Genomic DNA, 57,671 nt, shown 5'->3' with positions numbered 1-57,671 from the left:
GAAAACCGTTTGCCATCTCCACGCTGCGAAGCCTGGCGCAGCGGTCATCCATGTTGACGCCTTCCGATGATTCCTTGTCCTCCCCCAAAGAGGGAACCGGGCAAAACGAAGGCCGCCGATGGCGGTTCACCATCCGCTCATTGGATCAACGATTGAGCGAGGTGATCGACCGGGCGGCGGCTGAATGGGAGGGGAAGGCGGTCCGAGTTGGGAACGTGCCCCTTGTCATCCGCAACATCCGGGTAACGAAAAAAACCTACGAGGAGTTGTACACGGAAGCGGAGTGTCGGAACCCGATTCATTTTCGCTTTCTCACGCCGACCAGTTTTCGACAGCGGGGCACGCAAGTGGTATTGCCCATACCTGAACTGGTCTTCGGTAGCCTCCTTCGCCGTTGGAACCAATACAGCCCGCTGCCCTTTCCGGAAACCCTGGCGGATGAATTCGCGGGGATCCGCATCCGCAAGCACAATATCCGCACCGATCTCTACCAGTTTGACCGGTACAAGATCATCGGTTTTGTCGGCGATGTAGTCTTTGAGTTCGCCACGACGAATCCCGTCAGCCCCATCCTCTTCAATGCGCTGGCGCGCTTTGCCGAATACAGCGGCGTGGGGTATAAGAGCACCATGGGCATGGGGGAGACGCGGATTGTCGTGGCCAATCAGGAACGTTCAAAACGGGCCGATCGGCCGGTGAGCGCCTTCCGGTAAAGCCTGTTTCTCACGCCGATGACGATGATTCAATTCCCCTCGGGAATAAGAAACCTGTGAACAGAGGCCCTGCTGATGTCAATATTTATCGGTCGTACAAGAGAATCATCCAAGGGTTTCTTTTAGGTGTATCAACCCCCGCAAGTCCATGTATTCCCAACCAAGGGAAATGGCAAACTGATAACAGGGATGTTTACGTCTACATATCTCCCTGAGTATCAATGAAAGAGGCCATTTCCATTGGATACCGAGACGCGCGAATACCTCCCTGTTTCCGCCGTGGCGGAAGTGTTGTTTTGTCCGCGAAACTTTTACTACCGCGCGGTGGAAGGGGCGGAAGAGACCAACCATCATATGCTCGAAGGCCGCTTTCAGGACGAGCGTCGCAACGAGCGCCGGACCCGCAGCGACGACGGGCGGGTGCAGACGCGGCAGGTCTTTTTGTCCTCCGATTCGCTGGGGCTGCGCGGCGTCCTGGAAGTGTTGGAAGCGACCGATGGGGAGATGTATCCCGTCGAGTTTAAAAAAGGAAGCGCCGACCATCGCCTCCACGATGATGTGCAGGTGTGCCTGCAAGGGCTTTTGTTAGAGGAAACAACCGGTCGGGAAGTGGCCTACGGGTATGTCTATTACGTGGCATCGGCCGAACGGCGACAGGTGCTTTTCGATGAGTCGCTGCGGGAGACGGCCCTGCAGGCGTTGGCGGCGGCCCGGGCGATCCGCGAAGCGGGAGAGCCGCCGCCCTTGTCCTCCGTGCCGGAAGCCAAATGCAAGGGTTGCGCCCTGGCCGAGCGCTGCATGCCGGAGGAAAGCGCCTTTTTGACCGGCGCGCAAGCGGCGCCCCGGCGGCCAACGCCGGGCAGCAATCTGGGCCGGACGCTCTATCTGGATATACCAGGAGCCGCCTTGCGAAAGCGGCAGGGGCGGCTGATCATCGAGGCCGACGGCCAGATGATCAAGGATGTGCCCCTTTCGGCGGTCGATCAAGTGGTGATCGGGCAGGCGGCGTCGCTTTCCAGCGCGGCGCTGTCGGTGTTGAGCGATCTGGGGATTCCGCTTTACCTGATGGAGCATGGCCGGGTGCGCAGTTGGCTGCAGCCGAATTGGAACAAAAACGTGCCCTTGCGCCGCGCCCAGTTTCGCTTTGTCGAATCGGAAAGCCAGTCGCTGGCGGTGGCGCGGGAGATCGTGCGCGGAAAAATCCTCAACCAACGGACTTTTTTGCAACGGGGAAACCGAGAGAGAAAAATCGACCTGATCCAATCGGTGGTGGAGCGGTTGGAAGGGCTGGCCGCCGCCGCGAAAGAGGCCGAAGACAAAGAGAGCCTGCGCGGCCTGGAGGGATTGGCCGGGCGCTTGTATTTCTCCGGCTTTGCCAAGCTGTTGCGGCCGGGGGAGGGTTTTGATTTCGCATCACGCAACCGTCGTCCGCCCCGCGATCCGATCAATGCCTTGTTGAGCTACGCCTATTCGCTGCTGACCAAAGACTGCATCAACGCGATCATCCGGGCGGGTTTGGATCCCTATCTGGGCCTGTACCATTGTGAGCGCTACGGCCGGCCCGCCCTGGCCTTGGACCTGATGGAGGAGTTTCGGGCCATCGTCGCCGACTCAGTCGTGCTGAATGTCGTCAATCGGGGTATCATCAAAGAGAGCGATTTCGAACCGGTCTTTGACGGCATCCAATTGAAAGAAGGGGGCCGCAAACGCTTTTTTGGCGCCTACCAGACGCGCATCCGCGAGGAGGCGGTCCATCCGGTTTTCGGGTATCGGGCCAACTACCTGCGGTTGATGGAGATCCAGGCTCGTTATTTGGGCAAGGTGATGCAAGGGGAATGGCCGCAGTATGACGCCTTTCGGGCCAGGTGAACGGGGACGAGTTGCCGGACGATGGGCAAGGCTTAGGAAGGCGAAGGGATCGCAGGTGGAGCATTACGTGGTGACCTACGACATCGCCGATGACAAGCGGCGATCAAAGGTGTTTAAAACGTTGAAGGATTACGGGACCCATGTGCAGGAGAGCGTGTTCGAGGTGGTGCTGACCACGGAGGATTACGTGGCACTGCGGCACAAACTGCTCCGGCGCATCCACCGCGATGAAGACAGCGTGATCTTTTACCGCCAGTGCCGCGCCTGTGAGAACGATGTGGAGCGGTTGGGGCGGAGGGTGGAACTGGTCGGGATCGGGGACATTGTGTTGTAAATGGGGATGGACTGGAAGGGGTTGGCGTGGTAGTTTTATAATGGGACTAAGGTTGATCGCGAGCGGGCGGGTTTTTGGGTTTTCCCGTGCGAGCGACGCAGGTCGGCAGAAAAGCCGGGGGTGGCTCGAACCGATGAAATCGGGGGTTGGAGAGGTTTTGAGAGGGGGGAGGGTGTTGAGATTAGGGGCGTTCTTGGAGTCGCTCGCAAAATGGGGCGGGAGGGCTTGTGGGATAAGGACTGGGAGGGAGTGCGGTTACAAGAAACGTTAATTCCCGTAGGGAATTGAAATATCGTGCCTTTCAACTGTGCCCGGGCGTACTCGCTCGTTGTTACAAGAAACGTTAATTCCCGTAGGGAATTGAAATCAGCACTCAGCCAAGCCGCCGTTAATCTGCTCCTGGAACGTTACAAGAAACGTTAATTCCCGTAGGGAATTGAAATCCCAACAGCATCAGGAGCATCGGGTTGATGCCAGCCGGTTACAAGAAACGTTAATTCCCGTAGGGAATTGAAATTCCATCCGATAATTCACCGAATAACAAAGTTTATAAGGTAACAAGAGACCCTAATTCCCGTAGGGAATTGAAACGGCGTGTAGTCTTTCTAAGGAGTACCGGGGTCGAGTAACAGGAGACGATAATTCCCGTAGGGAATTGAAACTGTCCCGGGCCGAAGTCCTCGCCGCAACCCGGGCAAACAATGGTAACTAGAGACGGTAATTCCCAAAGGGAATTGAAATGTGACGGAGTAGAGGTTGGCGCTTTTCACGGTTAATTAACGGGAAGCGTTAATCCCCTAGAGAGTTAAAAAATGCAGTCTGCTAGGTATGCATATTAGAGGGTTATGTAACAGGAAACAATAGTTCCCGACCTCAAGACAGTCGCCCCCTGGCGCGAATGGGAAATCCGCTCCCGCGAAGACGCCATCGACTACGCCAACGCCCGCAACATCCCCGTGCCCGTCAAAAAAGACCGCCCCTACTCGATGGACCGCAACCTCTGGCACTTGAGCCACGAAGGGGCTGACCTTGAAGATCCCTGGAACGAGCCCCAGAACGACCTCTTCATGATCTGCACCGCGCCCGAACAAGCGCCGGACAAGCCGGAGTACGTGGAACTGGAGTTTGAAAAGGGCATCCCCGTCAAACTGAATGGCGAGGCCCTCGGCACCGTCGAGATGATCGAAAAGCTGAACGCCATCGCCGCCGCCCATGGCGTGGGCATCTGCGACATGGTGGAAAACCGCCTCGTCGGCATGAAGTCCCGCGGCGTCTACGAAACCCCGGCCGGCACCGTCCTCTACGCCGCCCACCGCGAACTGGAATACCTCTGCCTCGACCGGGCCACCATGCACTACAAAGAGCAGGTCGCCCTTCGCTACGCCGAACTCGTCTATGACGGCGTCTGGTACCACCCCCTCAGAGAAGCCCTCGACGCCTTCGTCAACGTGACTCAGGAAACCGTCACCGGCACCGTGCGCATGAAGCTCTACAAGGGCAGCGCCACCCCCGCCGGCGCCAAGTCGCCCTACTCCCTCTACAACGAGGAATTCTCCACCTTCGGCCGCGACGAAGTCTACAACCAGAAAGACGCCGAAGGCTTCATCAACCTCTTTGGTCTTCCGCTAAAGGTGCGGGCGATTATGGAGCAGAAGGCGGGGCTGCGGGGGTAGGCTGGAGAGCTTACGCTCCTAAATCCGAACTTTTTGAAAAAAACAGGCTATGGGGACAAATGGCTCCTTAGCCTGTTTTTCTATCGTTGGCTCTGGCATTACGGTTATGCTTAGGTGTAAGCAGGAATTGTGGAAGATTCTGTAGAAGAGATGAAAAGCTGGTCGGGGGTCTCTCTTTCGTGTGTTTGTATATCACTGCAATGGCCCAGGTGGATGACCGCTATAAATTTGAGTGAATCGGTCACATCGATAGGGGAGCATGTTTAGCGGGAATGCTACGGCGGCAAGGTCTTCCTAATAGGGGCTGATCGGAGATCTTTTCGCGAGCGACACAGGTCGGTAGAAAACCCTGGTATCGCTCGATCCAATGAAATCAAGGGTTTGCGGGGGTAAAGGCGGTGAAAGGTCAATGAGTTGTGGGCATAAATTGGACTCGCTCGCGAAAGAGGTCGGGAAGGCTTATGGGATAAGGGCTAGAAAGGCGCGCGGTATCAGAAGACGGTAATTCCCGTAGGGAATTGAAATGCTTTGGCGATCGCCGCATCCAGCCCGATAAGCGCCGCCGTATCAGAAGACGGTAATTCCCGTAGGGAATTGAAATTCATTCTCCCGCCGCAGGTCATCCATCTCCGCCTGGTATCAGAAGACGGTAATTCCCGTAGGGAATTGAAATGCTTCGGGTTTGTGTTTGGGGCCAGCGCCTTCACGCCGGGTATCAGAAGACGGTAATTCCCGTAGGGAATTGAAATACGCCGGCGTTGATCGCCTGGTTGAAGTAGTCTTCCGTATCAGAAGACGGTAATTCCCGTAGGGAATTGAAATCCATCCAACATAGCATCATCGGCCGCAAGCCAGAAGCCGGTATCAGAAGACGGTAATTCCCGTAGGGAATTGAAATCCTTCGTGCACCTCAACGCCGTTCTTGTCCATTGCGGTATCAGAAGACGGTAATTCCCGTAGGGAATTGAAATGTAAAATAGATGTAGTTGGTGTGCTTCAGGTAGACGCTCTGGTATCAGAAGACGGTAATTCCCGTAGGGAATTGAAATGGTTCGACGGTGGTGACGGGCATGATGAACATGAACTGTATCAGAAGACGGTAATTCCCGTAGGGAATTGAAATGCACTCGCCAGCAATGGTATCGATCAAGGTTTGCTGTATCAGAAGACGGTAATTCCCGTGGGAATTGAAATTCGAAGACCAGTCGCAGAAAGCGCGGGATGTCGACTTCGGTATCAGAAGACGGTAATTCCCGTAGGGAATTGAAATATGTCGATGTGGACATGGTCTGTGGGCAGTTCCATCTCGTATCAGAAGACGGTAATTCCCGTAGGGAATTGAAATCTTCTCAATTTAATCCCACCACTAAGTTTTCCACTTTTGTATCAGAAGACGGTAATTCCCGTAGGGAATTGAAATGATACATAGCGTTCGTACCGTTCTTCACCGGCTTTGACTTGTATCAGAAGACGGTAATTCCCGTAGGGAATTGAAATCACCAAGCATTGCGCCGGCCTGTTCCCACAGGGAAAGTATCAGAAGACGGTAATTCCCGTAGGGAATTGAAATATGTCATTTTCGCGCTGGCTGAGATTGGCTTTTTCGTATCAGAAGACGATAATTCCCGTAGGGAATTGAAATGTCTGATGCGCCTCCCACTCCTCTTGGGTTTCGTGTATCAGAAGACGATAATTCCCGTAGGGAATTGAAAAGTTTAAACATTAGCTCCTGTCGCTCATGGAGGGCCTGGGTATCAGAAGACGATAATTCCCGTAGGGAATTGAGACTTAAGAATCTTAAGGGTCGAGATATATTGATGAAAAAGGAGATGACAAATTGCTTCTCAACGCGATTCTCGAACTGGAAGCGCCGCAACAGACAACACAAACAACAATCCGCGAAGAAGGCGGAGAAAAACTTCACGGCATGTTTTTTGATCTACTTAAAAGCACCGACCCCGCCTTGGCGACGGCGATCCACGATCAAGAGGGAAAACCGTTTGCTATTTCCACTCTACGAAGCTTAGCACAGCGGACGCCCATGTTCACGCCTCCCGATAATCCCTTGTCCTCCCCAAAAGAGGGGACTGGACAAAACGAAGGCCGCCGATGGCGGTTCACCATCCGCTCGCTGGATCAGCGATTGAGCGAGGTGATCGACCGGGCGGCGGCTGAATGGGAGGGGAAGGCGGTCCGGATTGGAAACGCACCCCTTGTCATCCGCAACATCCGGGTCATGAAAAAAACCTATGAGGAGTTGTACACGGAATCGGAGTGTCGGAACCCGATTCATTTTCGCTTTCTTACGCCGACCAGTTTTCGACAGCGGGGTACCCAGGTGGTATTGCCCATTCCTGAATTGGTTTTTGGCAGCCTCCTTCGCCGCTGGAACCAATACAGCCCATTGCCCTTTCCAGAAACCCTGGCGGATGAATTCACGGCGATCCGTATCCGCAAGCACAATATCCGCACCGATCTCTACCAGTTTGACCGTTACAAGATCATCGGTTTTGTTGGCGATGTGGTTTTTGAGTTCGCCACGTCGAATCCCGTCAGTCCCATCCTTTTCAATGCGCTGGCGCGCTTTGCCGAATACAGCGGCGTGGGCTATAAGAGCACCATGGGCATGGGGGAGACGCGGATTGTCGTGTCCAATCAGGAACGTTCAAGACGGACTGAACGGCCGGTGAGCGCCTTCCGGTAAAGCCTGTTTTTCTCACGCTGATAACGATGATTCAATTCCCCTCGGGAATGTGTAACCCGTGAACAAAGGCTCTAGTGATGTCAACATTCATCGGTCGTCGGGCGTGAAAAAAATCATCTAAAGGTTTCACTTCGAGTGAATCAACCCCGGCAAGTCCATGTATTCAAAACCAAGGGAAATGGCAAACTGATAACAGGGCAGGAATTTTTACATCTACATATTTCCCTTAGTATCAATGAAAGAGGCCATTTCCATTGGATACCGATAATCGCGAATACCTCCCCGTTTCCGCCGTGGCGGAGGTGTTGTTTTGTCCGCGAAACTTTTACTACCGCGCGGTGGAAGGGGCGGAGGAGACAAACCATCACATGCTCGAAGGCCGCTTTCAGGATGAGCGCCGCAACGAGCGCCGGACCCGCAGCGACGACGGTCGGGTGCAGACGCGGCAGGTCTTTTTTTCTTCCGAATCGCTGAGGTTGCGCGGCGTCCTGGATGTGCAAGGGCTGCTCTTGGAGGAAGCCACCAGTCGGGAAGTAGGGTACGGGTATGTCTATTACGTGGCATCGGCCGAACGGCGACAGGTGTTTTTCGATGAGTCGCTGCGGGAGACGGCCCTGCAGGCGTTGGCGGCGGCCCGGGCGATTCGCGAAGCGGGAGAGCCGCCGCCCTTGTCTTCTGTGCCGGAAGTCAAATGCAAAGGTTGCGCCCTGGCCGAGCGCTGTATGCCGGAGGAAAGCGCCTTTTTGACCGGCGCGCAAGCGGCGCCCCGGCGGCCAACGCCGGGCAGCAATCTCGGCCGGACGCTCTATCTGGATATACCGGGAGCCGCCTTGCGAAAGCGGCAGGGGCGGCTGATCATCGAGGCCGACGGCCAGATGATCAAGGATGTGCCCCTTTCGGCGGTCGATCAAGTGGTGATCGGGCAGGCGGCGTCGCTTTCCAGCGCGGCGCTGTCGGCGTTGAGCGATCTGGGGATTCCGCTTTACCTGATGGAGCATGGCCGGGTGCGCAGTTGGTTGCAGCCGAATTGGAACAAAAACGTGCCCTTGCGTCGCGCCCAGTTTCGCTTTGTTGAATCGGAAAGCCAGTCGCTGGCGGTGGCGCGGGAGATCGTGCGCGGAAAAATCCTCAACCAGCGCACTTTTTTGCAACGGGGAAACCGGGAGAGAAAAATCGACCGGATCCTATCGGCGGTGGAGCGGTTGGAGGGATTGGCCGCCGCCGCGAAAGAGGCTGAAAACAAGGAGAGCCTGCGCGGTCTGGAGGGACTGGCCGGGCGCTTGTATTTCTCCGGCTTTGCCAAGCTGTTGCGGCCGGGGGAGGGTTTTGATTTCGCATCGCGCAACCGCCGTCCGCCCCGCGATCCCGTCAACGCCCTGTTGAGCTACGCCTATTCGCTGCTGACCAAAGACTGCATCAACGTGATCATCCGGGCAGGTTTGGATCCCTATCTGGGCCTGTACCATTGTGAACGCAACGGCCGTCCCGCCCTGGCCTTGGACCTGATGGAGGAGTTTCGGGCCATCGTCGCGGACTCGGTTGTGCTGAATGTCGTCAATCGGGGCATCATCAAAGAGAGCGATTTCGAACCGGTGTTTGACGGCATTCAATTGAAGGACGGGGGCCGCAAACGCTTTTTTGGCGCCTACCAGACGCGCATCCGCGAGGAAGCGGTCCATCCCGTTTTCGGGTATCGGGCCAACTACCTGCGGCTCATGGAGATCCAGGCGCGCTATCTGGGGAAGGTGATGCAAGGGGAATGGCCGCAGTATGACGCCTTTCGGGCTAGGTGAGCCGGGGTAACGCGATTTTTGGCCGGAGTGGTTGCAGGTGGAGCATTACGTCGTGACCTATGACATCGCCGACGATAAGCGGCGCATGAAGGTGTTCAAAACACTGAAAGACTATGGGACCCATGTGCAGGAGAGCGTGTTTGAGGTGGTGCTGACGACGGAGGATTACGTGGCACTGCGGCACAAACTGCTCCGGCGCATCCACCGCGATGAAGACAGCGTGATCTTTTACCGCCAGTGCCGCGCCTGTGAGAACGATGTAGAGCGGTTGGGGCGGAAGGTGGAACTGGTCGGGATCGGGGATATTGTGTTGTAATTGGGGATGGACTGGAAGGGGTTGGCGTGGTAGTTTTATATTGGGACTAAGGTTGATCGTGAGCGGGCTATGGTTTGTGTTTTCCTGCGCGAGCGACGCAGGTCGGCAGAAAAGCTGGGGGTGGCTCGATCCAATGGAATCGGGGGTTGGGGAGGGATTGAGAGGGGGGAGGGTGTTGAAATTGGGGGTGTTATTGGAATCGCTCGCAAAAGGTGGCGGGAGGGCTTGTGGGGTAAGGGCTGGGAGGGGGTGCGGTAACAGGAGACTGTAATTCCCGTAGGGAATTGAAATGCAAAAGTTTGGTTTCTGCTGTTAACGGTGACGGTGCGTAACAGGAGACTGTAATTCCCGTAGGGAATTGAAATTCACGTTATCACGCTCCTAAGGATCGAATGATGGCGTAACAGGAGACTGTAATTCCCGTAGGGAATTGAAATCCACCCCCTCGGCATCCACCCAGCCACCTTGCCCATCGTAACAGGACGGTAATTCCTGTAGGGAATTGAAATGGCGACACCCAAAACGCCGGCGGAATCCCCGGCCACCGTAACAGGAGACGATAATTCCCGCAGGGAATTGAAACCGGAACTTATTGTTCACCACGTGAACGAACTTCTGCGTATCAAAAGACGATAATTCCCGTAGGGAATAGAAACATTTCACCATTGATGTAATCTGCCAAGCATTGCAGAAGTATCAGATGACGATAATTCCCTTAGGGAATTGAAACGTGGCGACAAAGATTTTGTTGAACAGCTCGGCGACGAAGGTCTCAGAAGAAGATAATTCCCACAGGGAATTGAGACTTAAAAGTCTTTGCCGTTGAGTATATTGATAAAAAAAGAAGATGACAAATTTGCTTCTCAACCGATTTTTGAACTGGAAGCGCCGACGGCCAGATGATCAAGGATGTGCCCCTTTCGGCGGTCAATCATGTGGTGATCGGACAGGCGGCGTCGCTTTCCAGCGCGGCGCTGTCGGCGTTGAGCGATCTGGGGATTCCGCTTTATCTAATGGAGCATGGCCGGGTGCGCAGTTGGTTGCAGCCGAATTGTGAAAAAAACGTGCCCTTTCGCCGCGCCCAGCTTCGCTTTGCCGAATCGGAAACCCAGGCGCTGGCGGTGGCGCGGGAGATCGTGCGCGGAAAAATCCTCAACCAGCGGACTTTTTTGCAACGGGGAAACCGCGAGAGAAAAATTGACCGGATCCAATCGGTGGTGGAGCGGTTGGAAGGGCTGGCCGCCGCTGCCAAAGAGGCCGAAGACAAAGAGAGCCTGCGCGGGCTGGAGGGATTGGCCGGGCGGTTGTATTTCTCCGGCTTTGCCAAGCTGTTGCGGCCAGGGGAGGGCTTTGATTTCGCATCGCGCAACCGCCGGCCGCCCCGCGATCCCGTCAACGCCCTGTTGAGCTACGCCTATTCGCTGCTGACCAAAGACTGCATCAACGCGATCATCCGGGCGGGTTTGGACCCCTATCTGGGCATGTACCATTGTGAGCGCTACGGCCGGTCCGCCCTGGCCTTGGACATGATGGAGGAGTTTCGGGCCATCGTCGCCGACTCGGTCGTGCTGAATGTCGTCAATCGGGGCATCATCAAAGAGAGCGATTTCGAACCGGTGTTTGACGGCATTCAATTGAAGGACGGGGGCCGCAAACGCTTTTTTGGCGCCTATCAGACGCGCATCCGCGAGGAGGCTGTCCATCCCGTTTTCGGGTATCGGGCCAACTACCTGCGGTTGGATGGAGATCCAGGCGCGCTATCTGGGGAAGGTGATGCAAGGGGAATGGTCGCAGTATGAAGCCTTTCGGGCCAGGTGAACTGGGAGGAGTTTGTCGGATGATGGGCAAGGCCCAGGAATGCGAAGTGATCGCAAGTGGAGCATTACGTGGTGACCTACGACGTCGCCGATGACAAGCGGCGATCAAAGGTGTTTAAAACGTTGAAGGATTACGGGACCCATGTGCAGGAGAGCGTGTTCGAGGTGGTGCTGACGACGGAGGATTACGTGGTACTGCGGCACAAACTGCTTCGGCGCATCCACCGCGATGAAGACAGCGTGAACTTTTACCACCAGTGCCGCGCCTGTGAGAACGATGTGGAGCGGTTGGGTCGGAAGGTGGAACTGGTCGGGATCGGGGATATTGTGTTGTAATTGGGGATGGACTGGAAGGAGTTGGCGTGGTAGTTTTATAATGGGGCTGAGGTTGAGCGCTAGCTGGTGGTGTTTTGGGTTTTCCCGGCGAGCGACGCAGGTCGGCAGAAAAGCCGGGGGTGGCTCGATCTGATGAAATCAGGGGTTGGAGAGGGATTGAAAGGGGGGAGGGTATTGAGATTGGGGGCGCTTTTGGAGTCGCTCGCAAAAGGTGGCGGGAGGGCTTGTGGGATAAGGGCTGGGAGGGGGTGCGGTTACAGGAGACGGTAATTCCCGTAGGGAATTGAAATCTCCCCAGGATGATCCCGGCCTTGCGCGGATCGCTAGTTACAGGAGACGGTAATTCCCGTAGGGAATTGAAATGTTGACGTGTTGTAACTCTGAATAATCGGCGTTTTTTGGTAACAGGAGACGGTAATTCCCGCAGGGAATTGAAATCCGACGTGGCCGATGTAGCGTTCCGGGTCCCACCCGAAACAGGAGACGGTAATTCCCGCAGGGAATTGAAATGGATGACATACCAACCGGCTGAGCGCCATCGTCTTTTTCGTAACAGGAGACGGTAATTCCCGCAGGGAATTGAAATTTAATACACCGCTGCCTGAGTCTGCTCCTTCTGCTTGTAACAGGAGACGTTAATTCCCGCAGGGAATTGAAATGCGACATCGCGCTGTTGCCCGATCATGTAGCCGAGAGTAACAGGAGACGGTAATTCCCGTAGGGAATTGAAATTGTCCAGCATCCTCCATCTCTTTCATCAATGTAAGTAACAGGAGACGATAATTCCCGTAGGGAATTGAAATATTTCATCAATATATTCTTGATTAATCTCAAAACGTAACAGGAGACGGTAATTCCCGTAGGGAATTGGCTTGAAAATAAAAATCCATGCCACAATGTATCACCAACAAAAATCTCTTACTATGAAGTAGGAAAACAACAATCGAGGACGAAAAAATTAAGTGACGGACCAAAAATGTGCGCACTTAACTAAGGCGGCCACAACGTGTGACTTGCGGCCACCTTGGAAACCAGGCGATGGCGGAGTGCGGGATTACGTTTTGGTTCGTTGTTTGGGTGGGCGTCCTCGGCGGCGAGAAGGTGGTGCTTCTGCGTCGCAAAGAGGACGCTCTTCTTTTTGACCAACAATATCCGATTGGGGTTTCTCCTCGGATGAAGTCTTTGGGGAGCGGCGTTTGGTTTTTACCTTCGATTTATCTTCTAGATCTGATGAAATGGTTGCTTCAGAGACTTTGGAAATCGCGTAGGGAGTCGTCGTAGGAACGGTGCTTAAAGATATTTGATCGGTAGAATCAGAGGTTGGTGAGAGAATTTCTGAATGCTCTGAGAAGACTTCATCTCCGTCTTCAATCAAAAGCAACCAACGACGGAGAAAGTTCACTGGAATCAGGAATTGTTTCAGAAGCAATCGTAGGACTAATTGAATCCAGTGTTTGTGAAGAGCCCAGAAGTTTATCAGGGTTAAACCACTCTTTGCGAGTGAAGAGGGAATAAATAATGCGCAGGATTTTGTGAGCGGTGGCAATCAATGCCCGGTTCGTGCCACGCCGTCGCCGCAAGTGTAGAAAACGATGAGCCATGGGAGACTTTTTCTTGCGGACAGAAGCCCAACTAACCTGAACGAGAGCAGTTTTGAGGTATTTGTTTGCCTTTCGGATAGCAGCCGATTTGGACTTGCCTGCACTGACGTTGTTTCCAGGACAAAGACCGGCCCAGGAAGCAAAGTGGGAAGCAGTGGGAAAAGCGCTTAAATCAACGCCGATCTCGGCTAAGATCGTGATGGCGCTCAACCGTTTGACGCCGGGGATGGAACAAAGAATGTCGAGCCAGGATTGGAGACCATGGGTTCGAATGTAAAAATTCATCGTCTCTTCGAGATTTTTGAGAGCCTGCTCAATGCGCGTTAAAGATTGAAGATGAAGATCCAGTATGTAGCGCTTGGTATCAGACACATAACCGGTTAAAGCAGCGACGAGTTGATCGAGCTTTTTCCGTAGCTTTCCCTTGGCGCACTGGGCCAGCAACAGCGGATCGAACTGTGAATTGTAAACAATCAGATCCAGGATGGCCCGACCGGAAGCCCCGAATAGATCGGAGGCGACGGTGCTGAATTTGATATTACACTCGTCAAGAATCCGGGTGATGGTATTCTTGACTTTGCGTAAATCATTCACGAGCCCCCAACGGGTGCGCGTTAATGAGCGCAAGTCTTGAATAACCGCCGGAGGGACATAGCTGGGGAGAACCAACTGGTGCATCGCCAAGTGGGCAATTCGTTGCGCATCCGTTTGATCCGATTTTTTGCCAGGAAGCGCTTTTACGTGGAAGGGATTGAGCACAAACGGGATGATGTCAGCTTCAGAAAAAATAGAATAAGGAGCCTTCCAGTAGATGCTGGTACTTTCCATGGCTACTACGGGGCAATGATGTTCAAGCAGCCAATCGCGGAGTTGAAACAGACCGGGTGTTAGGGCCGAAAAGTCACGGGAAATGACAGTAGGTTCCTCCTGATCACGAGCGATCACCAGGGAGGCGGAGATGGCGGCACGATGAATATCCAAGCCGCACATAACTGGATAAACAGCAGGGATCATCGGGGAGTTCTCCCTTCAAAGAAAGTAACCGCAGTGCTACAACACCCTAAAATACCGCTATAATGCGGGGTAAATTGGCTTACGTGCTCATCGAAAACAGGTTCCGAGGCACAAAGGGGTTGTCCAAAACAGGGGTTGTGGTGCAGTTTGAAACACGCACTCAAGGTGCACAATCCACTCGTCCTACAACGCTGCGGTTGAAGGAGATATTCGACAAAAAAGACATAATACTGCTTGAATTAGAAGCAGTACCGATATCGAGATTTATTTTCATGGATGGGTGTGTGCGGGGGCTCATATGGGTTTGAAATGAAATCATTTCGTGATGAACATAGGCGCCTACTTTGTCTCAGAAGACGATAATTCCCGTAGGGAATTGAAATTGGCCTCCAACGTCACAGTACTGAACCAGGTCTACGTCGTCTCAGAAGACGATAATTTCCGTAGGGAATTGAAATAGATCAACCTTTGAAAATGCACGGAGTTCTATGGGTCTTGTCTAAGAAGACGATAATTCCCGTAGGGAATTGAAATTAGATGACGCGAACGGCTTGGAAGATGTTGTAGGGCGTCTCAGAAGACCGATAATTCCCGTAGGGAATTGAAATCTGACGTAGGTACGCTATTGCGGATACTCCCGTTGCAGGTCTCAGAAGACGATAATTCCCGTAGGGAATTGAAATTTGAGATCGTAATCCTTGAAGTCGAAGACCTTTGCGTCTCAGAAGACGATAATTCCCGTAGGGAATTGAAATACGATTTTTTTCTCGCCAGTGATGCCGTAGGTCTTTTCCAAGGTCTCAGAAGATGATAATTCCCGTAGGGAATTGAAATACCGCCTGATTCATCCTGGTCAAGTGGGCGTCTGTCTCGTCTCAGAAGACGATAATTCCCGCAGGGAATTAAAATGCAGGGATCAGTTCCTTGATTTGGCCAGGTCGGGTCTCAGAAGACAATAATTCCCCCAGGGAATCGAAATGAATAAGGATGGACGGGAGCCGTCAGGTGTGCATAACGGAGACAGGAAACAATAATTCCTGCGGGTACATGCTATGTTTAACAGGCTCAGTGTAAGGGTAAGTTCGAGTTAACTAAACATCATATACTAGAAACAGCCGAACAGTTTAAATGCCTTAAGGGGGGGTCTTTACGTGAACGACAACGAGTTTCAAAACCTCGTGCTTCAGAAACTACGGGATTTAAAAGATGGGCAGCATCGTCTTGAAAGCGAAATACGCGGTGAAATAAATTCACTCAAGCAAGAAATGAGTCGTCGATTTGAACGCTTGGAACGGAGCCAGGAAGATGATATAAAGGGGATGCTCAAACCGAGTAAGATCTAATCTCCGAACCGTCATAGACAATTGACAGAAACCGTGCAGCAAAACCACCGAACGGTTTGATAAGAAAGGAGATGACAAATTTGCTTCTCAACGCGATTTTTGAACTGGAAGCGCCGCAACAGACAACACAAACAACGTTCCAGGAAGAAGGCGGAGAAAAACTTCACGGCATGTTTTTTGATCTGCTCAAAAGCGCCGACCCTGACTTAGCAACGGCGATCCACGATCAAGAGGGAAAACCGTTTGCCATCTCTACGCTGCGAAGCCTGGCACAGCGGACGCCCATGTTTACTCCTCCCGATAATCCGTCGTCCTCCCCAAAAGAGGGAACTGGACAAAACGAAGGCTGCCGATGGCGGTTCACCATCGGCTCGCTGGATCAGCGATTGAGCGAGGCAATCGACCGGGCGGCGGCTGAATGGGAGGGGAAGGCGGTCCGGATTGGAAACGCACCCCTTGTCATCCGCAACATCCGGGTGATGAAAAAAACCTATGAGGAGTTGTACACGGAATCGGAGTGTCGGAACCCGATTCATTTTCGCTTTCTTACGCCGACCAGTTTTCGACAGCGGGGTACCCAGATGGTATTGCCCATTCCGGAACTGGTTTTCGGCAGCCTCCTTCGCCGCTGGAACCAATACAGCCCAGTGCCCTTTCCGGAAACCTTGGCGGATGAATTCGCGGCGATCCGCATCCGCAAGCACAATATCCGCACGGAACTCTACCAGTTTGACCGTTACAAGATCATTGGTTTTGTCGGCGATGTGGTCTTTGAGTTCGCCACGACGAATCCAGTCAGTCCCATCCTCTTCAATGCGCTGGCGCGCTTTGCCGAATACAGCGGCGTTGGCTATAAGAGTACCATGGGCATGGGGGAGACGCGGATTGTCGTGGCCAATCACGAACGTGCAAGACGGACTGATCGGCCGGTGAGTGCCTCCCGGTAAAGCCTGTTTCTCCCGCTGATAACGATGATTCAATTCCCCTTGGGAATGTGCGGCCTGTGAAAAGAGGCCCTGATGATGTCAACATTCATCGGTCGTAAAAAAGAATCATCCAAGGGTTTTGCTCCGGGTGTCAACCCGGCGAGTCGATGTATTCCAAACCAAGGGAAATGGCAAACTGATAACAGGGATTTTTACATCTACATATTTCACTGAGTATAAATGAAAGAGGCCATTTCCATTGGATACCGATAATCGCGAATACCTCCCCGTTTCCGCCGTGGCGGAAGTGTTGTTTTGTCCGCGAAACTTTTACTACCGCGCGGTGGAAGGGGCGGAGGAGACTAACCATCACATGCTCGAAGGCCGCTTTCAGGATGAGCGCCGCAACGAGCGCCGGACCCGCAGCGTCGACGGGCGGGTGCAGACGCGGCAGGTCTTTTTGTCTTCCGAATCGTTGGGGCTGCGCGGCGTCCTGGATGTGCTAGAAGGACCGATGGGGAGATGTATCCCGTCGAGTTTAAAAAGGGAGCGCCGACCACCGCCTCAACGATGACGTGCAGGTGTGCCTGCAAGGGCTGCTGTTGGAGGAAGCCACCGGTCAGGAAGTAGGCTACGGGTATGTCTATTACGTGGCATCGGCCGAACGGCGACAGGTGCTTTTCGATGAGTCGCTGCGGGAGACGGCCCTGCAGGCTTTGGCGGCGGCTCGGGCGATCCGCGAGGCGGGAGAGCCGCCACCCTTGTCCTCGGTGCCGGAAGCCAAATGCAAGGGTTGCGCCCTGGCCGAGCGCTGCATGCCGGAGGAGAGCGCCTTTTTGACCGGCGCGCAAGCGGCGCCCCGGCGGCCGACGCCGGGCAGCAATCTGGGCCGGACGCTCTATCTGGATATACCGGGAGCCGCCTTGCGAAAGCGGCAGGGGCGGCTGATTATCGAGGCCGACGGCCAGATGATCAAGGATGTGCCCCTTTCGGCCGTCGATCAAGTGGTGATCGGGCAGGCGGCGTCGCTTTCCAGCGCGGCGCTGTCGGCGCTGAGCGATCTGGGGATTCCGCTTTACCTGATGGAGCATGGCCGGGTGCGCAGTTGGTTGCAGCCGAATTGGAACAAAAACGTGCCCTTACGTCGCGCCCAGTTTCGCTTTGTTGAATTGGAAAGCCAGTCGCTGGCGGTGGCGCGGGAGATCGTGCGCGGAAAAATCCTCAACCAGCGGACTTTTTTGCAGCGAGGAAACCGGGAGAGAAAAATTGACCTAATCCAATCGGTGGTGGAGCGGTTGGAAGGGCTGGCCGCCGCCGCCAAAGAGGCGGAAGAAAAGGAGAGCCTGCGCGGCCTGGAGGGACTGGCTGGGCGCTTGTATTTCTCCGGCTTTGCCAAGCTGTTGCGGCAAGGGGAGGGCTTTGATTTCTCATCGCGCAACCGCCGGCCGCCCCGCGATCCCGTCAACGCCCTGTTGAGCTACGCCTATTCGCTGCTGACCAAAGACTGCATCAACGTGATCATCCGGGCAGGTTTGGATCCCTATCTGGGCCTGTACCATTGTGAACGCAACGGCCGTCCCGCCCTGGCCTTGGACCTGATGGAGGAGTTTCGGGCCATCGTCGCGGACTCGGTTGTGCTGAATGTCGTCAATCGGGGCATCATCAAAGAGAGCGATTTCGAACCGGTGTTTGACGGCATTCAATTGAAGGACGGGGGCCGCAAACGCTTTTTTGGCGCCTACCAGACGCGCATCCGCGAGGAGGCGGTCCATCCCGTTTTGGGTATCGTGCCAACTACCTGCGGCTCATGGAGATCCAGGCGCGCTATCTGGGGAAGGTGATGCAAGGGGAATGGCCGCAGTATGAAGCCTTTCGGGCCAGGTGATTTCAGGTGGAGTGATCTCAGGTGGAGCATTATGTCGTGACCTATGACATCGCCGATGACAAGCGGCGCATGAAGGTGTTCAAAACACTAAAAGACTACGGGACCCATGTGCAGGAGAGCGTGTTCGAGGTGATGCTGACGATGGAGGATTACGTGGAACTGCGGCACAAACTGCTCCGGCGCATCCACCGCGATGAAGACAGCGTGATCTTTTATCGCCAGTGCCTCGCCTGTGAGAACGATGTGGAGCGGTTGGGGCGGAAGTTGGAACTGCTCGGGATCGGGGATATTGTGTTGTAATTGGGGATGGACTGGAAGGGGTTGGCGTGGTAGTTTTGTAGTGATGTCGTGTTGATCAGTGGGATGGTTTTTTGGATTTTACCGCGCGAGTGACAGAAAAGCCGGGGTCACTCGATTCGATCAGATCAGGGATTAGAGTGGTTTGGAGAGGGAAAGGGTGTCTAAAATTGGAGGTATTTTTGGAGTCACTCGCAAAAGGTGTCTGCAAGGCTTGTAGCATAACTGCTGGAAGGGGGCGAGGTAACAGGATACGATAATTCCCGTAGGGAATTAAAACTCATAGCCAACACGGGACTTGTCGGGGATGTACAGTGTAATAGGAGACGATAATTCCCGTAGGGAATTGAAATATCGTCAACTGATTGGATGGCCACATGAAGTCCAGATCTTTGGTAACAGGAAACCTTAATTCCCGTAGGGAATTTAAATATGATGATCGGCTTATCCACCTCGTTTCTGTCTCCCAGTAACAGGAGACGGTAATTCCCGTAGGGAATTGAAATATGTCTGTCGATGTCAGGGATAGCTTGTACTCGGCGTAACAGGAAACGGTAATTCCCGTAGGGAATTGAAATTCGTTAGTGTAATGATCGGCGATCAGATTGCCTTCCGTAACAGGAGACGGTAATTCCCGTAGGGAATTGAAATATATATCCTAGAACTTCAATTGTTTTCATTGCATCTGTAACAGAGACGGTAATTCCCGTAGGGAATTGAAACGTAGCCGGGATTGAGCAACCGACCAGCTCTTTTTCTAGTAACAGGAAAGGTTAATTCCCGTAGGGAACGAAAGGTTTTTGCAAGAACATTAGTTCGGTTTCTATGGTTGGAAGAAAGGGTAACATCTTCCTAAAGAGTCCAAACCCTCGTCCATAATCAGACGAGGGTTTATAAATGGCCGTTTTTGGTGCAGAAGTTGAATGCCCCAACCATTCAGGAATTGGGCGATTGGCCGGCCTGTGCCCGTTGTGCTTCTATAGGGAGGTAGGAAAATGTAAAGGAGCTTGTCGTTCTCTCCCGGGATGTCTCAGAAGACGATAATTCCCGCGGGGAATTGAGACATTTTGACTTCGTTGCGTAGGCTTTCCAGGATGGCGTCTCAGAAGACGATTTCCGTAGGGAATTGAAACATCTTGGGGCGACATTCACCGTTGGGGCCGAGGCAGCTGTCTCACAAGACGATAATTCCCGTAGGGAATTGAAACTCTTCATCCTCTTCGTCTTTGAACTCATCCTCCGCTTCTTAACAGGAAAAGGTTAATTCCCGAAGGGAATTGAAACAACCCAGAGGCATCGTCGGTCAGGTAGTCTTGTAACAGAATTCATGTTTCCCCGTTAGAAGCTTAAACTTCTTTAAGGTATCCTTCCGGTTACAGCTCTGCTATAGACAAAGAAAGATATCCCTTAAAGTAACGCCAGTCTTTCCGAGTGATGGATATCATTTGCATTACAGAAAGAAAAATCTATTCGCCCCAGGGAAGGAAAAAGGAAAATAATAGAGAAAAGATAATGGGAATGTCTAAAGATGGAAGTATACGACATAATGACGTGACTTGACTGCAAGAATAAACCGTCACTCAGGCGGTCTATAGTTTTTTACGGCTATTTCGACATTGGTCGACGTTTTTCTCTGAATAAAATATTGTTTAGGGAGGAAAGGAAATTGTACCACGAAAGGCCCAAAGAGAACGGAAGGCTCATTGATACAATAGCATTGCCATTACAAAACGAAGACATCGCATTCGAGATCAGTGAATTGGAGAAGAAAGTAGCTGATCTGTGGAGCGCTTGGCGTAACGAAGTCATCACACCTGAGGAACGTGAGCAAAAATACCGCCAGCATCTCTTTCCCCACGTGGCTCGCCTCTTTTATTTACGCGAAAAAACGGAATGCCAGTATGACCTATTGATTTCCACTGTTGGCACTTCGTTAGAACCAATTGTGCTGACCCTTCTGACGTTAAAACCGACCCATACGGTCTTTATCTGCACACCTGAGAGCAAAGCCTTGCTGGAGGATATACAAACTTATACAGGGCTGTCACTGGTGCGGTATGATATCGTAGTGGTTGAAAAAGAAGACATGACGGGGGTTTACGAAAAAGTCCGCTATTACGTTCGGCCTGGTCATCGAGTTGCAGTGGATATAACCGGGGGAACAAAAGTGATGTCCGCTGGCGCGACGCTCGGTGCGGTACTAAGCAATCCCGACATTTTTTACGTGAGCAGTCAGTTGGATTGGCAGGTTCGCAAGCCAGTGGCCGGGACGGAGCGTTTGCTACGCGTTCAAAATCCGCTCTCTGTCAATCAAGATTTAGAGATTCGGGCGGCATTGCGGCTCTGGGAGAAAGGGAATTACGCTGCTGCTGGTTCGGTTCTTCTAGATATGGAAAATGCGGTAGAGGATCCGAGAAGGCTGCGCATTTGGGGGCATTTGGCGGCAGCGTACGGTGCATGGGAGCTTTTTCGCTTTAACGAAGCCCTGAGCGCGATGGAAGTGGTACTGCGATGTGTCACCAATTACCAGCGCTGTGAAGGTGCATACGGACTGTGGGCATACCGGGAAAAGTTAGAACGACAGTTGACCTTACTGAGGGAACTTGCTGTTATGGACCGTCAGAGCAAGGGTGGCACCTTAGACATTCTTCAGAATCTGCCTCTTGTTTCAGCGCTTGTGTTTAGTCTGTGGGGGACTGTGTGCCGGCTTGAGAATCAAGAGCGACTGGACGTGGCGGCCTTGCTCCTCTATCGGATGACAGAGATACTAAGCCAGCGACGGCTGGCGCTGCATGGATTTGACACATCGAACCCTGACTATCAAAAGCTGGGAGAACCCACTGATATTTTAGAGAATATGCAAAAACTGTTGCGTCAAAGCAACCTTGTCGTCCCGCACGAACTGCCGCGCAACGTGGCGTTGAGTCACGGTTACGCACTGCTTCAAATCATAAATGATCCATGGCCCGTCGAGCGCCTGCAAAAGTTCTCTGGTCAGACGAACGTGCGCAACCATAGCTTTTACGCCCATGGATTTCAATTTCCTGACAAGGGGGAATACCATTCAAAATACCGGGCATTGATGGAACGCCTCTTACAACGTTGGTGCGAAATTGAGGATGTTGACAGAGACGTTATGGAAGACGGATGCCGATTCTTTCATCCCAGTGAATTCGCCACCGGGGTATAAGGGATGGACAACCGTGTACTGCTGACCTCTTTAGGTAACAATCCAAAAACGAAAACCTACCATTGGGGAGACAAAAGCGCAGTAGCCTGCCAATCACCTGCAGCGCTGCTCAAACTCCTGCCGGATGAGCGACGCCCGGAAGAAGTAATCGTTTTGGTTACACCAGAAGCCGCCCGAATCACCCTGCCACGGTTTGAAAAAGAACTGAATTTGCCGGGACTAAAACTCCGCCCAGTCCAGATCCCGCTGGGACGATCAGAAGCCGAGTTGTGGAAGGGCCTGCAAGCCATCCTGCAAACGGTGCCTGCAAACTGTCAGTTGACGTTGGATGTGACCCATGCCTTTCGTTCCGTGGCGTTTCTCTTTTTCACTGCAGTTTTTTATCTGCAAGCATTGCGTGGTGTTACTGTGCAAGCGGCGTATTACGGAATGGAAGAACAACCAAACAGCAATGATGCATTCATCGTAGATATCTCCCTTTTGTTAGAGATGGTTCGTTGGACCTATGCGACTCGTATTTTCCTTGATACTGGGGAGGCAAAGGAATTATCCCTGCTTCTTGCTCCTTTTTCTGGAAATTCGGGAGCAAATGCCGATGATAAGATAAATCCTACAAACGCCTCGGACTATGAGGCTGTGGTGAAGTTACGACATACCCTGAACCGAGTAAGTGACGCTTACATGCGAGCCCTACCAGTAGAATTCGGAATCGAAGCGGCTGAATTGGCTGAATTGCTTGAGAAACCGCTACCTGAGCACCTTCACGCGCGCTTGCCTTTGCCGGAAGAGCTATTCGGAGAGGTACACCGCCATTTCGCGGAACGAAAACTGCCCCTTACTACAGAGGAACTTTCGATTGAGAAGGCCCAAATCAAAAAACGACTGGCACTAGACGAAGCAGAGATTCGTAGACAAGTTTCACTCATTGACGCCTATCTAGAGAACGACCATGTTAACCACGCTGCAGGACTGATGCGAGAGTGGATTATTACGGTGGTCTATTGGCATCGAAATAAAAATACACAAGGGTTAGTTTCAGAGTATCTAAAAGCAGCAAGCCATGATCGTCGTTTTAGCAGAGAATACATTGAAGGCCGACTCGCGCTGCTGGAAGATGCGTACATAAAGGGTTCAACGGTTATTCCTTTGACAGCTAATCAGAAGTGGTTGGCAGAGGCATGGAGAATGATCCGCCTGTACCGAAACGATCTGCATCATCATGGCTTCGGGGAACGATATGTAAATTTTCAACAGGGGCGCAAGAAGTTAGAAAAAGTTTGGGTAGAACTAAAAGCATCCTGGATGAGTCCCGACAAGTGGATTACCGAACAGAACATTTCAAGAGGGTGAGCACTTGAAAAGTATCGATTGGGTAAACTACGTGACCAGCCCGTTATCTGCAAGTCCGCTGGAAAGTGGTCAAAGAACAGGATGTTCCGAAAAGATTTGCTGGCGTGATCCGGTTACGTCAACAGCCTTTCACTTATCCCGTGAAAAAGCGGCACAAATTGTGAAAGCCGGGTTACAGGTCGCCGAAAAAGTCCTTACTGAACGATCCTCTCCGGAACAACTGCTCTGGCGATTTTTGAGCCTGCGGGATTATGCTGCCCGGTCTGTATGGCTTGTCGACAATGGTCTGGACAAACCTGGTCATGATGGGATCCTTTTGGCTGCCCTCTGGCCCGAGTTGCCCTTTTGGGATGTCAACAGAGAAAAGGGCTTGAAAAAAAATCGGCAATCGATAGAGGGAGATGGGCCAATCTGTTGGCGATTGGCCGACAGACAAATGATCCGCACTGGGGTCTTCTTCGCGCTGGCGTCTCCCTTTTTGGACGAAGACCATGAATGGCCGAAGTGGCGGCGGAGGGCACTCCTTGCGGGGAGCCATTACTTCCTATCCGAACAGGATCTTGCAACCTTCGGCAGCGTAAGGCCTTTTCTGAGTGAACCAGAGGATATAGCTCCCAGGATCCTTCAAGCCTGGAAAGCAGCCGGGATGGTTGCCGGTTACGGCAGTACATCAGAAGATGATTTGTCAGATCTCCCGCAGGTTGATGTGGTAAAGGGCGGCGCCGTAAAAATCAAAGAATATTATTTGGAAAGCAATCGCATTAGCGAGATTCGCGGCGCCAGTATCTTGCTAGACGATATCAACCGGCGCCGATATGAACACTTTTTTGTCAGCCACCCGGGCATAACCCCTGAGGGTATCGTCTATACCGGGGGCGGCAACATCATGGCGATTGTCCCGGCAGGAAAAGGGCCGACAGTCGCTCGGTTTATTGAACAGGTACATGGGGAAGTCTGCTTGACGGCCAGGGCCGTCGGTGTGTTTCAAACCGTTGGCGTCACCGCGTTGACCGATTATAAGTTGCTCAACATATCCCTGGAGAATGAAATGGTTCAGCGAAGGGGTGCCATGATCCCGGCCATTCATCGTCACCAGGGAGATATCAATTTTAGTGCCCCCTTTGAACGTCAATGGGAAACGGAGGAGGGCATTCAAGACAAAATAGGGAATGCCGCTTCCCTTTGTCATTCTTGCGCCATCCGTCCCGCTCGCCACAATTGGGCATTTGCAGATGAAGAGCGAGCACTTTGTTCATCCTGCTATCGAAAACAGCTCGTCGGACGAAAGTTCGGGCGGTTTTCTTTCAGTGAGGCCTATGGAGAATACCGCAAATACCGATCCCTGGGTAGAACCACGGTGGGTGCTCATGATGTCCAGATAAACAGCGCCAATGACTTGGGGGATATTGCCGACCAAAACAACGATATTGCCGTCATCTATGGCGACGGCAACAACTTCGGGCCGCTCTTTGGCAGCTGCAATCGGCTTTCACATTTGCGTTATCTGAGCCAATTCAGTGAAGGCGCTGCTTTTACTGCTACCTTTACGGCATTGGACAAAAATCATGCCTTGCTGGAAGACAAGGCGGTCGAAATTATTGCCTTAGGCGGCGATGATATATTTCTCATTGCGCCGGCCCAGACAGCGCTGAAACTGTCCCTGGACTTGGGAAGATATTTTAATCGTTTGTTCGCAAACCACTCTAGCGGCGCCCTGGGACCGACCATGTCTATAGGTGTTATTTTGGCGCACCATAAGACCCCCGTTCGCTACCTTTTTGAACTCTCCACCACATTGTTGAAAACGGCAAAAGAAAGAGCCCGGGAGGACATCTCCCATTCCGGCAAAGACGCCGAAGGAACAGTCGATGTTGCTGCAATGTCCGCTTATGCGACTTTTGAAGACGATATTAAATCATACCGAAAACACACGTTGGAGAAAGAAGACGGCAGCAAATTGTCCAGGCGTCCCTTTACCTTTTCAGAACTGGAGCGCTTCTTGCAGGCAGTGAAAGAACTACAGACAAATCCAGCATCCCCGGGGAGGGGATGGTTTTACCGCTTGAGGGAAACAGCCATCGTGGAACCGCTCAGATATGGGCAGCTTTTTTTCAAGTATCAGTATGCCCGTGCCGATGAACAAAATCGGCAGGTCATCGATCACGTATGGAGCACTCTGGTTGGGAAAGGGGTAGGCGAAGCTGCCCAACCATCCATGTACATCAGACAGGGAGAATGCTATGTATGTCCCTGGGTCGATGTGGTGGAACTATGGAACTACGTTGGTGAGGAGGGCGGTGACAGACAATGAAGATGCGTTTCCTTCGGCTTACATATACGATCCAGCAGATAACCCCTCTTCATATCGGTACAGGCACAGGTCATCAAGGGTTTGTCAACAAGAGTTTCTATCGTGATAAGGATTTGGACGGCAAATCAGATCTTCCCGTCATTCCTGGCTCTACGATTAAAGGCCGCCTAAAAGCCGCCGTGCGGGCTTTGCTGGAAGGTGGCGTGCTCGGGGAGTGCAGTCATCAACCGGAAGTGGACTGCCGGTGTCTTCTTTGTTTAATTTTTGGCCGGGAAGGCAACCAACGCGGCGTGCTGAGTTTTGATGATGCGCGCCCGGTTCATCCCGGACAGACGTTACCGCCGATGATCCGATATGGAATTGCGATGGACCGATACCGCCATGTGGCACAGGAGCATTCCCTGTATTCCGCCGAAATGGCTGGATACAGAGGAAACCTCTATCAAGGACAGATTGCGGGCCATGTCCCGTTGGACCATTACAGTGCCATCATCGAGGCCATTCGCGCAGGTTTTTCCTTTGAATATGCCATGGGATTTGGGAAAAGCCGCGGAAGTGGATGGATGGAAGTGATCGCGGTGGAGGAGGTGGCGAATGCGTGCAACACCAATTGATAGTCCACCTGACCTCACCGCTGTTGGCTGGAGATCGCAAGGAGCCGGGAGGGTACTTTCTTCCTTCTCGGGACTTTATACCGGGTGCATTGATTCGTGCAGCTGTGGCGCGAGAAATAACAGCCTGTTGCCCTTATGCCCTCGGTAGGGAGCGTCTGAACTGGGTTGCCTATGAAGGTGCAGATGACTGCCTTTCCTGTACATGGAAGAATTGGTGTCAGCACTTCGATAAGATTACCTTTAGCCATGCCTATCCGCCTGGCGCTCGTATGGCCCCCATGTCCGCCTACCGATGTAAAACCAAAGAGGATCATGGGGTCTTTGATGGACTGCTGGCGCTATTAAAAGGCGACAGGGTAGTATGTCCGGTCTGTTCTCAAGGAAAACCGGAGCAACCTGGAAGAGCCGAACGATGTAGCGGGCTCATGGATGCTCATGTCTCTCGCCGATTAATGATGCGGTTAGCCGTCGATCCCTACCGCGGCACTTCCCAAGATGGCCAGTTGTTCGCCATTCGGGCGGTCAGTACAGGGCAGCATTTCGCTTCCACGATTACGGCCCCTGGGGATATGACGTTGAATTGGTCATTAACAGAGATGCGTGTGGGCGCCAAGACCAGTGTCGGTTTGGGCCGGGTGCAGACCCAGTTTGTCCAAACCGGCAAAGCTGCAGAAGGGTCGAAGGCCGATCATGAGGCGGTAAAGGCACTTGCCAAGCGCTTGGAATCCTTTAACCGTTATCTACGGGAAAACAGGTTCCTTTACCCCGCCGAGCAAAAGACGTACTTTTCCCTGACGCTGTTGTCCGAGACGATTCCCCAGTCGACCCCGGAGGACGTGGACGACGGGTGTGAAGAGTACCGGTCGACAAAGCGGCTGCAAACGCAGTTGGCCAGCAGGGTGCTTTGTGGCCTGCCTGGTTTGGAGACGGTGCTGGTGCTCGCCGATTATACGATGAGAGGCGGTTTTGACACCTCTGCATCATCAGCGTTGCGTCGACCTAGCGAACTGTATCTCACGGCAGGAAGCGTGTTTGTCTTCGCTGTACCGGGAGCGGCAGATGATGATTTGATTCAAAAACTGTACGAAATCGAGATGAACGGCCTTGGTTGCCGTACGAGCGATGGGTATGGTGCAGTTTCTGTCTGTGATGATTTTCATTGGAATGGAGGAAAGTAAGCATGGCGAGGCAGGAAGCGGTACAAGAAGAGATCGCGGAACGATTGCTCCTTGCTGAACTGAAAGAGGACCTTGTTCGCCGGGCGGATGCGTTTTTTACAGAAGACAAGAAAAAGCCAAATGATTTGGGATATAAACAAATCCGAAACCTCGTAGATTTGGCGGCGATGTCCGACTGTGTATTGGAACTGAAATCCTTTATCCGTTACCAAATCGGCCGGGATAACCAGGGCAAATCGTGGCGTGGCTCCTTCCATAATGGCCGAGAGTTTGGTTTGTGTTTACTCGACGAGATTGATGCGGTTGTAAAACTGGCCGAATCGAAAGGCTCCAAGGACAAATCCTTTACGCTAAAAGTCCTGGCCTATTATTTTGGCTTTTTGGGTTGGCGGGTCAAGTATATTGAGGCTCAATCGCCAAGGGGGGAATAGTATGGGACGTGACAGTAACAGCGATCTCTTTCACCAGTTTACAAACCGATATCGATTGAATGGTCGCCTGATTACGGAGACACCATTACATATCGGTGCCGGCAATACTGCTGCAGATCCAACTACATTGGACAATCCCGTCCTTCGAGATGCTTTTGGAATGCCCTATATCCCGGGTTCCTCGTTTAAAGGGGTTTGGCGGACCTTTAGTGAACGCATCTTGGGGCAATGGGGTGAAGCGGTTGGCGTCGCGCCCTGTAATGTACTGACAAACCCCTGTCTAAGCCATGATGACGCCCGAAGAATCAAAAAGGAGTACTCAAAGGATGCGCTGCGGGCTGCCGAAGAAATATACAATTGCCTTTGCTCCGTTTGCCGTCTTTTCGGCTCTCAGCATTTCGCGGGGCGTCTAAGGGTGCGGGACTTGTTGTTAGACGAGTCGACGTGGGTTGGTTTTTATGAGATCCGACCGGGCGTTTCCATCGACCGAGACACCCGTACGGCGATGACGGGACGTTTTTATGAGATAGAAGTCGTTCCAGCGGGTACGGCTTTCCACTGGCAGGTTCTTATGGATAACCTATCGGAACCGCAGTGGTACAACACGTTGCTGAGTTTGACGCCCTTTGTACACGGGGAAATTGCGCTTGGTGGAGGCACCACTCGCGGGCTTGGACGCGTCCGGTTGACAAACGTGCAGGTGTCCCGACTAGACGCGAGCAACTTTAAACAATATCTTCAAAAGGGCTGGGCAGGCATTGAGAGTATCCCTTTCGTGGACGCAGGTAAAAAGGTAGGTTTGGAACTGGGAGGTGATATGGTTGTTTAAGGAACTGCGGAACGAGGCCCGTTGCACTTTTCAACTGAAAACAGCCTCCCCACTTTTGATCAAGGGGCCGTCTGAACCAGGACTCGATCCTCTCTTGCCGGATATGCGATTTGTGCGCACACGAAACGGAAGCAAGTCACAGCCGTTTATCCCCGGTTCCAGCCTCAAAGGCGTCTTTCGCAACCGGGCGGAACAGGTGATCAGCGCGATCCTTCGTGGTTTAGATATGAAAGTGTTGCCGCTGGGGGATAATGCTTGGAAAGATAAAATGAAAAACCGTGACGGCAGGCAGCGCTACTATTTGTCTGACCCAGTGATCCAACTGTTCGGACAGCAATACCTTGCCGGTCGGGCCGCCTTTAGAGATGCCTTTCCTGTCGATGGGGAGCCTCTTATGATGGGAGAAAGAAGCCATGTCATGATCAACCGGATCACCGGTGGTGCTCAGGGAAAAGGGCTGTTTAATCCAGAGGTGGTTGAGGAAGGCACTTTCGCTGCCGAAGTCGTCATAACAAACTTTGCATGCTGGCAGTTGATGCTCTTTGGCTATCTATTAAAGGATCTCGATGAAGGATATATGCTTCTAGGGACGGCTACGACGCGTGGGTACGGACGAGTACAGGTCGCGAATGCAGAGGTGTCCATCCGCGATTACCGGCACTATAAGTCTGCTGACGAAGTAAGGAACCGGATTGTGGGGTATGAAGATGGTGATCAAAAGGACGAAGTCGCCTGTGAGGGGCTCTTATATACAAAAAAAGGATATCGATGGGAAACGACGCTATCGGGGTACGATTGGCTGATGAAACTGCCCTTGGACCTGCGTGAGTCTATGGAAAACCTCCAGCGCAAGCAAAAAGAGGTGGTTCGCGGTGGCTAAGGGCCAGTACACACTGTTAAAAAACAAGCCCTATACGTTTGTCCCGCTCTTGTCATTGGCAGCTTCTGACCGCAAGCCTGCTACTCCGCATAATCGCTTGGAAGAAAGCAACTTCAGCGGACGATTGATACTTGAAATGAACATTCTCAGTCCCGTTCATGTGGGTAGCGGGGGATATCGCCTAGTAGACGATCAGTTGGCCCGGGCTCATGTCCGTCGAGCTGCAAACATCGTCATTCCCGGCTCTTCAATCAAAGGCGTTGTGCGCAGTTTGGCGGAATCGGCCTCGCGCAGCTGTCTGCTGGCGTTGCCCAACAGGGATCTGGGCCGAGCGCTCCCTAAGGGTATGCTGGAGGAATGCTCGTCACGGTCCGCCTGCATCAGTTGCCGTATTTTTGGGCTGATGCGGGGACGCGAGAGTTACAAGGGGAAAGTGCATTTTGGGGAATTTTCACTTCAAGGACAGCAGGAAACAAGGGTTGAGAACATGCCCTTTTTTGAAAGGCCGTTTAAAAATTATCCGGACAAACGAAGCGACGCCGGAAACGAACGGCTCTACTACTGCCGTGTATTCGAACAGGTAGAATGCGGTGGCCCCGAGAAATGTCCAGTATGTACTAAGGATGAGTGGTTTACAGCGCGAAGCAAAGCGCCAAAATTCCGGTCGATTTTGTTCCGAGGACGCAAGGTTTATCTGCAAGGGCCATTGCGTAAGGGAGAACTCCCATACGAAGTGATTCCGGAAGGTGCGGTTTTGCGGGGAGAAATCGTCTTACAAAACCTATCGCATGAAGAGCTTTCGCTCCTCATATTTGCATTGGGGCTGGACGGAGAAATCAGGCTTCGTGTGGGCTATGGAAAACCGGCCTATTTTGGCACGATTCAAATGAACATACTTCAGTCGGCGCCCCCTGACCGGCCGTACTTGAGGCCGCTACCAAAAAAGGAGACGCTGATACAGATGGCCCGCGATTATGGGCGTGAAATCAAAGACAAGGATATTCAGGCAAATGTCCGGCGCCTTCGTGAAATTCTATCGGGGAATATTGCAGGGCCTCAGTGGACTGCACCTGGTTACTAAGGGGGCCGCGCCATGGATAAGGAAAAGCTGATAACCATCGCGGAGGAACTATCTTGTGTTGATTGGTCTTTTGAAGGCGGAAGGGACCGGCAAGTGGTGACAGCAACCGTCGTCCGGGAAGTGAGTAATGTTTTTCGAGATCTTTCCAGAGATCCTATGGCAACAGATCCGTTGAGGGTCGCTGTGCAGACCGTTGAAAAATTATCGGCCAGCCCTTTTGCCCGTGGCGGTTCAATGAAGGGCCAGTATCGAAAGGTTATGTCGGTCTTAAGAATCAACAATGGTCGGATTGATCATCCAAAGCTGAAAGGCTTATCGTTCGCTCAATTGGCGTTCACCCTTTCTTGGTTAAATAGGATCTATCGGGAAGATGAATTGTTTGCTGCCAAATCGTTCAAGCCCGCTGACACAACGAGCAAGAAAGGAGACACCATTGATCCCCGTTGGGCTGCACTTTCTAAGCTCAAGTTATAATTCCAAACAGATTGCCCAGCGCTCATTTTACTTGATTTAGTAAGATGGGCGCTTTTATTGTTCAAGGGTGTTCGAGTAAGGGTCTATGACGGCTATATCTATTACGTGGGTCGGCGAAGCGGCGACAGGTGTTTTTGGATGAGTCGCTGCAAGAGATGGCCCTGGTGGCCTTGGCGGCGGCCAGAGCGATCCGCGAGGCCGGAGAGCCGCTAACCCCAAGCTGCTCCGGCGCATCCATCGGGATGAGGACAGTGTAATCTTTTACCGCCAATGCCGAGCCTGTGAAAATGATGTTGAGCGGTTGGGGCGAAAGCTGGATCTGGTCGGGATCGGGAATATTGTGTTGTAATTGAGGATGGACTAGAAGGGGTTGACGTGGTAGTTTTGTAGTGAGACTGCGGTGATTGCGAGCGGGTGGCGTTTTGGGTTTTTCCACGCGAGTGAGGCTACTCGGCAGAAAAGGCGGGGGTGGCTCGATCCGATGAAATCAGGGGTTGGAGTGGGATTGAGAGGGGGGAGGGTGTTGAAGTTAGGGGCGTTTTTGGAGTGGCTCGCAAAAGGTGGCGGGAGGGCTTGTGGGATAAGGGTTGAGAGGGGGCGCGGTTACAGGAAAGTTTAATTCCCGTAGGGAATTGAAACCCAGCGCCTCCAGGGAATCCGCGGCTTGCTGTGCCGCCTGGTTACAGGAAAGGTTAATTCCCGTAGGGAATTGAAACATTTCCGTTTTGATAGTTTCCGGGGTGACACCCTCGGTTACAGGAAAGGTTAATTCCCGTAGGGAATTGAAACATTGAACGCATCACCGGAGACATCGCATGGTTCAGTTACAGGAAAGGTTAATTCCCGTAGGGAATTGAAACACTAGAGCCCGATAACTTTCGGCACCTTTGCATTTCGTTACAGGAAAGGTTAATTCCCGTAGGGAATTGAAACTAGTTGAAGCCGTTGGCGAGGACGTTGCGGCCTTTAAGTTACAGGAAAGGTTAATTCCCGTAGGGAATTGAAACTTATCGGTTTTCGGCGCTCCGCCATCTGTCGTAAATTGTTACAGGAAAGGTTAATTCCCGTAGGGAATTGAAACAATTCCAGTTGGCGCTGTTGCAGTGCCTGCTGTCCCTGTAACAGGAGTCGATAATTCACGTAGGGAATTACAATTACAAATAAGCTTTTCGTGGTTATACTTCGCTTCCCGTAACAGGAAACGCTAATCCCCGCATGGAATAGAACTAAATATGCGGGTTTCATTAAGTATCATTGTTTTATTCGTACTAACTAAATCAATCTACTCGGCAAAAATTTAATTTTCATCATGGAGGCCCACGTTGCACACTCAATCCACGAACCTTCACATCCAACTCATCACTCACTTCACATCCGGCAAGGCAATGGCCCGAGGTCTGGCAGAAATGTACAAAGACCAGGAACGGCTTTCCGTTGCCTGGTCTTTTTGCTTTGCCCTGCTCAACACCTACTGGAATCTAACCGCCTCCAGGCTCGGTCCATCCGCGCCGATCCGCCCCGTGCCCGTCACCCTGCCGCCCCTGGAACGGTCGGCCCAAACGCTGGCCCAGCAGATGGGCGAACATCTCGCCGAGCGCCATGATCCCCTGGAAAGCGGCTATCTGGTGGGAACCGTCTATACAGCCATGCTGCCCGAAGCGCAGCGTTCCTCCCTCGGCGCCTACTATACGCCGCCGTCGCTGGTAAACCGTCTGCTCGATCTGACGGAACAGACCGGTTTTGACTGGACGCGCGGCACGATCATCGACCCGGCTTGCGGCGGCGGGGCCTTTCTGGCGCCTGTGGCCGCCCGGATGCTGCAACACATCGCAGGTGAGCCGCGCGAAAAGTTGACCATCATCGCCGAGCGGTTGGCGGGGCAGGAGATCGACCCCTTTGCCGGCTGGATGTCCCAGGTGATGCTCGATATCGTGCTGCTCCCCCTGTGCACCCAGGCCGGTTGCCGTCCACCCAATCTTGTGAAGACCGTCGATTCGCTCACCGCGCTTCCCAAAAGGCGCTACGATCTGGTGATCGGCAACCCGCCCTATGGGCGGGTCCGCCTCGACGGGGCGATGCGAAAAGCCTACGCCCGTTCCCTCTACGGCCACGCCAATCTCTACGGCCTCTTCACCGACCTGGCCCTGCGTCTCACCACAAAGGAGGGCATGGTCGCCTACGTCACCCCTACGTCTTTTCTCGGCGGCCAGTATTTCAAGGCCTTGCGTGCGCTCTTGTTCCGGGAGGCCCGTCCGGCCGTGATCGACTTTGTGGCCGACCGGGAGGGCGTCTTTGATGATGTCTTGCAGGAGACCGCCTTGTCCGTCTTTGTCCGGTCCAAGCAAAGCGCCGAGGTGGAGGTCTCCGAAATCACGCCCCGTTCCATCCAAACGGCCCATGTCCAACCGGTGGGCCGCTTTACCATCGAAGGGGAGGCGCCCTGGATTCTCCCGCGCCATCCCGAACAGGCGGCTTTTTTCCGTCACCTCAAGGCGATGCCGACGCGGCTCTCCCACCTGGGCTACAACGTGTCGACGGGACCCCTCGTCTGGAACCGCCACAAGGATCAATTGCTGCAAAACCGGCTTGACGACGCCTATCCCATCGTCTGGTCCGAAGCAGTTACCGACGCTGGCTTTTCCTTCAGCGCCACCAAGCGCAACCATGTGCCCTTTATCCGCGTCGAGCCGGGGCAGACCTTTTTGAAGGTCCAGCGCGAATGCGTCCTCGTCCACCGGACGACGGCAAAAGAACAAAACCGCCGGCTGCTGGCGGCGGTGATGCCCCAATCCTTTATTGACGCCTACGGCGCGGCGGTGGTCGAAAACCATCTGAACATGATCTATCCCGACCGCGACGTAGAGATCACACCGGCGACTCTGTCGGCACTGCTCAACTGCAAGGCCGTCGATATGGCCTTTCGCTGCATCAGCGGCAGCGTGGCCGTCAGCGCCTATGAACTGCACGCCCTCCCGTTGCCCGGCTTGCCCCAGTTGTTGACGCTGCAACAACGGATCGGCGAGGGGGCCGCGAAACAGGATATTGAACAATGGGTGAATCAGTGTTACGGAGTGACGAATCATGAAGATGCTGCTGGAGTTGCTGCCCCTATACCCATCTGGCGGTTCTGCGTCCGTCCGAGAGCGGCAACAAGCTGGTCTGCCGGACATTATCCTCGTCGAATTGGGGCAACACACCGGCAACCGCTTGGTCAGTTTCGTCGAAGACGTCGCCACCAGCGGCTCGATCGGCTAGCAGCAAGATACAGCGGTGAGCCGAAAAAGCAAAAAATGAGGGTCACTACGATCGCCTAGAACACGAAATCTGATGATATTCATCGCTACATAAAAGAAACGATGCCAGGAACCAAAAGTTCTCCGGCATCGTTTTTGCCTATCAGGAATCAATCTGACCGATTTGTTTCACACAGAAGAGTTCCTCCGCGAATCCCCGACTTAATTCAAGGGAATGCTGACAGCGTTCCTTTTCACATCTTTTCCGGTGTTCTCCACCGTATTATACTTCAAGAAATGTCCATCAAAAAACACTGAAGTCAGATTATCCGGCAGAACGGTTTTTTCCAGTTTTGTATCCAAAGTTCCGTCGGGCTTCACCTTCCAGACTTTCATCTCGTTCATGCCCTGAACGCCGATATACGCATTGTCTTTCGACCAAATCGTTCTTCCGAGGAAAGACGCGGAACCGACTTCCTTCCCGGTGTGCAGATCGATGATTTTTGTTTCTGGCGAAGCTGTGTCTTTCTTGCTGTAGTAATTCGACGTGGGAAAGACAGCGAGATATTTCCCATCCGGAGATCCTTGCGGGGTAGCGGCGTTTTCTTTGAAAAGGCGGACATTCCCTTTTTCAAGTTGCAAGACCACGGGTTTTTCCCCTTGGAACGTATCGAAGTAAATTCGATCGTGTTCGTCCCAGGCGAGAGCCGGCACAACGCCCTGCGGTTCCATTTTGGCCTCGTTGTATTGATAAACATCGGCAGCGCTCATCGTGTTCAGATCGATAACCCGGATCACTTTCTTCGCGCTGTTCGGATATTTGCCAATGAGCGCGAGTTTGTTTTTCGAGGGATTGACCCGGTACGTCCAGGCCGTCGCTCCCTCCAGGTCGGACAATCTGTCGGTGATCGATACGGTTTCCTTTGTGCGAGTGTCAAAGATAAGCTTGCCGCCGAGTAAGACCTTATCATCCGATAACCAGATTGCATGCGGCTGTCGTTCACGTTCCTCATTCATATCAAGAAAAGAGATATCCAGCCTTTGCTTGGCGCCGTCACTCCATCGAATTTCTGGAACCAACATCAAATGTCCCGATATCGGGTCAACCTGCGATATTTGAAGCACAACGCGCTTCGTTCCATCTGGTGATGGATATTCGGACAAATCGCTGCTTTGCAAATCGATCTGCTGATTCGGTAGATTCTCGGTGATAAAGCGATCCTGGATCATAGTGCCGTTGGCGAAAACATAAGTACCGACGGACAGAGCGATGAAGACGGCGCCAGCAGCAACGATGGCTTTTTTCATAGCAGGCATGTACCCCTAAATTCAGAGATTATGCAAGTAACTTAAGTGAAAAAGATCGTCGTCCCTAAACCATTCGAACGATAGACAACATTTTTGTCGGTTGGCAAGATAACAAGCCCTGCGATAGCCCTTCAATGTATAGGCGGCTGCGTGGCTGTAAGCGCCATAAACTTGATGCTTGCCCTTATCAAAACCTGACATACTAAAGACAAGCCAAACAGCAGATCATGGAGAGGGGCTTAGCGTGAACGACAACGAGTTTCAAAACCAGATGCTGCGGGAACTAAGGGATTTTCAGGCCGGTCTACAAGGAATGCGCGAAGAAATAAAGTCACTCAAGCAAGAAGTCAATCGTCGCTTTGATCGCTTGGAACGCAACGAGGAAGAAGACGTCATGGGGATGCTCCAAACGCTCCATCGCAAGATAGACGATATGCAGGAAGACCAAAGGTCCATAGCAGCGATTATCGGGGAGCACGAAGTGAAAATCCGCACCCTTTCAAGACAACCCGTGTAACGTCGTTCCTTCACAGCGCATACCAAGGAGGCCTAGACTGCCTCCGCAAACAGACAGAAAAAAACGCGCCCCCTACGGCAGCATTTGACGCTGCCATAGGGGGCAATTTTATTGTGGCTTTGACAACCGCTTCGTCACGCCGTTCTCCATCAGGTCATGCATGAGCCCAATCAAGTCCTCTGCCGGCAGCGCTTTGTCCCGCCGATACCAGTAACTCATGATGCCGATCATGGCGGAAAGCACATACTCCAGAATGAAGTCCAATTCGATGGGGTCAATATCATGTGTTTCAGCCAAAGCCTGCTTGATGGCAGGCTTTGTAGCATTTTTCAGCATGCTGGCAAAAGCCGGGTCGCCCTTGTCGCCCAGCAGAACGGCGTAGTATTTGCTGTTTTGTTCATAGAGATTCAGGAATAGGTCGAGGGGCATGCCCATTTGTTGATTCTGCATGGTGATGGGCGGCAATTCATCCATCGACGGGATCAGGGACTGTTCAATTTGCGCCAGCACATCATAGACGTCTTGGAAATACTCGTAAAAGGTTCCCCGGTTATAGCCGGCTCTCGCGGTGATTTCTTTAACGGTGATTTTCTCAATTCTCTTTTCGCCGTAGAGGGACCAAAAGGCATCGATGAGGTTTTGCCGGGTCTGCGCCGTCGCTTCCGGTTGTTTGTTCATTTTTTCAACTCCTGAACATGTCTTGAAGCCGTTCTTTATGTCGATTCATCTCTCGTCCTCTGAACATCCGACACTTGCCATGGCATTGTTGGTTGATGCTTCAGGGCAACACCGCTAGACTATCAATGTACAACACGTTGTTGGTCAATACAAGAGGAGCGTGGAAAAATGATTACGATTCTTTGTTCCGGCTCTCGCGGTGATTTTCAACCCTATATTGCGCTGGCCTTGGAACTGAAAAAACTGGGAAAAGATGTGCGCATCACAGGGATTCGGAGTTTTGAAAGCTTCATACGCAGTTACGGCATCGATTTTTATCCCATCCAGGCGGATTTTGAATCGCTCAACGTCGACAAGGCCATGCTGAAGCAAGCCCAAGGGGCGGACAATCCGCTGAAGATGCTGCTCGCCTTTAACAAGATGAAAAAGTATGGGATCTATATGGCCCAGGAATTCTATTCCGCCTGTGAGGGAAGCGAATGCATCGTCTATCACCCCGGAGTGACGATGGGTTACTTTGCCGCTGAAAAGTTAGGCATCCCTGCTGTCCTCGCTTCGCCCTTCCCGATGCACAAAACAGGGGAGCAGACCTCTGTCGTTATGTATGGACGGATGAAGTCGAACCGGATCATCAACGCCTTCAGCTATTCGATGCTGCAAGGAATGCTGTGGTTAGCCTCGAAGGACGCGGTCAAAGGCTTTTGGAAAGAACAGTTTGGCGCTATACCCCATCAATTTGGCTGTCCTTTTGAACGGCACACCGACAGGCGGCATCCTGCGGTGATCTCCTGCAGCAACTTTGTCTTCCCCCGACCCAGCGACTGGAATTCACACATTCACCAAAGCGGCTATTGGTTTGTCGAGGAGCCCACAGACTATCAGCCTTCCGAGGCATTGACGCGTTTTTTGCAGGCCGGAGAAAAGCCGGTGTATATCGGCTTCGGCAGTGTCTTTGATATGGATGAGAAAGACACCATGTCCACGCTGGTGATTGAAGCGCTCGCGAAAAGCGGCAGGCGCGGCATCCTATGCGGCATGGGCGAATTGCCGCATCTGCCGGACCATATATTCGCGGTGGACAGCATCCCCCATTCCTGGTTGTTTGAACAGGTGTCGGCCGTCTGTCATCACGGCGGCGCCGGAACAACAGCAGCCGGATTCAGAGCCGGTGCGCCGAGCATCATTGTTCCCTTTGCCAACGATCAGTTTGCCTGGGCTCATCGCGCCCATGATCTGGGTGTAGGCGCCAAGCCGATTCCCGTCAAAAAACTGACCGCCGACAACCTGGCCGAGGCCATTCGTTTTGTCCACAACGATCACGTCATTGCAAGCGCAAAGGCGCTGGCAACCCATATGGGGACAGAAAACGGGGCGCGCGATTGTGCGAAAGTGATCGTTGATTGTCTGGAAAGGAAGGCCTAAGTGGATAGGGCGAGCGCGTGGAAAAAGTCTTTTTTCACCATGTATGCCGGTCAGGCGATTTCGATTGTAAGTTCCCAGGCGGTGCAGTTTTCGATCCTTTGGTGGATCACGGTGCAAACGGGCTCCGCCCTGGCGCTGACCATCGCCAGCGTCGTCGGCTTGTTGCCGCAGGCGGTGATCGGCCCCTTTGCAGGCGTCTGGATTGACCGGTACGATCGCAAGACGATCATGATCGCCGCGGACAGCGCGGTAGCACTTTCCAGTCTGCTCCTCGGCGCATCCTTCATTTTCGGTGTTCCGTCGATGCTGTTCATGTACGCCATTTTGTTCATCCGCGCTGTCGGGGAAACCTTTCATAAACCCGCCATGCAAGCGGCCATCCCGCTACTGGTTCCCGAGAGCGAACTGACAAAGGCAGGCGGGTGGGGACAGATGGTCACATCCGCCGCTTCGATGGCCGGGCCGATGATGGGCGCATTTTTGATGACCATGTCAACCCTGCAGTACGTGATGCTTGTCGATGTCTTCGGCGCCGCTTTGGCCCTGCTCACCCTTTCCTCCATCAACGTTCCGAAACCGAGCCTGTCCGCCCGTGACAAGCGGAACGTCTTCGTAGAGTTGAAACAGGGCATCGATGCGCTCAAGGCAAATCCAGCGCTGATGGGTGTAGCGCTCCCCATCCTGCTTTCCACGATTGTCTTTGTGCCCTTGGGAACGCTGTTGCCCCTCATGGTGAACGTGTATTTTCATGGTACGGCTTGGCACAATGGAATCGTTCAAATGCTTTTTTCGAGCGGAATGTTCATCGCCGCATTGGTCATCACCGTGACAGGAGGGTTACAGCGGCAGTTTCTCATGATCTCCCTCGGCGTTTTTGCCTTGGGCCTGTGTGCCTTGATCGGCGGCTTGGTTCCGGCAGGCGCATTTTGGCTGTTTTGTATCATCGTTTTTATCATGGGCACAACGGGGATGTGTTCTCATATCCCCTTTACCGCCTACATTCAGAAAACGATACCGCAGGAAAACCTGGGGAAAGTAATATCGCTCGTCACCAGCGTAATGAGTTTTGCCGCGCCGATCGGCATGTTTATCGCGGGGCCAGTGTCGGAGATCATCGGCGTCAACAATTGGATGGTTTGCGCCGGGATACTGATGCTGCTGGTGGGGTTATTATGTTACTTCACAACAAGAAAATATGATAAGGTCATTTTGCAAGAGGTCACCGTTGCCTGAAGCAGCAGATCATCCCCAGAAACTGGGGATGATTTTTTCGTCACGAGAGAAGAATTTCGAAAAGAGTGGGGCTCAGGTCGAGTGTGCCGGGCAGACGGTCGGGCCGGTTGCATGATCGCCTTCAGTTGTTCACACTCGGCTAGGGCGTGGGAAGGGAAAACCCGGTAGGAATCTATGGCAGAAAAAGGAGATAGCGAAAAAAAGATAGAACAAATTGAAAGAATAGAATGACGATGCGGTTGCAATGAGCGGCTCATAAAGCGAAGGAGGACGCCCCCCTTGATCCACACAACAGAATTGGCCTTCCTACTGTTCGCCGTGGCCATTCTCTCGACGGCCTTTGCTTACAAAACGAAAAAGCCCTACCCGATCGCGCTGGTGCTGGTCGGGCTAGGCATTGGACTGGCCGACTTTGGGTTCTTTCCCGAGTTGAAGCACTTTTTTACGGAAGATCAGGTCTTCGTCACCATCGTCGTTTCGATCTTCCTGCCGGTGCTGATCGGCGAGGCGGCCTTTAAGTTAAACTTTCGGGAGTTGCAGGAACATAAGCGGCCGATTCTGGCGCTGGCGGGCGTTGGGACGCTGGTGACCTACGGCGTGGTGGGCCTGTTGGGGTATTACGGATTGGGGTTGCCCCTGGAGTTGGCCCTGTTGTTCGGGGCGCTGATGAGCGCGACCGATCCCGTGTCAGTGCTTTCGATCTTCAAGAGCCTGGGCGTCGACAAGCGGTTGTCCGTCATCATGGAAGGCGAGAGTCTCTTCAATGACGGAGTGGCCATCGTCTTGTTCAATCTGACGCTCGGTCTTTCGGCCATGGCCGGCGCCGGGGTGCTAGGTGTCGCCGGGATGTTCGTCAAAGTCATCGCCGGCGGGATCGCGGTGGGGGCGCTCGTCGGTCTGGTCCTGTCGACGCTGACGCGATTCTATGACGATTACCCCTTGGAGAATGCCTTTGTGCTGACCGCCTTTTACGGGGCCTATTTTGGCGCCGAGGCTTTTCATGTGTCCGGGGTGATCGCCGTTGTCGTGGCCGGGCTGATCGTCGGCAATTACGGCGCCCAGGTGGGGATGAGCCAGAAGACGAAAGACAGCGTCGCTGTCTTTTTGGATACGGTCACGTTGATCGCCAATGCCATGGTCTTCATTCTGGTTGGCCTGGAGGTGACGCGAGAGATCCTGGTGCTGCCCTGGATTGTGGGGGCGGTTCTGGTGGTGCTGATCGCCCGGGCTGTGGCAGTCTATCTGGTCGGCGGCGTGGCGCAGGTGCCGGCGCGGTGGCTGCACCTGCTGAATTGGGGCGGCTTGAAAGGCTCCCTTTCGATTGCCCTGGCGCTGACTTTGCCGGTCGGGTACGCGGGACGGCAGGAGGTATTGGTCATGACTTTTGGGGTCGTGCTGTTTTCGCTGGTCGTGCAGGGGCTGACGGTAGGCGGGTTGGTGCGGAAACTGGGGGTCACCATGGAGAAGGGGGAGGAGAGCGAAAGCGCTTAAGAAGGCGATGTCAGCCGCCCAAACGCCCCGCCACGGGCAGCTTTTCCAAGATTGGCTGACCTCCGTGACATGCGCTGTACTGCCCGGACAGGTCTCGGCCCGCCGTGAGTCCGAAATGGCTTCCTGCCGCCCACGCCGGATCGTTCGTGACATCGTAGACGATGGTATTGACCGCCACATAGGCAGGAGCGCCGTTTCTTCCGTCATACCTGCCCAACTCCCGCTTGGGGATTACCGTCTGATGGATCTGATTGTCGGGATGGGGCGTGGCAGATGGGACTCGGTTCGAACAGACTGCGCTGACCAAAGCAGCAAGGCCTTGCGTCACGCCCTGGATCTGTCGCAGCAAGAGGCGTCTGCGATAGGGGCAGGGTTCATGGCACATCAGGCTGGTGTAGTAGTGTAATTTCCAGATGCTTTGACAACATTCCAGATGCATATCGCTCGGTTGATACATGCGATCTCAACCCCTCAACCCTTGCATTTCGCTTCGTTGAAGGGTATTCAGGTCGCCGTTTTTTTGTGCCGGCGGCTGGAAAATCAACGTCGTCCGTTAACCGGATGTCCTGTCATGCATAAGATATCCCGGCGGAAGGAGGGGACTTCATGATAAGTCCGACGATGCAACAAATCTTTAATCGACAGATCCAGGTAGACTTGAATTCGGCCTTTCTATATCTGGCGATCGCGAATTATTTTGATCGCCTGAAGCTGAAGGGCTTTTCCACCTGGGTAATGGCGCAGCACAATGAAGAATTGGCGCATGCCAATCTACTGATCCGACATCTTTTGGACAGAGGCGGGGTGCCGATCATCCCAGCGCTTCCGCAACAACCGGTCGACTTTGGAACCCCTTTGCAAGCATGGCAAGCAGTGCTGGAACATGAGCGTTATGTGACAAGCACCTACCAGCAAGCCTATGACGTGGCTTTGCAGCAACGGGATGTCCAGGGCCAGGCCATCCTCCAGAACTTTCTAGTAGAGCAGGTTGACGAAGTGGCGCAATCAGAAGATATCATCGGCAAGCTAAAACTCGTCGAAGGATCACCTGGAGGAATCTTCATGATTGACCGGGAGCTTGCCGGAAAACGGCAAGCACAGCCGCCGAAGTAAACGCTCGACCCATGGCGAAGAAAAAACGATGCCGGGAACCCAACGGTCTCCCCGGCATCGTTTTTTCTTTCCGTCAGTCGATCACTTCTTTAATAAACAGGGTCAATTCCTTCGTCATGTCGTAGCCCAATGAGAGATCAATTGGACTTCAGCCCCTGCTCCTCAACATAGGTCCTCCCAAATTGGCACATGGCTTCTAATACCGGCTTCAGGTTTTTGCCGGACTGGGATAGGGAATACTCTACCTTCGGAGGAACCTCGGCGTAGACCTTTCGTATGATCAAGCCGTCTTCCTCCAGGCTGCGCAACTGCTGGGTCAGCATTTTTTGCGTGGCATGGGGGATCAACCGCCGCAGTTCGTTGAAGCGCAACGTCCTGTCTAAAAGATGCCATAAGATCAGCGCCTTATAACGGCCGCCGATCAACTCGATGGCCAATTCCATGGTGCAGTTGAAAACGTTGTTTTTGAACTGTATCATCCGGCGAGGATCGCCCCCACCGGCGCCAACAGGCAGCCCTTCAAACTGCTCGTCATTCAAGAGGCGGAAGGACTGGAAAAACTCAAAAAAGCGGCCAACATCTACGGCGCGCCGCTGGCCGTCGTCGTCTGTGGCGATCATCGCAAGGTATGGGTGCGTCCCTTTGATCAAAAGAACATCTTGGATATTGATGCGAGCATTGTCACCGACCATATGATGCTGCAGGCGACGGAACTGGGTGTGAATACGGTTTGGATTTGCTACTTCAATCCGGCTGTGTTGCGGGAGGAGTTTCAAATACCAGACGAATATGAAGCCGTCAATATCCTCGCCTTCGGCTATGCGGCGGAGGAAGGGCCATCCCCTGAGCGCCACGATAAGGCGCGCAAACCGATAGAGGACTTGGTTTGCTACGAGGAATTTAAGTAGAAACCCGGGCAGACCAAGTTTCGGCCAGCCGAATATTAAGTAAAACAAAATAACTCGAAAAGAAAAAGCAGCCCGCAGGGAAACCTGCGGACTGCTTTTTCACATTCCGGCAACCGTTGTGGTCTAGAACAACCCGTCTAATTTCTCCGTCAATGTCTTCTGCATGCCCTGCCGCGTTGCGTCATCGACCGCTGGCACAGCGCCAAAGAAGAGATGCCCCACTGGTTCCATTCCGCAAAAACCGAAGATGCTTGTGTCGGTTGTCTTTTTTACCGCCTCGGTCATGCCGATCGAATCATAATATTCCGTCGTGCTCCCCAGCGTGTTGATGATCAATCCCTTTTTGCCGGACAGCATCCCCACCGGTACGCCCTCGTCATTATACCGGTAGGCGAAGCCGTAGGAGAAGACCCGATCGATGTAGCCCTTCAAGAGGGCCGGCATCCCGGACCACCAGATCGGATAGATCATGGTGATACCATCGGCCGCAGCGATGAGATCGTGCTCCTGCTCCACATCGGGTGGTTTCTTGCCGGAATGGAACACCTCGAAATCAGTACCCTTCAGTACGGGGTCAAAATGCATCTCATAGAGATTTCGCACGGTAACCTGGTGGCCTTTGCCTTCGAGCACCTTCACGGTCGTCTTCAAAATCGCCGTGTTGAAGCTTTTGGGGTTGGGGTGGGCAAAGAGGATGAGATGTTTCATCGTAGTCCTCCCTTATGCGTTGCTGAAAAGGGGCACTTTGCAGTGTTCTGTTAGGCCGTCCTTAAATCGTCGCCTTTTATCTTTTCCAGTAATGTTTCAGGATATCCATTTAACTGAGAGACTCTTTTAATGAATAAGATAGATTTTACAATATACCGACAACAAACGACATTCCCCCTAACGAGAATAATGTAAAAATTGCTTGTTCCTTTTTTTCGTACAATCAAACCGTAACAAAGACTCTGCTATGTCAAAATGCGAGAACGAAAAGAAGCATTTTTCATAACATGAAAATATAGTCGGCGACATCCTGCAGTGTATTGAAAGACATTTGTCGTTTTCATTTAAACTTTTGATATAGCACGGGAATGAAGCAAGGAACGTTTATAGCGGATATATATATGTGTAAATCTTGTCTTGGACGCGATGATGAAAAGGAGGATCGAGATGAGTTTTCGAGACATTTCTCTGAAAGTAAAGCTCCTCGCTGGATTTACGGCCCTGTTGCTGATTTTTTCCGCTTCCGCCTTCTTCAACTACACGATGTTGCAAGCGATCAAATGCGCGCAAGACACGCAGATGAGGCGAATGCAGGATGAGACTATCGCCACCCAAATGAAGACCTGTGTGGGCATGCTCTCCACGAGTCAATCCGATCTGATCATCAATCACCGCGCTGACACGATCACGCAGTATCAGAAGGATGCTGTGTTGTTTCGAGAACTCATCGACAAGGTGATCGCCCAGGCGGACACGGAGGAAGAGCGCAGTTGGGGGAAGGAACTGAAAGCTACCGGTGAAGAGTACCTGAAGCAGTTCAATCGCGTCGTCGCCGTCTATGAACAACGGGCGAGTTTGTCCCCTGCTGACATGGCCGAACAGTACCAGCGTATAGACGAAGACACGGATCGGGCGAGAAGCCGATTTATGCAGTTGGCTGACGAGTACATCGAGGCCTATGCCGACGAAGCCAACGAGGCCGAGAAGGAAAGCAAAAGCTTCTTCGCCCAGGCTGTCACGGCGTCCTTTGTCGGCTTTGGACTGGCGGCGTTGCTCGGCATCGGGCTGGCCATTTCGTTTGCCGGACGCATCAGCGCAGCTGTCAACGTCATGCTGGAAGGGGCCACGGCGGTGGCAGCCGGTGATCTGACCCGCCAGTTGCCCGTCACCTCCAAGGATGAATTGGGTCAACTGACCGAAGCGTTTAACAGGATGACGATGTCGCTGCAGCAAATTGTGCGGCAGGTGTTCGACTCGGCAGAAAACCTCGCGGCCACGAGTCAGCAACTGTCGGCGACGACCCAGGAGACGGCAGCCTTTAACGCCGATATCGCCGGGACGGTAAGCCATATGGCCAAAGGCGCCGGCAAGCAGGCGAAAGCCGTCGATGAGACGCACGAAGTCATCCGGCAGGTGTGCGAAAACATCCTCTTGGTGGACCGGAATGTGGAAACGGCGAGTCAGGGCGGGGAAAAAGCGGCTGAAACGGCTCAGGCCGGGAGTATCCAGGCCGGTGAAGCCGTGCGCAAAATCCGGAAGGTCCAGGAGACGACCATCCAGATGGGCGACGTGATTACGGCGCTCGGCGAGCAATCGCAGGAGATCAGCCAGATTGTGGAGGCGATCAAAGCCATCGCCGCCCAGACGAACCTGCTGGCCTTGAATGCGGCCATCGAAGCGGCCCGGGCCGGCGAGCAGGGACGGGGTTTTGCCGTAGTGGCCGAAGAGGTGCGCAAACTGGCGGAACAGTCGGCCGCTTCAGCCGAGCAGATCGCCGGCTTGATTGACAGTGTTCAAGGGCAAACCGCTCAAGCCATTGCGGCGATGAACGTAAACAAAGGCGAGGTGGCCGCCGGCGCCGCGTCGGTGGACGCGGCGGGGAGGGCTTTTGACACCATCGCGGCTGATGTGAACCGGGTGGTGGCGCAGATCGAGAGCGTGTCCGGCGCGACCCGGCAGATCACGGAAGGCGCCGAGAAGGCTGTGCAGTCTGTTACGGCGATTGCCGGTGTGGCCCGGGAAGCCGCTGCCGGCACGGAGCAGATGGCTGCCCGGATTCAAGAGCAATCGGCTGCGATGGAGGAAGTGGCTGCTTCTGCTCAGATGCTGGCCAAATTGAGCGAGGAGATGCAGGGGATCGTGGCTGGGTTTAAGGTATAATCTAGAAAAGTATGCGAAAGAGGAGGCCGTCCCATGCCAACCTTGGCCCAACCGATTGCCGCTCCCAACGAACTGCTCCTCGTCGGCGCCGCCTTTAAGACCGGCATCTTCGACACCCTCTATGAAACGCCCATGTCCCTGACCGAACTGGCCGAGCGGCGCAACCTCGATGTTCGCGCCCTCTGGACGGTCATCGAGGCATTAAAGTCGCTGGGATACCTGATCGAGATAGCCGAGCCGAGTCCGTCATCCGAATCAGTCAAGTCTGGTATGCCATCCGACCTGGCTGCGTCATGCGCAGGCGATGGAAAGCTGGCCTTGACGGAAGCAGCCGAGCAGTTGTTCTTCCTGGAAAACAGTGAAAACTACATCGGGCACGCCCTCATCCACACCTTCAATGTCATCCGCAGTTGGTCCCAAATCCCCGAGGTGCTGCGCAAGGGCCAGCCTGCGGAGCGGGACCAGGAGGAACTGGACATCCAGGGCTTCATGGCCGCCATGAAGAAAAACGCCAAATCGGCTGTTTCGGTGATCCGGCCTTGTCTTGAAGGTCTAACCCCCTCCGGGCTAACCGTACTCGATCTAGGCGGCGGCCCCTTGAACTACGCCCGTCCCTTCGCCGCCGAAGGATGCATCGTGACGGTGCAGGATACGCCCGAGGTCTGCCAGTTGATGGAGAAACAACTGGCGCCGGGAGAGACGATTCGTTTCGCGCCCATCGACTTTACCGAGTCCGTCGTCGAAGGCCCCTTTGATCTCGCCTTTCTGGGGAACATCTCCCACATCTACGGCCCCAAGGAAAACCTCGCCCTCTTCCGGCGGGTCCACGCCGCGCTGAAACCCGGTGGCCGCATCGCCATCCTCGATTTTGTCCGCGCCGTCAGTCCCATGGCGGCCATGTTTGCCGTCAACATGCTTGTCAACACGAAGACGGGCGGGACCTGGACGATGGACCAGTACAGACAGTGGCTGGAGGAAGAGAAAAGATACGAAAACGTGCGGCTGGTTCCGCTTGAACATCAGCATTTGATATTGGCGGAGAAAGCATCTCAGTGAGCATCCCTTTACCGTGAAGAAGGCCTTTCGCAGAACAAGCAACCCCGCCGGTGCAGCTCAGGTAGCTGCGGGCGGGGTTTTCGCATGCAATAAACGAGGAAAATTTCGCTCGCGGATACGCGCTGTCAGTCAATGACCTCTTTGATAAATATCGTCAATTCCTTCGTCATGTCATACTCCTTAAAATCGACATCGTCGCCGCTGACCCGCTTGCGGAAGACGCGGACCACCGGGCGGGCCGGGGAGGAGGTCTGACGGACGACGACGCCTGTTTCGTTCGTCGTCAACAACACCGTGCTGCCGTTCGGGTAGAGGGCGATATGGCGGACGAAGGAGGTGACCACGTTGAGGTCGAACTTCGTGCCTGCTTGGGCCAGGACGACCTCGTAGGCCTGGTGGGGCAGCAGCCTTTTCCCGGCCTTGCCGCTGATCAGGTTGTCGAAGAAGTCGGATACGGCGAGGATGCGCGAATAGAGGTGGATCTGATCGCCCTTCAGCCCGTTGGGAAACCCCGTGCCGTCCACCAACTCGTGATGCTGGCTGGCCACATAGGCCGACGGGATGCTGATGCCGGGCAGTTTTTTCATGATCGCCAGGCCGACGGCGGAATGCTTGCGAAAGAGCGCTGCCTCTTCGGGGGTGATCGTGTTGATCGGTTTGCGGAGCAGTTCCGGCTGGATGACGGTGAAACCGATGTCATGGAGCAGGCAACCTGTCGCCAGTTCGTCCAGTTGTTTGCGGGTAAGGCCCATGCCGAGGCCGCACAACGTGGACAGGACGGTTGTCGTCACCGAATGGGTGAAGAGGAAGTCGGAGCGCTCCCGCATATCGGCGAGGTGGATCATGACATCCATATTGCCGATCAACTCGCTGACGATCTCTTTGACGACGCCGATGTAGCGCGCCGAATTGAATTTGTTGCTGACCCGATCGAGTTCATCCTTGTTGAGCGTCATTAGCCCGTCTTTTTTGACGGGGATGGTGTCGGTGATGTCCTCAAGAATCTGGATGGCGGCATTTCGCGTCTTGTCCGTCAAGGGCTCTTCAATCGAGACGTCGGCCAGTTGCTTGTCTTGGATGTAAACCTTCGAGACGCCCAGGTTGACCATGCGGGCGATATAACCGCTCGTCAGGGCAACCCCTTGGCTGAGCAGGACCCGGCCATCGCTGGCATAGATGTTTTTGGCCAGGACATCGCCCACTTTGAGATTGCTCACCGATACGATCCGCATGTCATCACCCGTAAAATGTTTATTTTGTAATAACTGTAGTCCCTGAGGGGACAAAGGGGAATAGAACCGGGGTCCCAATTCCGGGCGGCTATGGCAAGAAGAGGAAAGCCTACAACAAAAAAACGGTATAGTCGGGAGGGTCGCCATGATCGCATGTGCGACAGTTGAGGGAATGCCACAAGCCGCCTATCCGTCCCCGAAACATGCGGTAATGGGGGCTATTCTTTTGTGCTAAAACATTTGTTTTCTCATATATAATAAGTAGCCTGTTCATCCTCCTGAAACAGGCTCTCGTTGGTGGTTTTGCTGAGTCCAGGAAGCGTTTTTCTACTGCTGTCCCAGTGGACAAGCAACCGTCTGTTTCGTTGCCCGGTTGCGTGAGGATGGAAGGTTACTTCAAACCCCCGGTTTTTGTCGTTTAATGGATGGGATAAATCGGATAACAATAGAAGGAATTTTAACATCTACTTAGAAGTATTGGATAGTGGTCGAGATATTTTGGACACTGTTTGGAGAGGTTTTGCAGGGTGGCAAGAGGCTTCTGGAGAGTGGGAGGAGACTTCTCGACAGCGGTAGGAGAACTTCTGGACAGCCACTGAAAAACCGGCTCTACACAATGCAAAAATGTAGGTTAGGTTCTGAAGAATCGTGGGAGGGAAGTCCGTGAGAAAGACGGTGCTGAGGATGTTGCCGCGGTTTATGCCTGTAGCCCTGTTGTTGCTTGCGATTGTGCTCACGGGTTGCGAGCAGTTCGGCGCAAAAAAGACGTCCGGCGGGTACCCCGATCAGCCGGTCACCATGATCATCGCCTTCCCGGCCGGCGGATCCAGCGACGTGCAAGCCAAAATCGTGGAAAAGTACTGGAGAAAGTACTTTAACCAACCGGTGGCCATCGAATATAAGACGGGATCCGGCGGCCAAGTCGGCTTCACCGCCATCGCCAAAGCGTCGCCAGACGGTTACACCATCGGCGGCGTCAACGTGCCCCACATTCTCTTGCAGTCGCTGGGCGCCAAGGCGACCTTCAAAAAGGATGATTTCATCCACATCGCGCAAGTCGTCAACGACCCCCAGTTGCTCATTGTCAATAAGTCCAGTTCCATCGGCAGTCTCAATGAGTTTATCGCCGAAGCAAAGCAAAAAAAGGGTCAGATGTCGATCGGCGTCGTTGGCGCGCTTTCCGGTCATCACCTGGCGATGCTTAAGATGCAAGATATCATGGGGTTATCTTTCACGGCTGTCCCTTTTGAAGGCGCTGCCGATCAGACGAAGGCGCTTTTGGAGGGGAAGGTGGACGCGATCATCGGCAACCTGAATGACGTCATGCGCGGGATGGATAAGATCCGCATGCTCGCCATCGCATCGGAAAAGCGCCATTCCGTGATCCGCAACGTTCCGACCTTCAAGGAACTGGGCTACGACTTCACCTCCGATATCCGGCGCGGATTTTCCGTGCCGGCCGGAACCGATGCCGAGACAGTGGCGCGGCTGCGCGAGGGATTCCGGAAAATCTGCCAGGACGCCGGTTACCAGGAAGAGATGGAGAAGATCGGACAGCCGTCTGAGTACCTCTCCGGCGAGGACTTTACGGCCTATTGCGACCGCTACTTCGTCGAAGCCAAAGGATTGATTGAAAAATACGGTTTGAACAAGAAAACCTAGGAGCCGGTCTGAGGCGCGTGGGCGAGACGTAGCTGGTTGGCAGGTAGCGGGGACTTGGGGGCAGCGGAAATAGAGGCTGTGGGACATTGTAGGGAATGGGATTTGGCGGGTGATACATATGTGGCAGGCCGAACTGACATCGGCCCTCGCAATTTTCCTGTTAGCCCTGGCTGCCGTCGTCTCCGCTTTGGCAATGCCGCAGGGGGTGGTTGGATCCGGCATGGGGCCGGGGGTATTGCCTTTGTGGATCGGAACGGCGCTGGCCTGCTTATCGGTTCTGCTGATTGCGCGATCGCTTCGAAGTGGCTTCGTTCGTAAGACGCAGCAACAGGATGGGCAAGCAGGGAACGGCCCACAGGCGCAGTTAGAGGACCCCTTGGCGCAGGATGATCAGGAGCAAAACCTTCAGGCAAAGATTCTTCAGGCGAAGAGTCAGAAGGCGCCTGACCGGCAAGAGCCGCTTCTGGCAAAAGGGGAAGCGTTGGCCGTAACGGAACTGTTTCTGACCTTGGCCATATATGTGCTGGCGATTGACCTCCTGGGATTCGGCAGCGCAACCGTCGGCTTGGTGGCGATTCTCGCCCGCCGCCTCGGCCGGTACGCCCTATGGCGGTGTCTGCTCTATGGAGTGCTCGTTGGCGCAATCGCTATCCTCGTTTTTCGAGAGCTGCTCACCATGCCGTTGCCGGGCGGTTGGAGCGGTTTTTAATCTCTTCGATCTCATGTGAGGAGGCGAAGCCGGTGGAATATATGACGCCGTTGCTCCACGGCTTTGCCGACGCCCTGACACCCGGCAATTTGTTTTTTGCCTTTCTCGGCTGCCTGCTAGGGACGCTCGTCGGTGTGTTGCCGGGCCTCGGCCCCACATCGGGCATCGCCATGCTTTTACCCTTGACGCTTATCCTCGACCCGGCGCCCGCCATCATCATGCTCTGCGGGATTTATTACGGGGCTATGTACGGTGGATCCACCACAGCCATCCTCGTCAACATCCCCGGCGAGGTCGCTTCGGTGCCCACGGCGATGGACGGCTATGCGCTGGCGCGAAAGGGGCGGGCGGGACCGGCATTGGCCATTGCCGCCATCTCTTCTTTCGTCGCCGGAACGCTGAGTTTGATCGGACTCACCTTTTTTGCCCCCGCTCTTGCCGGCTGGGCGCTCCGCTTCGGTCCGCCCGAATATGTGGCGCTCATGTGCTTGGCCTTGAGCGTCGTCGTCAACCTGACGGGGCGCTCGATCATCAAGGGGCTGATTTCGGCGCTCCTCGGCTTTCTGGTAGCCATGGTCGGCATGGATCCCATCACCGGCGTGTCGCGATTCACCTTTGGCCAGGTGGATCTCATGTCCGGCATTGACTTCATCAGTGTTGTCATCGGCCTTTTTGCCGTCGCCGAAATCCTCTCCAACGTGGAAAACCCGGCTGTCCAGGTCTATACGGCCAAACTGACCGGTCTCATGCCAACCTGGGACGATATCCGGCAGACCTTGCCAGCCATGCTCCGGTCCACCGGCATCGGCTTTTTTCTCGGGCTCCTGCCGGGCTGCAGTCCCGCTGTGACCGCCTTTGTCGCCTATGACGCCGAAAAGCGCCTGGCCAAAGACGCCGAGGAATTCGGTCAGGGCAGCCTGGTGGGCGTGGCTGCCCCGGAAGGCGCCAACAACGCCACCACCAGCGGCGGTTTTGTCCCGCTCTTTTCCTTCGGCATCCCCTCCGGGCCTGCCTTGGCGGTGCTGCTCGGCGGGTTTATGATGTACGGGTTGCAGCCGGGGCCGACGCTGTTTGAAAAGAACGCTGACCTCGTCTGGGCGATCATCGCCTCCATGTATATCGGCAACGTCATCCTTGTGGTGCTTAATCTGCCTCTGGTCGGTCTCTGGGCACGGCTGGTCCGGGTTCCCTACCCGCTGTTGGCCCCGGTCGTGCTGGTTAGTTCATTCATCGGCGCGTACAGCGTGCGCAATAAACTCATGGATGTCTGGATCGCCCTGTTCTTCGGTCTGCTCGGTTGGTGGATGCGCAAGATCGAAATGCCTGCCGCGCCCCTCATCTTGACGACTGTTCTCGCCGGCATGTTGGAAACGTCGCTGAAACAGACGCTCAGCATGGGGGAAGGAAGCCTGAGCATCCTCTTTCAGCGGCCCATCAGCCTGGCCTTGCTGGTGCTGGCTTTTTCCCTTACCGCGCTCTCCCTCTATGGACGCTACAAAAAAACCGGCGGCGGCGGTCCTCCCGTGGTCAGTGAGGAGAGTTGATGGGTTGAAGGGGTAAATAATCGTTAGATTGGAGGGAGAGCCAATGGCTTTTTCCAGGCTGCAAAAGATAGTGGGCATAACCGTATTGCTGGCCTTTGTTCTGACGCTGGGCGGCTGCGCCAAAGGGACTGCCGGGGCAGGCAGCGGCGCTTCCGGCGCCTATCCCAACAAACCAGTGTCCTTAATCATCGCGTTTACCGCTGGCGGCTCCAGCGACGTGCAGGCGCGGATCGTCGAAAAGTACTGGAAGAAACAGTTTAACCAGCCCCTCGCCTTTGAGTATAAGGTAGGCGCCGGCGGCCAGGTTGGGTTTACCGAGATCGCCCGGGCCCGTCCCGACGGTTATACGATCGGAGGGATCAATGCGCCCCACTTCATCCTTCAGTCCCTCAGCCCGCAGGCCACCTTCAAGAAGGATGATTTTATCCACATCGCTCAGGTCGTCAATGATCCTCAGATGCTCATCGTCAATAAGGAAAGCCGCATCGAGGATGTCAAGGGATTCATCGCCGAGGCCAAGAAGCGGGAGGGGAAAATGACCGTCGGCATCGTGGGCACCTTTACCGGTCACCACATGGCCTTGCTGAAAATGCAGGATGTCCTCGGCATCACCGTCACGCCGGTGCCCTTCCAGGGGTCGGCTGACCAGAACGTGGCCCTCCTGGGCGGGCATGTGGACGCCATCATCGGCAACCTCAATGACATGATGCGCAGCCTCGATAAGTTGCGGCCGCTGGGCATCGCCGCAGAAAAGCGGCACGACATGGTCAAAGAAGTCCCCACGTTCAAAGAACTGGGCTTCCACTTTGTGTCCGACATACGGCGGGGCTTTTCCGTGCCGGCCGGAACCGATCCGGCCATCGTCAGAACGCTCCGCGAAGGTTTCCGAAACATATGCAAGGATCCCGAGTACTTAAAAGATATGGAAAGGATCGGCCAACCGGCTGAGTATATGTCCGGTGAAGAATTTACCGCATATTGCGACCAGTACTATGAGGAGGCCAAAGGGCTGATCGAGGAATACGGGCTGAACCGGAGCAAATAAGATCCTAGGGAAAGGAAAGGCCGGGGAGTGTGCCGGAGGGCGTGGACTCCCCGGCTTTTTCATATTGCCTATTGGAACGAGTCGTGACCCAACTCGATTTTGCCGGGAGAGCGCCGGTATACCAGTGTGAACAATGTGGGTAGCGTGGATAACAAAGGTCTTGTGGGTAATGTGGATAATGTGTGGAACGTGGGTAATGTGAACAATGTGAATGCCGTGGGGTCTGTGGAAAATGTGAATAACCAGGCAAGTGTATCAACAGCCGCGCATCTGGTACAATGATGGCTGAGAATGATCAGAAGGGAAGTCGTCGCGTTTGTTGTTTTATCTCGCCATCGGACTCACCATCATCGCCAACATCGCCTACCATTTTTTCTTGAAAATCACGCCCCAGAACAGCAACCCCGTCGTGGCGCTGGCGACGACCTATCTGACCGCGATGGTCGCCTGCCTGCTGCTCCTGCCGTTTTTCAGCCAGGAGGGGGGGCTCCTCGAATCACTCAAAAAGGTGAACTGGACCAGCATCGCCCTTGGCATCTCCATCGTCGGATTGGAGATGGGCTTTATGCTCGCCTACCGGGCTGGCGGCAACATCAGCGTTGCGCCGGTCATCTCCAATACGGCTGTGGCGCTGTTGATCATCCCCATCGGGGTGCTGGTGTTCAGCGAGGCGCTGTCAGCCAAAAAAGTGCTCGGGATCGTCCTGTGTCTGGTGGGGCTCTACTTCATCAATCAGGGCGATTCACCTCTCTAATTGTATAAGGAAAAAAATAGAAACGTCAGTCATTATCGTTTGGGTGCATCGCTGGTTGAATGACGGGACGCAAAGCGCGGCTCTGTGAACAATGACTGCGCCCGGTTCTTGAAGAAAATAGCCCGCAAAACCGCATAAACATGGGGTTGGGGTGAAGAAAAAAGGGAGTTGGATCGAGCGTCCAACTCCCTTTCCCATTCGGGTATCTTTTTTTACGAAAAATCTTCTTCAGACAGCCCTACTCCAGCATCGACCCCGTCTGCACGTACCGGGCATGGAAGGAGAGGGCCTTTTCAATGACATGGGGCGTGTGACCGCCGCGGGCCACGGCTTCCTCGTAGTAAGCCCGCAGCAGGGGACGGTAGGAGGGATGGGCGCAGTTCTCGATAATCCGCTTGGCCCGCTCCCGGGGGGAGAGGCCGCGCAGGTCGGCCAGGCCCTGTTCGGTGACGATGATGTCCACGTCGTGTTCCGTGTGGTCCACATGGGAGCACATGGGAACGATGCTGGAGATCTTGCCGTTTTTGGCGTAGGACTTGGTGCAGAAGAAGGTGAGGCGGGCGTTGCGGGCGAAGTCGCCGGAGCCGCCGATGCCGTTCATCATCTGGGTGCCCATGACGTGGGTCGAGTTGACATGGCCGTAGATGTCCACTTCCAGGGCCGTGTTGATGGCGATCAGGCCAAGGCGGCGGATCAGGCCGGGGTTGTTGGACATCTCCTGCGGGCGGAGCACCAGCTTGCCGCGGATCTTGGCCGGGTCGACAGGAATCGCCGTCGTGCCGACGCGCTGGCCCACCTGGGTGAGGGGAATCGGCTGACGGTGCCCTTGGTAGCCGGGATCGTAGATGTCATGGACCCCTTCCAGGGCCAGGGGCTGGGCGACGTTCAACTCGATGATGACCTCTTTGGCCTGGGCGACGAAGATGTGGGAGTTGCCGACAGAGGTGCTCGGGATGATGTGTCCCTCTTCGGTGATGGCGGCCGCTTCGATCAGGGCCACGTCGACGGGCGGAATGGCGCCGGAACGGAGCAGTTCCGCCGTATGGGAGAGGTGCTGATCCATGTAGCAGACATCGCCCTTATTGAGAGCGGTCCGCATGCGCTTTTCCGACTGGTAGGGCAGGCGGCGGTGAACGATGCCCGATTCGGCCAGGATGCCGTCAATGTGGGAGCTGATGGAAGCCCCGGTATAGACGTTGACTTTGAACGGCTTTCCTTCGTTCTTCACACGCTCGACCAAAGCCAGGGGGATCACTTTTACGTCGCCGGCTGCGGTAAACCCGCTGAAGCCGAGGGTCATCCCGTCCTCGATCCAGGACGCTGCTTCTTCTGCAGTTACGATGCGTTCTCTCAGGGTGGCATTGCGCAAGCGTTGGGAAAGCATTCAAAATCCTCCTAATATATGTACTATAAAAAAAGACAGAACCACAGTGGAGAATATCACAAAAAGTTTGCGCTTTTCAGCCATTTTCGGTCAAACGAGAATAATAGTGGACAAGCGAGAAAAAACACCTTTGGAATCGCAAAAAATCGCCTCAAAAGCCCATGAGCCGACGGAAGTGGCTGGCGTAGCGCTGGCTGACGGGGATCTGGGTCTTGCGTTTTGTCTTTAAGGAAAGGAGGAAGGTGGAGTGAAAATCGGGCAGGATCTCAGCGATCTTGTCCACGTTGACGATATAGGCCCGGTGGCAGCGGATGTACTGGTTTCGCGGCAGCAGCCACTCCAGTTCAAAGAGGGTGTGCTTGTTGATGTACTGGTCATCTTCGGTAAAGATGCGGGTCCGCCCGTTTTCCGAGTCAATGTAGGCGATCTCTTCGAGCGGGATGGGGATCCACTTTTCTTCACTCTTGCCGATGAGAAACTTGTGGCGCGGCAGTTTGACGATCTCATTGGCCAAAAAGGGCGGGATCACCGCCGTCAGGCAGGACTTCTCCAGGCCCAGTTCATGTAGAGGGGTGCTGATGGCGAAATAAGGAACGCCGTAGAGATCCTCTTCCATGTACATGGAGATGGGACCGCCCGAATGAAGGGCCTGCATGGTCACGCTGCCCTCCTTGATGAGATCGCCCGGCTTGATCTTCAGGTCGACGGTGGAACTGGGCTGGTAGTAGACGAACCGGTCATGTTCGGAAATGGCGATGGAGACATCCCAGGGCAGGATGCGACTGATGGCTTTAACAATACCCGAAAGGTTCTCAAAAGGGATGTCCACAGCGCGGTCTCCTTTCAGTGCTGTAAGTTTTTTCAAAAAATTAACGGGGCAGGTGTGTCTTTTAGTACATCTTCTCGTATTATATAGTTGGAAGATTAAGATTTCGAATATTAAAAAAACGCCGAGCGCCCCTGGGCCAGGGACAATGCCTGGGCCGGGGCGGTGGGGGATTAGTATTTATGAATTGCAGAAAATCCCATGCAAATAGGCGCGCAGGTCCGTGCGAATCGGCATGAAATACATATTCGCCTTGGATTGCTCAACAAAGTCCAGCACCTCTCGGGCGAAGCGAATGTTCCATTCCAAAGTCGGTTCAAAACCTGCGGGAAAAACGACATGGTTTTTCGTTTCCCAGTAGCAAGCCGACTTTTCCGTCGTCACCGGAGAAATACCCCAAAAAACCTGTTGTCCTTCGAGCATTTCACCATAGATCTCCATAAAACGCAGATCAAAGAATGGCTGCGTAAAGAATCCGTCCGCTCCGGCATCGATCTTACGTTTAATGTAGTCGTATTCCTTCCGCAAGCTATACCGGTAGGGATCAATGGCGGCATAGACTTTCATGCCGGGCAGTTCCCGCTTGAACCGGCGGATCACGTCAATGCTCGTCGTGGGATACACCTTGCGGGACATATCCTGGGGCGGATCGCCCGTCACGATAAGGACCTCTGTAATCCCATCCTGTTGCAATTGTTCGGCCATCTGCAATGGCATATCCGGATTCAGGTCAATGGCCCGGATGTGGGGGATGGCTGTCTCAAAATAGCGCTTCGCACAGGTGCAGGCATCCCAACTGCGCAGAGGAAAGCGCAGCAAATCAGGTATGTTGATCCCCATGACCTGCGGGAACTCTTGCTGAATCATCTCAAGTTCGGAGATGAGCGCCTCTTCTGAGCGGGGGACAAGTTCGACGGTAATGCGTGTCATGGGCAGACCTCCATTCGAGGGTTATCATGTTATTTCAGTTTAACTTACCATTGGTCAATACATCAAGTAAAAAATAAAAGCATGACATTGCCATTGATGAATTGATATTCCAATGAATGGAAGAAGAAATAATTAGAATGAGAATGGATAAAAGGACAAAATTCGACGAATTTCAACAAAAACAATGTTGTATAATTGTTTATGAAATTTTTCGTAGGGTTACTTTTTTAGGGCAAAAAGACATCTTTTTGGAATTCGCGCTAGGAAGATAAGGCGGGGTAATGGAATGGATTTAACTGAATTCGCCTTTACATTAATTCTTATATCGATTCCTCAAAGCGCCGCCCTTAATTTTCTAGTAGCGCAAATAATTGGTATATACAAAAGGGAATTAGCTTTAAAAATACTATCATTAGCCTTGGTAGAAGCATTGTTATCATGCTCACTATACGTACTTCATTTTCCTTACCCGTTGCGAATTTTTATTAACTTTTCTTTTTTTGCCATAGCCTCAAGTTACATACTATCAATTAATTGGCCCATTGCTATCCGTTATACAATCATTACTTATTCAATACCAATTATAACGGAAAGTACACTTGTTTTGGTTGCCTCGAATTTCATAAATATATCTTTTGAAAATGAAGTAAAAAACTTCCCGACGTTCCTACCGATTTTACATCTAAGCATAGTTATGTATGGAATCGGTGCTATATGGTCTATAAAAAGCAATTACATATTTGAAAAAAAGGGAATGGTACTTGAAATTTCCAAAAATTATTCCAAAACCATCATTTAT

The 57,671-nt window shown here is 53.5% G+C and carries 49 protein-coding genes, 1 pseudogene and 3 CRISPR repeat arrays (1 of these 53 running past the window's edge); of the genes and pseudogenes, 40 read left to right on the top strand and 10 right to left on the bottom strand.

What is annotated here, in order from left to right; all coding sequences use genetic code 11:
* The 9 genes and pseudogenes from cas6 (GTO91_RS13025) to cas2 (GTO91_RS12985) form a co-directional block, all read left to right on the top strand.
* Nucleotides 1-713: the 3' portion of a CRISPR-associated endoribonuclease Cas6 gene (gene cas6, locus GTO91_RS13025; RefSeq protein ID WP_161259162.1), read on the top strand. Its footprint begins 145 nt before the window's first position; only the last 713 of its 858 coding nucleotides appear in the window; its start codon lies off the left edge, out of view; the stop codon is at nucleotides 711-713.
* A 240-nt stretch (nucleotides 714-953) separates the two neighbouring features.
* Nucleotides 954-2,582 (top strand): CRISPR-associated endonuclease Cas4g/Cas1g, encoded by a 1,629-nt coding sequence (gene cas4g/cas1g / locus GTO91_RS13020; RefSeq protein ID WP_161259161.1) that lies wholly within the window; start codon nucleotides 954-956, stop codon nucleotides 2,580-2,582.
* Between the two features lie 55 nt (nucleotides 2,583-2,637).
* On the top strand, nucleotides 2,638-2,916 hold the full coding sequence (gene cas2 / locus GTO91_RS13015) for a CRISPR-associated endonuclease Cas2 (protein WP_328793810.1): 279 nt from the start codon (nucleotides 2,638-2,640) through the stop codon (nucleotides 2,914-2,916).
* Nucleotides 2,917-3,782: 866 nt separating this feature from the next.
* Nucleotides 3,783-4,589, top strand: a pseudogene (locus GTO91_RS13010) (argininosuccinate synthase); the annotation flags it as partial.
* A 488-nt stretch (nucleotides 4,590-5,077) separates the two neighbouring features.
* Nucleotides 5,078-6,377: a CRISPR direct-repeat array (repeat unit 37 nt; unit sequence GTATCAGAAGACGGTAATTCCCGTAGGGAATTGAAAT).
* Between the two features lie 49 nt (nucleotides 6,378-6,426).
* Nucleotides 6,427-7,293 (top strand): CRISPR-associated endoribonuclease Cas6, encoded by an 867-nt coding sequence (gene cas6, locus GTO91_RS13005; RefSeq protein ID WP_161259159.1) that lies wholly within the window; start codon nucleotides 6,427-6,429, stop codon nucleotides 7,291-7,293.
* 254 nt (nucleotides 7,294-7,547) lie between these two features.
* A complete protein-coding gene (gene cas1, locus GTO91_RS13000) occupies nucleotides 7,548-9,086 on the top strand; it encodes a CRISPR-associated endonuclease Cas1 (RefSeq protein WP_161259158.1) in 1,539 nt (512 codons plus the stop codon).
* A gap of 37 nt (nucleotides 9,087-9,123) precedes the next feature.
* On the top strand, nucleotides 9,124-9,402 hold the full coding sequence (gene cas2 / locus GTO91_RS12995; protein WP_161259157.1) for a CRISPR-associated endonuclease Cas2: 279 nt from the start codon (nucleotides 9,124-9,126) through the stop codon (nucleotides 9,400-9,402).
* 899 nt (nucleotides 9,403-10,301) lie between these two features.
* Nucleotides 10,302-11,201: a CRISPR-associated endonuclease Cas1 gene (gene cas1 / locus GTO91_RS12990; protein ID WP_161259156.1), complete on the top strand. Its 900-nt coding sequence runs from the start codon at nucleotides 10,302-10,304 to the stop codon at nucleotides 11,199-11,201.
* Nucleotides 11,202-11,291: 90 nt separating this feature from the next.
* On the top strand, nucleotides 11,292-11,555 hold the full coding sequence (cas2, locus tag GTO91_RS12985) for a CRISPR-associated endonuclease Cas2 (protein ID WP_328793809.1): 264 nt from the start codon (nucleotides 11,292-11,294) through the stop codon (nucleotides 11,553-11,555).
* A gap of 1,367 nt (nucleotides 11,556-12,922) precedes the next feature.
* Here the strand turns inward: cas2 (GTO91_RS12985) and GTO91_RS12980 are convergent.
* Nucleotides 12,923-14,170, bottom strand: coding sequence for an IS110 family RNA-guided transposase (locus GTO91_RS12980; RefSeq protein WP_161259154.1), 1,248 nt, complete (start codon nucleotides 14,168-14,170; stop codon nucleotides 12,923-12,925).
* A 645-nt stretch (nucleotides 14,171-14,815) separates the two neighbouring features.
* A CRISPR array of direct repeats spans nucleotides 14,816-15,149; the repeat unit is 37 nt; unit sequence GTCTCAGAAGACGATAATTCCCGTAGGGAATTGAAAT.
* A gap of 172 nt (nucleotides 15,150-15,321) precedes the next feature.
* On the opposite strand from GTO91_RS12980, the gene GTO91_RS12975 reads away from it, so the two are divergent.
* The 17 genes from GTO91_RS12975 to GTO91_RS12900 all read left to right on the top strand — a co-directional run bounded on the left by GTO91_RS12975 (nucleotide 15,322) and on the right by GTO91_RS12900 (nucleotide 34,273).
* Nucleotides 15,322-15,513, top strand: a complete 192-nt coding sequence (locus GTO91_RS12975; protein WP_161259153.1) for a hypothetical protein — start codon at nucleotides 15,322-15,324, stop codon at nucleotides 15,511-15,513.
* An 80-nt stretch (nucleotides 15,514-15,593) separates the two neighbouring features.
* Nucleotides 15,594-16,460, top strand: coding sequence for a CRISPR-associated endoribonuclease Cas6 (gene cas6 / locus GTO91_RS12970; RefSeq protein WP_161259152.1), 867 nt, complete (start codon nucleotides 15,594-15,596; stop codon nucleotides 16,458-16,460).
* A 238-nt stretch (nucleotides 16,461-16,698) separates the two neighbouring features.
* Nucleotides 16,699-17,013: a CRISPR-associated protein Cas4 gene (locus GTO91_RS12965; RefSeq protein ID WP_161259151.1), complete on the top strand. Its 315-nt coding sequence runs from the start codon at nucleotides 16,699-16,701 to the stop codon at nucleotides 17,011-17,013.
* Between the two features lie 7 nt (nucleotides 17,014-17,020).
* Complete coding sequence (cas1, locus tag GTO91_RS12960; protein WP_161259150.1) at nucleotides 17,021-18,280, top strand: CRISPR-associated endonuclease Cas1; 1,260 nt, start codon at nucleotides 17,021-17,023, stop codon at nucleotides 18,278-18,280.
* Between the two features lie 65 nt (nucleotides 18,281-18,345).
* Nucleotides 18,346-18,624, top strand: coding sequence for a CRISPR-associated endonuclease Cas2 (gene cas2, locus GTO91_RS12955; protein WP_161259149.1), 279 nt, complete (start codon nucleotides 18,346-18,348; stop codon nucleotides 18,622-18,624).
* Between the two features lie 1,663 nt (nucleotides 18,625-20,287).
* The gene (locus GTO91_RS12950) at nucleotides 20,288-21,811 is read left to right on the top strand and encodes a TIGR02710 family CRISPR-associated CARF protein (protein WP_161259148.1); all 1,524 of its coding nucleotides are present in this window, start codon (nucleotides 20,288-20,290) and stop codon (nucleotides 21,809-21,811) included.
* A 3-nt stretch (nucleotides 21,812-21,814) separates the two neighbouring features.
* A complete protein-coding gene (locus GTO91_RS12945) occupies nucleotides 21,815-23,161 on the top strand; it encodes a CRISPR-associated DxTHG motif protein (protein WP_161259147.1) in 1,347 nt (448 codons plus the stop codon).
* Between the two features lie 4 nt (nucleotides 23,162-23,165).
* Entirely contained in the window at nucleotides 23,166-25,472 is a 2,307-nt protein-coding gene (locus GTO91_RS12940) for a Cas10/Cmr2 second palm domain-containing protein (RefSeq protein WP_161259146.1), read from the top strand.
* Entirely contained in the window at nucleotides 25,469-26,086 is a 618-nt protein-coding gene (locus GTO91_RS12935; RefSeq protein ID WP_161259145.1) for an RAMP superfamily CRISPR-associated protein, read from the top strand. The genes GTO91_RS12940 and GTO91_RS12935 overlap by 4 nt, the downstream gene beginning before the upstream one ends.
* A complete protein-coding gene (locus GTO91_RS12930; protein WP_161259144.1) occupies nucleotides 26,071-27,264 on the top strand; it encodes a hypothetical protein in 1,194 nt (397 codons plus the stop codon). The genes GTO91_RS12935 and GTO91_RS12930 overlap by 16 nt, the downstream gene beginning before the upstream one ends.
* A gap of 2 nt (nucleotides 27,265-27,266) precedes the next feature.
* Entirely contained in the window at nucleotides 27,267-27,695 is a 429-nt protein-coding gene (locus GTO91_RS12925; RefSeq protein WP_161259143.1) for a hypothetical protein, read from the top strand.
* A 1-nt stretch (nucleotide 27,696) separates the two neighbouring features.
* Nucleotides 27,697-28,524 carry a type III CRISPR-associated RAMP protein Csx7 gene (gene csx7 / locus GTO91_RS12920; protein ID WP_161259142.1) on the top strand — a complete coding sequence of 276 codons (828 nt, stop codon included), beginning with the start codon at nucleotides 27,697-27,699 and terminating at the stop codon, nucleotides 28,522-28,524.
* A complete protein-coding gene (locus GTO91_RS12915) occupies nucleotides 28,517-29,404 on the top strand; it encodes an RAMP superfamily CRISPR-associated protein (RefSeq protein WP_161259141.1) in 888 nt (295 codons plus the stop codon). The genes csx7 and GTO91_RS12915 overlap by 8 nt, the downstream gene beginning before the upstream one ends.
* A complete protein-coding gene (locus GTO91_RS12910) occupies nucleotides 29,397-30,485 on the top strand; it encodes an RAMP superfamily CRISPR-associated protein (protein ID WP_161259140.1) in 1,089 nt (362 codons plus the stop codon). The genes GTO91_RS12915 and GTO91_RS12910 overlap by 8 nt, the downstream gene beginning before the upstream one ends.
* Nucleotides 30,486-30,497: 12 nt before the next feature.
* Nucleotides 30,498-30,959, top strand: coding sequence for a hypothetical protein (locus GTO91_RS12905; RefSeq protein ID WP_161259139.1), 462 nt, complete (start codon nucleotides 30,498-30,500; stop codon nucleotides 30,957-30,959).
* A gap of 128 nt (nucleotides 30,960-31,087) precedes the next feature.
* Nucleotides 31,088-31,216 (top strand): hypothetical protein, encoded by a 129-nt coding sequence (locus GTO91_RS18450; protein ID WP_268894875.1) that lies wholly within the window; start codon nucleotides 31,088-31,090, stop codon nucleotides 31,214-31,216.
* A 345-nt stretch (nucleotides 31,217-31,561) separates the two neighbouring features.
* Nucleotides 31,562-32,040: a CRISPR direct-repeat array (repeat unit 37 nt; unit sequence GTTACAGGAAAGGTTAATTCCCGTAGGGAATTGAAAC).
* Between the two features lie 241 nt (nucleotides 32,041-32,281).
* Entirely contained in the window at nucleotides 32,282-34,273 is a 1,992-nt protein-coding gene (locus GTO91_RS12900; protein WP_207709028.1) for an HsdM family class I SAM-dependent methyltransferase, read from the top strand.
* Between the two features lie 141 nt (nucleotides 34,274-34,414).
* Here the strand turns inward: GTO91_RS12900 and GTO91_RS12895 are convergent, their stop codons facing one another.
* Nucleotides 34,415-35,500: an SMP-30/gluconolactonase/LRE family protein gene (locus tag GTO91_RS12895; RefSeq protein ID WP_161259138.1), complete on the bottom strand. Its 1,086-nt coding sequence runs from the start codon at nucleotides 35,498-35,500 to the stop codon at nucleotides 34,415-34,417.
* 244 nt (nucleotides 35,501-35,744) lie between these two features.
* On the opposite strand from GTO91_RS12895, the gene GTO91_RS12890 reads away from it, so the two are divergent.
* Nucleotides 35,745-36,017: a hypothetical protein gene (locus tag GTO91_RS12890; protein WP_161259137.1), complete on the top strand. Its 273-nt coding sequence runs from the start codon at nucleotides 35,745-35,747 to the stop codon at nucleotides 36,015-36,017.
* Nucleotides 36,018-36,125: 108 nt separating this feature from the next.
* Here the strand turns inward: GTO91_RS12890 and GTO91_RS12885 are convergent, their stop codons facing one another.
* A complete protein-coding gene (locus GTO91_RS12885) occupies nucleotides 36,126-36,695 on the bottom strand; it encodes a TetR/AcrR family transcriptional regulator (RefSeq protein ID WP_161259136.1) in 570 nt (189 codons plus the stop codon).
* 168 nt (nucleotides 36,696-36,863) lie between these two features.
* On the opposite strand from GTO91_RS12885, the gene GTO91_RS12880 reads away from it, so the two are divergent.
* The 3 genes from GTO91_RS12880 to GTO91_RS12870 all read left to right on the top strand — a co-directional run bounded on the left by GTO91_RS12880 (nucleotide 36,864) and on the right by GTO91_RS12870 (nucleotide 40,841).
* A complete protein-coding gene (locus tag GTO91_RS12880) occupies nucleotides 36,864-38,117 on the top strand; it encodes a glycosyltransferase (protein ID WP_161259135.1) in 1,254 nt (417 codons plus the stop codon).
* The gene (locus GTO91_RS12875; protein ID WP_161259134.1) at nucleotides 38,118-39,350 is read left to right on the top strand and encodes an MFS transporter; all 1,233 of its coding nucleotides are present in this window, start codon (nucleotides 38,118-38,120) and stop codon (nucleotides 39,348-39,350) included. It abuts the gene before it with no gap.
* A 279-nt stretch (nucleotides 39,351-39,629) separates the two neighbouring features.
* Nucleotides 39,630-40,841 (top strand): cation:proton antiporter, encoded by a 1,212-nt coding sequence (locus GTO91_RS12870; RefSeq protein WP_235919586.1) that lies wholly within the window; start codon nucleotides 39,630-39,632, stop codon nucleotides 40,839-40,841.
* A gap of 10 nt (nucleotides 40,842-40,851) precedes the next feature.
* On the opposite strand, the gene GTO91_RS12865 is transcribed toward GTO91_RS12870, so the two are convergent.
* The gene (locus tag GTO91_RS12865) at nucleotides 40,852-41,298 is read right to left on the bottom strand and encodes a cytochrome b5-like heme/steroid binding domain-containing protein (protein ID WP_235919585.1); all 447 of its coding nucleotides are present in this window, start codon (nucleotides 41,296-41,298) and stop codon (nucleotides 40,852-40,854) included.
* Nucleotides 41,299-41,447: 149 nt separating this feature from the next.
* Between GTO91_RS12865 and GTO91_RS12860 the strand changes: the two genes are divergently transcribed.
* On the top strand, nucleotides 41,448-41,954 hold the full coding sequence (locus GTO91_RS12860; RefSeq protein ID WP_161259133.1) for a ferritin: 507 nt from the start codon (nucleotides 41,448-41,450) through the stop codon (nucleotides 41,952-41,954).
* 137 nt (nucleotides 41,955-42,091) lie between these two features.
* Here GTO91_RS12860 and GTO91_RS12855 read toward each other — a convergent pair whose 3' ends face one another.
* A complete protein-coding gene (locus tag GTO91_RS12855) occupies nucleotides 42,092-42,604 on the bottom strand; it encodes a winged helix-turn-helix transcriptional regulator (RefSeq protein ID WP_407929526.1) in 513 nt (170 codons plus the stop codon).
* Between GTO91_RS12855 and GTO91_RS12850 the strand changes: the two genes are divergently transcribed.
* Nucleotides 42,488-42,862, top strand: coding sequence for a nitroreductase family protein (locus GTO91_RS12850; RefSeq protein ID WP_407929527.1), 375 nt, complete (start codon nucleotides 42,488-42,490; stop codon nucleotides 42,860-42,862). The genes GTO91_RS12855 and GTO91_RS12850 overlap by 117 nt on opposite strands.
* A 123-nt stretch (nucleotides 42,863-42,985) precedes the next feature.
* On the opposite strand, the gene GTO91_RS12845 is transcribed toward GTO91_RS12850, so the two are convergent.
* Nucleotides 42,986-43,570, bottom strand: coding sequence for an NAD(P)H-dependent oxidoreductase (locus tag GTO91_RS12845; RefSeq protein ID WP_161259132.1), 585 nt, complete (start codon nucleotides 43,568-43,570; stop codon nucleotides 42,986-42,988).
* 447 nt (nucleotides 43,571-44,017) lie between these two features.
* On the opposite strand from GTO91_RS12845, the gene GTO91_RS12840 reads away from it, so the two are divergent.
* Nucleotides 44,018-45,730: a methyl-accepting chemotaxis protein gene (locus GTO91_RS12840; protein ID WP_161259131.1), complete on the top strand. Its 1,713-nt coding sequence runs from the start codon at nucleotides 44,018-44,020 to the stop codon at nucleotides 45,728-45,730.
* A 33-nt stretch (nucleotides 45,731-45,763) separates the two neighbouring features.
* Entirely contained in the window at nucleotides 45,764-46,786 is a 1,023-nt protein-coding gene (locus GTO91_RS12835) for a methyltransferase (RefSeq protein WP_161259130.1), read from the top strand.
* Between the two features lie 125 nt (nucleotides 46,787-46,911).
* Here GTO91_RS12835 and GTO91_RS18695 read toward each other — a convergent pair whose 3' ends face one another.
* Nucleotides 46,912-48,003, bottom strand: coding sequence for an HD-GYP domain-containing protein (locus tag GTO91_RS18695; RefSeq protein WP_161259129.1), 1,092 nt, complete (start codon nucleotides 48,001-48,003; stop codon nucleotides 46,912-46,914).
* Between the two features lie 678 nt (nucleotides 48,004-48,681).
* On the opposite strand from GTO91_RS18695, the gene GTO91_RS12825 reads away from it, so the two are divergent.
* From GTO91_RS12825 to GTO91_RS12805, 5 genes are all read left to right on the top strand, one after another.
* Complete coding sequence (locus GTO91_RS12825) at nucleotides 48,682-49,680, top strand: tripartite tricarboxylate transporter substrate binding protein (RefSeq protein ID WP_161259128.1); 999 nt, start codon at nucleotides 48,682-48,684, stop codon at nucleotides 49,678-49,680.
* Between the two features lie 118 nt (nucleotides 49,681-49,798).
* A complete protein-coding gene (locus GTO91_RS12820) occupies nucleotides 49,799-50,389 on the top strand; it encodes a tripartite tricarboxylate transporter TctB family protein (protein WP_235919587.1) in 591 nt (196 codons plus the stop codon).
* 41 nt (nucleotides 50,390-50,430) lie between these two features.
* On the top strand, nucleotides 50,431-51,933 hold the full coding sequence (locus GTO91_RS12815) for a tripartite tricarboxylate transporter permease (RefSeq protein ID WP_161259173.1): 1,503 nt from the start codon (nucleotides 50,431-50,433) through the stop codon (nucleotides 51,931-51,933).
* Nucleotides 51,934-51,976: 43 nt separating this feature from the next.
* Nucleotides 51,977-52,978: a tripartite tricarboxylate transporter substrate binding protein gene (locus GTO91_RS12810; RefSeq protein ID WP_161259126.1), complete on the top strand. Its 1,002-nt coding sequence runs from the start codon at nucleotides 51,977-51,979 to the stop codon at nucleotides 52,976-52,978.
* Nucleotides 52,979-53,294: 316 nt separating this feature from the next.
* On the top strand, nucleotides 53,295-53,732 hold the full coding sequence (locus GTO91_RS12805; protein WP_161259125.1) for an EamA family transporter: 438 nt from the start codon (nucleotides 53,295-53,297) through the stop codon (nucleotides 53,730-53,732).
* Nucleotides 53,733-53,970: 238 nt separating this feature from the next.
* On the opposite strand, the gene GTO91_RS12800 is transcribed toward GTO91_RS12805, so the two are convergent.
* The 3 genes from GTO91_RS12800 to GTO91_RS12790 form a co-directional block, all read right to left on the bottom strand.
* Nucleotides 53,971-55,116, bottom strand: coding sequence for an acetyl-CoA hydrolase/transferase C-terminal domain-containing protein (locus tag GTO91_RS12800; RefSeq protein WP_161259124.1), 1,146 nt, complete (start codon nucleotides 55,114-55,116; stop codon nucleotides 53,971-53,973).
* A gap of 151 nt (nucleotides 55,117-55,267) precedes the next feature.
* Nucleotides 55,268-55,945, bottom strand: a complete 678-nt coding sequence (locus GTO91_RS12795) for a LytTR family DNA-binding domain-containing protein (RefSeq protein WP_161259123.1) — start codon at nucleotides 55,943-55,945, stop codon at nucleotides 55,268-55,270.
* A gap of 177 nt (nucleotides 55,946-56,122) precedes the next feature.
* On the bottom strand, nucleotides 56,123-56,872 hold the full coding sequence (locus tag GTO91_RS12790; RefSeq protein ID WP_161259122.1) for a methylenetetrahydrofolate reductase: 750 nt from the start codon (nucleotides 56,870-56,872) through the stop codon (nucleotides 56,123-56,125).
* 286 nt (nucleotides 56,873-57,158) lie between these two features.
* On the opposite strand from GTO91_RS12790, the gene GTO91_RS17860 reads away from it, so the two are divergent.
* The coding region (locus GTO91_RS17860; protein ID WP_207709027.1) for a hypothetical protein at nucleotides 57,159-57,671 on the top strand (513 nt) is incomplete at its 3' end.

The organism is Heliomicrobium undosum (assembly GCF_009877425.1).
Lineage (GTDB): Bacteria > Bacillota > Desulfitobacteriia > Heliobacteriales > Heliobacteriaceae > Heliomicrobium > Heliomicrobium undosum.
Note: the sequence above shows the minus strand (reverse complement) of the source record. Positions and strands in the feature narration are given on the sequence as shown.

Coding starts and splice junctions, on each gene's coding strand:
- GTO91_RS12810 (WP_161259126.1), top strand. CDS start 51,977: ATGGCTTTTTCCAGGCTGCAAAAGATAGTGGGCATAACCGTATTGCTG.
- GTO91_RS12905 (WP_161259139.1), top strand. CDS start 30,498: ATGGATAAGGAAAAGCTGATAACCATCGCGGAGGAACTATCTTGTGTT.
- cas1 (WP_161259156.1), top strand. CDS start 10,302: ATGATCAAGGATGTGCCCCTTTCGGCGGTCAATCATGTGGTGATCGGA.
- csx7 (WP_161259142.1), top strand. CDS start 27,697: ATGGGACGTGACAGTAACAGCGATCTCTTTCACCAGTTTACAAACCGA.
- GTO91_RS12790 (WP_161259122.1), bottom strand. CDS start 56,872: ATGACACGCATTACCGTCGAACTTGTCCCCCGCTCAGAAGAGGCGCTC.
- GTO91_RS12895 (WP_161259138.1), bottom strand. CDS start 35,500: ATGAAAAAAGCCATCGTTGCTGCTGGCGCCGTCTTCATCGCTCTGTCC.
- GTO91_RS12880 (WP_161259135.1), top strand. CDS start 36,864: ATGATTACGATTCTTTGTTCCGGCTCTCGCGGTGATTTTCAACCCTAT.
- GTO91_RS12835 (WP_161259130.1), top strand. CDS start 45,764: ATGCCAACCTTGGCCCAACCGATTGCCGCTCCCAACGAACTGCTCCTC.
- GTO91_RS12845 (WP_161259132.1), bottom strand. CDS start 43,570: ATGAAACATCTCATCCTCTTTGCCCACCCCAACCCCAAAAGCTTCAAC.
- GTO91_RS12800 (WP_161259124.1), bottom strand. CDS start 55,116: ATGCTTTCCCAACGCTTGCGCAATGCCACCCTGAGAGAACGCATCGTA.
- GTO91_RS12820 (WP_235919587.1), top strand. CDS start 49,799: ATGTGGCAGGCCGAACTGACATCGGCCCTCGCAATTTTCCTGTTAGCC.
- GTO91_RS12815 (WP_161259173.1), top strand. CDS start 50,431: ATGACGCCGTTGCTCCACGGCTTTGCCGACGCCCTGACACCCGGCAAT.
- GTO91_RS12860 (WP_161259133.1), top strand. CDS start 41,448: ATGATAAGTCCGACGATGCAACAAATCTTTAATCGACAGATCCAGGTA.
- GTO91_RS12840 (WP_161259131.1), top strand. CDS start 44,018: ATGAGTTTTCGAGACATTTCTCTGAAAGTAAAGCTCCTCGCTGGATTT.
- GTO91_RS12935 (WP_161259145.1), top strand. CDS start 25,469: ATGAAGATGCGTTTCCTTCGGCTTACATATACGATCCAGCAGATAACC.
- GTO91_RS12865 (WP_235919585.1), bottom strand. CDS start 41,298: ATGTATCAACCGAGCGATATGCATCTGGAATGTTGTCAAAGCATCTGG.
- GTO91_RS12885 (WP_161259136.1), bottom strand. CDS start 36,695: ATGAACAAACAACCGGAAGCGACGGCGCAGACCCGGCAAAACCTCATC.
- GTO91_RS12925 (WP_161259143.1), top strand. CDS start 27,267: ATGGCGAGGCAGGAAGCGGTACAAGAAGAGATCGCGGAACGATTGCTC.
- GTO91_RS12980 (WP_161259154.1), bottom strand. CDS start 14,170: ATGATCCCTGCTGTTTATCCAGTTATGTGCGGCTTGGATATTCATCGT.
- GTO91_RS12945 (WP_161259147.1), top strand. CDS start 21,815: ATGGACAACCGTGTACTGCTGACCTCTTTAGGTAACAATCCAAAAACG.